Below are 57,671 nucleotides of genomic sequence, written 5' to 3' on the forward strand. Positions count from 1 at the left end.
TCAACTAATAAAGTTCATATTTTTCCTTGTAAACGCTTCAATTATGGATTTTTTATGAATTATACCTGCTTGTACTTCCTCTCCATCCACTTCAATAACAGGAATCGTGATTCCATATTCTTCAACAAGCTGATCGTCTTGGTCTATATCCACTTCCACTATTTCAAAATGCCAATTTTTTTGAAGGTCCTCAAGCATTCCCTTCGCTTCCTCACATAAATGGCATCTCTGCCTCATGTAAAGTTTCACAATACTTTTCACTTTCTTCACCTCACCGGCGCTATTCTTTAAAGAAAAACCCCTTATTCAAAACGCTTTCGCTTTGACGAAGAGGCAATTCCTAATTGTTCGCGGTATTTAGCAACCGTCCGCCTTGAGATTTTAATCCCAGAACGATCTTCTAACATATGAACAATCTCTTGATCGGACAGTGGTTTCTGTTTATTTTCATTTTTCACTAATAGTTCAATGGCCGCCTTTGCGTGATTTGAGGATGTTTGTTCATGTTCTGTCGTTTGAACAGAACTAGAGAATAAGATTTTCATTTCATAAGTTCCAGTTGGGGTTTGGATATACTTTTCCCGTACAGCCCTACTGACTGTTGACTCATGGATATCTAGTTCCTCGGAAATCTCACGCATCGTCATAGGCTTTAAAAACGAAAGCCCTTGAAGAAAAAATTCACGTTGTTTCTCAACAATTTTCACCGCTACCTTCATTAAGGTTTCTCGGCGTTGCTCCAAACTTCTATGAATCCAGTGAAAATCATTTTGCTTTTCTTGCAAAAAGCGTCCCACTTCGGCATCTTTGTAAGCAGCAAGCTCCCGATAATACGATTCATTAAAAGTTACCTTTGGAATTGTATCATCAAATAGCCCCACTGTTAATTCATTGTTTTCGATTTTCACGATGACATCTGGCACTACATAAGCTGCCTTTTCAACTTGATAGGTTGTACCTGGCCTAGGATTCAGCGTTTGTACATAGTCGAAAGCTTTTTGTATCTCCCTTAGATCCATTTTCAAAAGTTTTGCAATAGACTTCCACTTTTTTTCAGCAAATAGAATGAAATGTTCAGTAAGAATCACTTTTAACAACTCTAGCGGTGAGCGTCCTTCGTTGTCTTTGCCTTTATCATCCTTTAATTCGTTATTCTCACTATGATTCACCTGCAACAGTAAGCATTCTTGCAAGCTTCTTGCACCGACACCAATTGGATCCAGGCTTTGTAATACTTTCAGACAACGCTCAGCCTCTTCATCCTGTATCCCAAACTTGATGCATGTTTCATTGATACCGACTCCTAAGTAACCGTTTTCATCAATCGTGTCAATAAAATAATGAACAATTCTTCGTTCTTGCTCCGATAAGACCAGTAAATTCAACTGAAAGAAAAGGTGTTCCCTTAATGAACCTGTCTTCTCGGCGATTTGTTCAATCCAATTATTAGACTCTCCATCGTGGGAGTTCATTGAACGAGATTGTTTCCTTGAAACCGTTTTTCGATCAAGTGAACGTATATTTTTATGTTCGACCTGTAAAAGAGGGTTTTCGATTGCTTTTTCTTCTAAAAAAGTAACAAGCTCTTGTGAGGAATATTGTAGCAAAGCAATCGCTTGCGTTAATTCCTGAGTCATTGCTAGCTTCATTGTTTGCTTTTGCCACAATCCGGGCTTTAAATCCATTCCAATCCCTCCCTACTATCATTTTACATGATATGGGTGCTAGACGGAATGGACGTTTCTTCCCAAAATATAAAAAAACTCCTGCTCTGAAAATCAGCAGGAGTTTTTAGAAAGAATCTTGTATAAAGCCCAGTTGTCTTATGGACTTCCTTTTAGCGCCCTCGGCAGGAATCGAACCCACATCTCAAGAACCGGAATCTTACGTGCTATCCGTTGCACCACGAGGGCATGTTTTAAAGTCATTCACAGAATGAATTAGTAGTACGAATACTTATTATAAAGGAACTTTCATAAGAGTGCAAGAGGATTTTTGTTTGAAAAAGGAAAAGAGCGGGTATGATGGAAATAGTGAAAACGGGTGTGAGATAATATGAATATTGTCGAATAATTCATCTACAGGTCAAGGGTGATTCGTTTGACCTTAATTGACCATTCGTGTATCATTAAACTACATAGAACTCATGGTTCAGCACTGGCTTTACTCGTGCGCTGTTCCTTGAGAAAACCTTGTAAAAGGAGGAACAAAAAATGAATTTAATTCCTACAGTCATTGAACAAACAAACCGCGGGGAACGTGCTTATGACATTTATTCTCGCCTTTTGAAGGACCGTATTATCATGTTAGGAAGTGCAATTGATGATAATGTTGCCAATTCAATTGTCGCTCAGCTTCTTTTCCTAGAGGCGGAAAATCCTGAGAAAGACATTTCCCTTTACATTAACAGCCCAGGTGGAAGTATTACAGCTGGTATGGCCATTTATGATACAATGCAATTCATTAAGGCGCCAGTTCATACCATTTGTATCGGGATGGCAGCTTCAATGGGTGCTTTCCTATTAGCAGCAGGGGAAAAAGGCAAGCGCTATGCTCTTCCAAACGCTGAAGTAATGATTCACCAACCACTAGGTGGTGCACAAGGTCAAGCTACTGAAATCGATATTGCTGCGAAACGTATCCTATTCTTGCGTGATAAATTAAATGGCATCCTTTCAGATCGTACTGGACAGCCACTTGAAGTCATCGAGCGTGATACTGAGCGTGACAACTTCATGACCGCTGAACGCGCTAAGGAATACGGCTTAATTGACGAAATTGTTACCCGTAATCCAAATGAAAAGAAGTAATTAGAAAAGCGCAAGCGCCCTGTTCAGCGGCGTATGGCCTGGAGCGCTCCAACTGAGATAAAGGAAACACGAAGAGCCGGAGGCGATTCGATGTTGACTTATCGGAGGGCGGAGAGCGAAGGGCACTAGCCGTTAGGGCGCTGGAGCTGGACAATTCTCAAAGTCAAGACTTATATATTAACTAATCTAGAAAAAACTCGCCCCAAATTGGGAGCGAGTTTTTTTAACCTTCTTGCTGTATATATTCACTAAGAGTAGATAATGCCGCTTCCTCGTCTTTTCCTTCTACAATCAGGCTAACGGTAGAACCTACGCCAATCGCAAGACTCATTAGACCCATAATGCTTTTAGCGTTTACCTTTTTCCCATCTTTTTCAAGAAATATTTCTGAAGAAAAGCGATTTGCTTCTTGTACAAACAAGGCTGCCGGTCGAGCCTGCAAACCAGTCTTTAATTTAACGATTACTTGTTTTTCTACCATGCCATTCTCTCTCCCTTTATAAAATTAATTATTTTTGACCGATTGCTTCACCTGCACGAAGCTTGTCAGCGAGCTCGTCAATCTTGCGTAGACGGTGATTGATCCCCGATTTACTAATACTTCCGCCGGACACCATTTCACCTAATTCTTTTAAGGTTACATCCTGGTACGCTACTCTCAGTTCAGCAATTTCACGAAGTTTTCCCGGTAGAATTTCTAAGCCCACTGTATTCTCAATAAACTTAATATTTTCAACCTGCCGTAAAGCTGCACCAATGGTTTTATTTAAATTTGCCGTTTCACAATTAACGAGCCGATTTACAGAGTTTCGCATGTCTCGTACAATCCGAATATCCTCAAAACGTAGTAGGGAGTTATGGGCACCCACGATGTTTAAAAACTCGGTAATTTTTTCTGCTTCCTTCAAATAGGTAATAAACCCTTTTTTTCGCTCTAATGTCTTGCTATTTAACCCGAACTTATTCATGAGTTCACATAAAGATTGATTATGTTCTTGGTACATGGAAGCGATTTCCAAATGATAGGAAGAAGTTTCTGGATTATTTACTGATCCCCCAGCAAGGAAGGCTCCTCTCAAATAAGAACGCTTACAACATTTTTTCTTTATTAAATCTTCCGAAATTTCTTGGATGAACGAAAATCCTTCTGCGATAATTTTCAAATCTTCTAGAATCTCTTTAGCAGATTCCTTTAAGCGAACGATATAAACATTATTCTTTTTAAGCCGCATCTTTTTCCGGACTAGCAGATCTACCTGAATTTGATAATTCATTTTAATTAAGGTATAAATCCGTCGCGCAATAGCTGCGTTTTCTGTCTGAATGTCTACAATCAGCACGCGGTTTGAAAAGGATAGCGAACCGTTCATTCGAATTAAGGCCGAGAGCTCAGCTTTACTGCAACAGCCCTTCACCTCTAGGTTCGTTAATTCCTTCTTCGTAACCGAAGCGAAAGACATCCCCCTCACCTCCTACATTTACAGCTAGTCATCATCTAGGACGCTTCAGCTTAGCAGCATGAACTTGCGAATAGACTTGTTTACCTGTATCTTAATACGCACGATTTTCCTTTTGGTTTCACTTTGGAAGAAGTGAATATAAAATTTCTGCTACTTTTCGAGTATCATGACGAATTACATTCCCCTCAAGGTTGGCAATTTTCTTCTGGACAACGCTAATTCCAAGCTCATTTAGCACTTGAAAATCAAACTGGACAGGCCTCGCAAGCTCTTCCTTATAGCGAAGTTCAATTTCAGGGGGAATTTCTTCATTATTGATTAGAATCATGTCAATGAACGCACAATCCATATGATCATAAATTGCCTTGACATGATCACTTGCAGTGTAGTTAAGCGTTTCTCCTGCTTGTGTCATTAGATTACAAATATAAACTTTTTTAGCTTTTGCCTCACAAACTGCCTGACCTAACTTTTTTACCAGTAAATTTGGCAAAATGCTGGTATAAAGACTCCCAGGACCAATCACAATCAAATCAGCTTGTCTAATTTCAAGAAGAGTTTCAGGAAGCGGCTGTACATTATTAGGATTGAGAAACACCCGTTTAATTTTTTTCCCGGAAAACGGAATTTTTGACTCCCCACTTACAACACTGCCATCTTCCATTTCCGCATTTAAAATAACACTGCGGTTTGCGGCTGGAAGGACCTTTCCACGTACATTTAGCACTCGGCTCATTTCTTGAACTGCGTGGGAGAAGTTCCCCGTAATCGAGGTCATCGCAGCTAAAATAAGGTTCCCAAGCGAATGGCCTGAAAGTTCATTGGATGTTTTAAAACGATGTTGGAACATCTCTTCAACTAAAGGCTCAACATCAGACAAAGCGGCCAAAACATTTCGAATATCTCCTGGTGGTGGAATTTGCATCTCATCCCGTAATCGTCCAGAACTACCCCCATCGTCCGCAACGGTCACGATTGCCGTTATGTCGACATCATACTTTTTCAAGCCGCGAAGCAAGACAGGAAGGCCCGTTCCCCCACCAATGATCACGATTCTAGGTTGAGTGTTGGTGGTCATTTCGCCGATTCCTTCCTCTTTTCAATATCCCGATGGGTCACTAGGGTTTGGTAATCAGCCTGGAAGTGCTTTGAGATATGCTCCGCTAAGGCAACCGAACGGTGTTGTCCGCCAGTACAGCCAATTGCAATAATCAATTGCGCCTTTCCCTCACGCTTGTAATGAGGAAGCATGAACGTTAACAAATCAAGAACTTTTTCAAGGAATTTATGTGTTTCGTTCCATTTTAAAACATAGGTTGAAACCTCTTCGTCCAACCCTGTTTTTGGCCGCATATGATCAATATAGTGCGGGTTCGGCAAAAAGCGAACATCGAACACTAAATCGGCATCAATGGGTATCCCATGCTTAAAACCAAAGGACATGACATTCACCGTGAAGGTTGACTTTTTATTACTGGAGAACTCTTCATGGATTTTCTCACGCAATTCCTTAGGCTTTAACGCTGAGGTATTGTAGATCAATTGAGCTCTTCCTTTAAGTTCCTCTAACAATTCGCGTTCAAGTTTAATTCCTTCTAGAGGGCGGCCCTTGCGTGCTAAAGGATGAAAGCGTCGAGTTTCCTTATAACGTCTTACAAGTGTTTCATCATCTGCATCGAGAAACAAAATTTTCGGCGCTACCCATGAAGATTCAGAAAGATCATCTAGCGCTTTAAAGAGCGAATCAAAAAATTCTCTTCCTCTTAAATCCATCCCTAAAGCGACTTTATTCATTTTATTTCCAGATTCCTTCATTAATTCAAGGAATTTGGGAAGCAATGTAGGCGGGAGGTTGTCGACACAAAAGAAGCCCAAATCTTCAAAGCTCTGGATGGCAACTGTTTTCCCCGCGCCTGACATTCCAGTTATAATCACTAATTGGCTGTCGTCCGTCGAACCGGTACTCATTTCCTATTCCTCCCAAAGTATTTATTGATGGTAATGTTATTTAGATTATGTTTATTCTTGCCTGCTTCACTACAAGATGAGTAGTGAAGTATATTAGTTAGGGTCAAGTCGGTAATGAAGTAATTCCATATCAGGAGTGTAAGTAAATGTGCCGTAAATAATTCCTTGACCATGTACCATATAGTCAAGAATATGATAATCACCTGCAGCCATCGGAAGGTTCTTGATTTCTTCCGTATCATGCCAAGCAAGATCTCCTTCTTCAGATCTTTCAAGATGAACTCCAGTCGATTCTGTCGCATTAAACGTAAACATCATCCACTCGTTCACGACTTGATCGCCATCTTTTATAATAAAAGTAAAAATACCTTTGATTTTTGGATTTAATAAATAAATACCAGTCTCCTCGCGATATTCTCGGATGCAGGATTCTTTGGCTGTTTCACCAGGCTCCATCTTCCCACCAGGAGCCACCCACCATCCACGGCGAGGCTTCTGGAGTAACAATACCTTGTTGTCTTTTACTAGAAGACAATTAGCCACCCGTTGCATTGGTTTCACCTTCTTTTACACTATTATAATTTATATGTCCGGTTATTTCGTGTTGAAAATAAAACAGGACTCCGAACTGTTCATTATTTTCATTATACTATTTTTAGAATCCACTCACAATGAATCGAAAACCGATAATTTTGTCAATATATCCCTTGGGAAAGATAGGTCGAATGAAATGGTGTTATATACCTATTTGAGAGGCTGTACTATATGTAAGGACAAAAAAATAGCACAGGCAAAGCCTGTGCACCAATACGTATATTTTTAAAAGGGGGTCAATTTGTAATTCTATTGTACCCGATAAATATTTCACTACTGTTACAGTAGAGTTAATTAAAAATTACGTTATTGTGAAGATAAAACAAAGACGAACCTTGCCGAACCAAAAAACTTCGATTGGCTTAGGCTTTTGCCTTTAATTCCTCTTTTAGTTCCTCAACAAAATGTTGTGCCTGCTGCGCTGCAATACTTCCGTCGCCTGTTGCCGTTACAATTTGGCGCAGAGATTTTTCACGGATATCCCCTGCAGCAAAAATCCCGGGAACCTTCGTTTCCATATTATCATTTGTCTCAATATATCCATTGCTATTAGTGATGCCAAGCCCTTCAAATGGTTTTGTCAATGGAACCATGCCGATGTAGATAAATACTCCATCCGCTTTAAACTCCATTTCCTCGCCATCCTTAGTGGATACAAGGGTCAAGCTGCCCACTTTTCCGTCTTTCTCATGGATCTCCTTAACAGTGTGGTTCCAGATAAAATCAATTTTTTCATTCGCAAAGGCACGGTCTTGAAGAATTTTTTGAGCGCGCAACTCATCACGTCGGTGTACGATCGTAACCTTGGATGCAAAACGTGTTAAGTAAACACCTTCCTCAACGGCTGAGTCTCCTCCACCGACGACGACAAGTTCTTTCCCTTTGAAGAACGCTCCGTCACAAACTGCACAATAAGAAACACCACGACCACCAAGCTCTTGTTCGCCTGGTACACCAATCTTCTTATACTCTGCACCGGCTGAAATAATAATGGCACGAGCCTTAAACTGTTTGGAACCTGCAACAATGGTCTTGTATTCCTTGCCATCGATGATTTCCTTTACATCCCCATACGCATACTCAGCACCGAATTTTTTCGCATGATCGAACATTTTTGTTGAAAGTTCTGGTCCTAAGATACTATCGAATCCTGGATAGTTTTCAACATCTTCCGTATTGGCCATTTGCCCGCCAGGAACCCCACGCTCAAGCATAAGCGTAGAAAGATTTGCACGTGATGTATAAACAGCAGCTGTCATTCCCGCTGGACCTGCTCCAATGATAATGACATCATAAATTTTTTCCTCAGACATATCCTCCACTCCTTTATATAGCAGTATATCCTTGTTGAACAATTACGATAATAGTTAGTATCTGCTACCTACCTTTATCCTATAAAACAAATAAGAAAGAGTCCAAATTTTTGCTTGCACCGTAAAAAAGGTGACTAAAAAAGGTGACAGGCACCATCCAGAAACTGGATGGTGCCTGTCACCTTAACTTACCTACCTTACTCTAGGCATTCGCCGACTAAATCGATGTATTTGTTTAGGGTAGAAACGGAAAGTCCATACTTTTTCGCTACGGCAATTTTCGTAATTTTCCCTTCTCGGAGCTTTTCCCATACAAATTCAACGGCAGCTGCCCAAGCCTTTTTATTTTTAAAATTAAAGCCATCCTTGACAGCCTTATCGAACACAGCAAACCAGATTAAATAAATGCCTGCTTCCTCATGATCAATTGGTTGATGGAAGTCATATAAAACGAGAGCCGTTTCGTGCGCTCCGATTACTGGTTCCATACCTGGATTGAATGTTCCTGATTGAACATAGGATAGATAGCTCTTTTCTAGCCCTGTCAAGTTATCGGCAATTTTATTAGCAGAAAGAATTTCCTCCTTCTGGCCTGAAACTGACGTTAAAAACAAGGCAAAAAGGCGTTCTTCAGGGTGTTCGCTCTGGAATCTTTTTATAATCGTTGTAACTTGTGTATCTAGGCCAAGTTCCTGGATTCCCCAAGGCTCATGCCCCGCTTTTTCAGGACTATACTCAAGCACTTTTTTCCAATGATTTTTAGCCGCTTGTTCCCGACCAGTGTGATAAGAAGAATGTGCGAGCCAATAATAAAAAGCCCCATCTCCCTCATGACCGTATTTTCTTAAGCGATTTAACCATTTGTACCCAAGCTCATATTCGCCAATCAACGAGAAGGTTGCTCCAAGCTTAAACTGTTGTTCTGCTAAAAGAGGTTGGATTTTAGCAAGAGTCGCAACCAAAGTTTGAACATCCTCACTTCGTTTTTGATAATAAGCAAATACTAGCTTATTGCATAGCGCATGCAGGTTCCCAGGGTTTTGTACAAGCACTTGGTCAAGAATTTCATTGGCTTTGACTTGATGACCAAGATAAAAATTGGCCAAGGCCAGGTTATTATAAGCAGACCAATACTCAGGATATTCTTCGATAAGTTCTTCGAATATGTCTATTGCTCTTAGAAACTCACCTGCTTCAAGGAGAGATCTAGCCTCTTCTTGTTTAACGATAAGGCTATCCTCTTCAAAAAGAGCTTCCTCTAAATCGTCTGCCTCAAGCATAATCAGTTCAAGTAGTTCCTCAGCGTCATCGCTGAACTCCCCGTCCCGTGTTAACTCCAAGTAAAGGTTGGCATAATGATATGCATCTTTAAATAAGCCCAAATGAGCATAATTGTTTGCTAAGAAATAATGGCACTCTACCATTTCTTCATCCAATTCTTCAAGGATCATTTTTAATAAGCTGATTGACTGTTGGTATTCCCCAAGCTCGGTTGAAACGATCGCGAGCTGACAGATAATCATCGGTTCGCCTGGCTCTAGTTGCATGGCACGACTAAAATATTTATGAGCCCGCAACAAATCCCGGCGTTGATACGCTTTGACCCCTTTGGTGAAATAGTACTCACCTGTCGGGACAAATGACAGTAGTTGCCCTTTTTGATTTATTGCTTTAGAGTCTTCTCCCATTTTGTCCTCCACAAAAGGTTTTTTAACCAAATAAGTATAACATAGTCAACGGTGTTCGGTGAAGGTTAATTTTGGGTAATCAATATGGCTTGCGAGCTCTGGCTCTTTCTATTATCGGTCATTAGATATTTAGCATTCTTTTTAGTCGCTCGGGGGTATCATTTGTCAAATTGAAAGTATTAGCTTTTTTACGATAACACGACGCATTCCTGAGGTTTTCTCTGTGATTGGGTCACGCTTTGAGGATTGGACGGGGGGTTTATTTGAATTAGGAGCTAGATAGTGTGAAAGAAATGCAATTTTATAGGGTGTGGGGTGTTTTTTATTCCCTGTAGGGAGAATAAAAATAATGGAATCACTGGTAAGTAAAATTATATTCCCTCATAGAGAAGTTTTATTCCCTATTTGAGACTAGATATTCCCCCTAGCTAGGAGAAGTTATATTCACCCTGAGGGAATATACGTCCAAATATATTCCCAAAGAGGGAATATATGGCTGATTGTCGGCAGGATATTCCCCGTAGAGGGAATAAAAATCAACATAAACTAGCTTTCTTCCTCCAAAGTTCCCAAGAAAACGAAAAACCGACCAGAAATCAGCCTGGTCGGTAGCATACTATTATTTCTTTTCCATATGACGCTTGTCTAATACAGCTAATACCTCTTTAAACGGTAGCTCTTGTTCACGGAGTAGGACAAGTAAATGATAAAGTAAGTCCGCTGACTCCCATTTTAATTCTTCTTTGTCGCGATTTTTGGCGGCAATGATGACTTCTGAGGCCTCTTCGCCAACCTTCTTTAAAATTTTATCAACGCCTTTTTCGAACAGGTAAGTGGTATAAGCACCCTCCGGACGCTCGCGTTCACGGTCTGCGATCACTTGTTCCAGCGCTTGTAAAATTCGATAATCGGAGAGAGCATTAGCTTCAGAAGTCACGCTTTCTTCCTGCAAAAGACTTTCGTTAAAACAGCTAACACGACCTGTGTGGCATGCTGGCCCAGCAGGTTCAACGAGAACTACTAATGCGTCTCCGTCACAATCATACTTCATATCAACAATTCTTTGTGTGTTGCCACTTGTCTCACCTTTGTGCCAAAGCTCTTGGCGAGATCGACTATAAAACCAAGTCTCGCGCGTTTTAAGCGATTTTCCAAGTGACTCTTTGTTCATATATGCAACGGTCAAGACTTCACGGGTAACTGCATCCTGGACAACCGCCGTGATTAAACCATTATCATCAAATTTTAGTTCTTCTACGTTCATCGAACTTCCACTCCTTTTTCACGGAGGTATGTTTTTACTTCTGCCACCGAGGTTTCTTTATAATGAAAAATAGAAGCTGCTAGTGCCGCGTCTGCTTTTCCTTCAACGAATGAATCAACAAAATGGTCAGCATTCCCCGCTCCACCTGAGGCAATAACTGGGACAGAAACAGCTTCGCTAACCGCCTTTGTCAGCTTTAGGTCAAAGCCTTTCTTTTCACCGTCACTATCCATGCTCGTTAAAAGGATTTCTCCCGCACCAAGACGAACCGCCTCACGAGCCCACTCAATCACTTCATGGTCTGTCGCCGTTCTTCCACCATGAGTATAAACACGCCACGAACCTATCTCCGCATCATATTTAGCATCAATCGCCACGACGATACACTGGGTGCCAAAAAAGTCGGCTCCTTCCGTGATCAAGCTAGGATTTAACACTGCTGCGGTATTGAGGCTCACCTTATCTGCCCCGGAACGCAAAATCCGTTTCATGTCTTCTAACGAGTTAATCCCGCCGCCGACCGTAAATGGTATCGCAAGCTCCGAAGCAACAGCTTTCACGACTTCAACCATTGTTTTTCGTCCCTCATTCGAGGCCGAAATATCTAGAAACACCAGTTCATCTGCTCCCTGTTCATCGTAAAAGCGCGCCAGTTCGACAGGATCGCCCGCATCGCGAAGCTGAACAAATTGAATCCCTTTTACCACTCGGCCTTCTTTTACATCCAAACACGGAATAATACGCTTTGTTAACATGATTCAGCCACCGCTTTCAATGCTTCCTTCACACTAAACCGACCTTCATAAAGGGCTTTCCCTACAATTGCTCCACTTACTCCGACGGATTGCAACACTTTCAATGCCAATAAATCTCCAAGCTGGCTTACTCCACCAGAGGCGATGACACTTTTTCCTGTTTCTTCAGCAAGTAACTGGATTGCTTGCACATTTGGACCTGAAAGCATACCATCTGTGGCAATATCGGTGAAAATAAACGTGTCAGCACCAGCTTCTGCAAAGCGTTTTCCTAAGTCGACTGCCTTCACCTCTGATGTTGATAACCAACCATGTGTAGCTACATAGCCGTCTTTCGCATCAAGACCAATGGCAATTTTACCAGGATACTTCCTTACCATCTCTTCGGCAAACTCTGGGTTCGAAACCGCAATGCTTCCGATGATAACTCTAGAAACGCCGTTATCAAGGTAATGGGCAATGTCAGCCTCAGTCCGAATTCCGCCACCAATTTGTACCTTGGCCTTTAGCTCGTTGGCCGCCTTTATCACATATGTATCATTGACCCGTTTCCCGTCCCGGGCGCCATCGAGGTCCACCATATGGATCCATTCTGAACCTGATTCAGCAAAAGATTTTGCCATATCAAATGGGGAATCCCCATAAACTGTTTCTTTTCCGTAATCTCCTTGAAGAAGTCGAACACATTTGCCGCCCCTCATGTCTATGGCAGGATATATGATAAAACTCATACTAGCCCCCCTCTCTTTTTTATGTTCTACGTCTATTAACTTACCTTACTATTGTGCTAAACGCGTGAAATTGCTTAGCAACTCCATTCCTATTCTACTGCTTTTTTCAGGATGAAACTGCATCCCAAATACGTTTTTTCTGCCAACCACTGCAGGTACCTCAAGATCATAATCACTGACGGCAATCAGAACGTCCTTATCTTCAGTTTTTACATAGTAAGAGTGAACAAAATAGACATGCCCTGCCTGCACAGCCTCCGTTAAAGGCGAAACATTCGTAAATCGTAGCTTGTTCCAGCCCATATGAGGGACTTTATAAGATTCCCCTTCGGCTGTCTGCCCTGGGAAACGCTCAACTGTTCCTGGTAATAAACCAAGCCCCTTGGTAACACCATTTTCCTTGCTTTCTTCAAATAAAAGCTGCATACCAAGACAAATGCCCAATACAGGCTTCCCTGTCGCCGCAAACTCGCGGATCATTTCGGAAAGTCCTAGTTCATTCAGACGTTCCATTGCATCTGGAAACGCACCAACACCAGGGACCAATAAGGCGTCTGCATTCTGCAGTTCTTCCGTCTTTTCCGAAATAAAATAAGCTGCATCAAGTCGTTCGAGGGCTTTGCTGACACTGAACAAGTTCCCCATACCGTAATCGACGATTCCAATCATTTACAGCATTCCTTTCGAGGATGGAATCCCTTTTACCCGTGGATCGATGGTCGTTGCTTCATCAAGCGCACGAGCCAATGCTTTAAAAACAGCCTCAATCATATGGTGGGTGTTGTGACCGTAATGAACGATAACATGAAGATTCATTCTTGCCTCAAGAGCCAATTTCCATAAAAATTCATGGACCAATTCCGTATCAAAGGTGCCAACTTTTTGAGAAGGAAATTCACCGCGCAACTCTAAATGCGGACGGTTGCTTAAATCGACGACCACTTGCGCTAATGCCTCATCCATCGGCACAAAGGCATTTCCATAACGTTTAATTCCACGCTTATCACCTAGTGCTTCGCGTAACGCCTGTCCTAGGCAAATTCCAATGTCCTCAGTTGTATGATGGTCATCAACCTCAATATCTCCTTTAGCATGAACACTTAAGTCAAACTGCCCATGTTTGGCAAACAAATCAAGCATATGGGTTAAAAAAGGAACTCCTGTTTCAAGCTCTGAAAAACCCTCGCCGTCAATTCCTAGGCTTAGCTGAATATTGGTCTCATTCGTTCTTCGGTCGACCGTTGCCACTCTCTCCATCCTTCATTCCTCCCAATATGTATCCCACTTTTTATTTAGTAAATTTTTTCAATCTAGTCTCAACTGCACGAGCATGAGCTTCAAGGCCCTCAAGCCGAGCAAACTGTGCAATCTTCTCACCATTTTCACGTAAAGCTCTTTCGCTATAGGCAATAATGCTTGACTTTTTTTGGAAATCCTCGACATTAAGCGGACTTGAGAATCGTGCAGTTCCATTTGTTGGAAGAACATGATTCGGTCCAGCAAAATAATCACCCACAGGTTCTGAACTATAACGCCCAATAAAAATGGCTCCTGCATGACGGATTTGGCCAAGAAGTTCCATGGCGTTCTCTGTGACAATCTCTAAATGCTCTGGAGCCAATTGGTTCACGACCTCGATCGCTTCCTGTAAATCACTTGCCACATAGATGGCACCAAAGTCTTCTATCGACTTTTGGGCAATTTCTTTTCTAGGAAGGCTTGCGAGTTGAGCTGTTACTTCCCGTTGAACTTCTTCTGCCAGGACCGAAGAAGTTGTGACAAGAACAGAGCTTGCGCGCATATCATGTTCAGCTTGCGATAAAAGATCAGCTGCAATTTCATCCGCGTTTGCACTCTCATCCGCAAGGACAGTGATTTCACTAGGACCGGCAATCATATCAATATCAACATCGCCGAACACTTCACGCTTCGCTAAAGCGACGTAAATATTTCCTGGACCCGTGATTTTATCAACAGGCTGAATCTTTTCAGTTCCATAAGCTAAAGCTGCGATGGCTTGGGCTCCACCAACTTTATAGATTTCTTCTACTCCTGCAATATCGGCCGCAACGAGAACGCCAGCAGGCAGCTTGCCGTCTTCACCAGGAGGAGAGACCATCACGATGCGCTTTACGCCAGCTACCTTTGCAGGAATCACATTCATTAGAACAGAAGAAGGATAGGCAGCTGTTCCACCAGGAACATAAACTCCAACTGAATCTAAAGGAGTCACTTTTTGTCCTAGTATCGTCCCGTTTTCCTCAGTTGTAATCCATGAGTTCTTTTGTTGCTTTGCATGATAACTCTGGATATTGTTTGCCGCTTCTTGGATAATGGGCACCAAGCTATCGTTCATTTCTTCATACGCATCCTCGATTTCCGAACGTTTTACTTTAAGCGAGGAAAGCGATACTAGATCAAACTTTTCAGTATAGGCAATAACCGCTGCGTCTCCAGAGCGCCGAACATCAGCAATGATTTTTTTTACCGCTTCGCGTTGCTCCTCTGTCCCACTGTCGACGGATCTCTTTATCGAAACATCGCCACTAACTTTTACTATCTTCAACTCCATCATCCTTTCAAAATAGGACCGACTTTCTCTTTCTAAAAGAGGTTGTTCTATTTATCTGTTGATTTCCGCCTCAATCAACACTCCATGTTCACCTTAGTCCTTACACAGGGGCAAGATTAAATCACTTCACTTAACGAAGCTACGATTCCCGTGATTCGTTCATCTTTCATTCGATAGCTTACTGGGTTGACAATCAACCTTGATGTAATCGTAGTAATTGTTTCGTATTCAACGAGTCCGTTTTCTTTTAAGGTCTGTCCTGTCGAGACAATGTCAACAATCCGATCAGAAAGCCCAATGAGTGGGGCAAGTTCGATTGATCCATTTAACTTAATAATCTCTACTTGTTCCCCTTGCTCACGAAAGAATGCAGCTGCAACATTTGGGTATTTTGTTGCAATTTTAGGAGCAACATCATTCATTTTCGTGCCTGGCAAACCTGCTACAGCAAGATAACAAGCACTTATTTTTAAATCGAGAAGTTCGTAAACATCTCGCTCTTCTTCAAGTAAAACATCTTTCCCAGCAATCCCAAGGTCCGCCACACCATGCTCTACATAGGTAGCTACATCCATTGGTTTTGATAAAATAAACCGAAAATTCTCTTCCGGAACATCAATAATAAGTTTGCGTGAATCATCGAACTCAGGTGGGAGCTGGTAGCCAGCTTTACGAAGTAATTCCGCCGCTTCCTCGAAAATACGCCCCTTCGGCATGGCAATGGTTAATGGTTCTTTCACAGTCATTTCACCGGCTCCTTCCCTGCTTTTCCAACTAAAAACGTAACGTCAGAGTATTTTTTTGTACATGCATCCAGGTCTTTGACACCGCTAATGTCTTGAAGCACAACCTGGTTGCCTGCTATTCTGCGCTCTTTCGCCAGTCCACACGCCTCTTTTCGACGCTCTGGACTAAACAAAATGCATTCAACAGGAGCTGTCTCATCAATTTCTCCCAATGCTTCGATGAGTCGGTCTAGTCGGATGGCAAAGCCTGTTGCGCCTGTGGACCTTCCAAACTTTTCTAGCAAGCCATCATACCGGCCCCCGTTCCCTATCGGAAAGCCTACATTGCCGGCATAAACCTCAAACAAAATGCCTGTGTAATAACTCATATGGCTCACAAGCGTTAGATCAAACTTAATATAATTTGCAACATCATAATCACTGATGATATTCCATAATTCTTGGAGTTCAAGAATCGCTTCTTTCCCTTTTTCATTTTCAATTAAATCAAGGGACTTGCCGATTACTTCCATGCCACCACGCAGATTAAGGAAAGCTAAGAGACGCTGGCTGTCAATCGAAGATAACGGCAAGGATTTCACATGCTCTCGATACCCTACATAATTCTTTTCGTATAAAAACTTCGTTAATTCTTGGGCTCGTTCTTCATTTCCAAGAATTTGAACAAATAATTCTTTTACAAAACCTGAATGTCCGATTGATAATTGGAAATCCTTTAGGCCGGACTCTTTCAATACTGAAACAGCTAAAGCAATCATTTCCCCATCTGCACTGACGGTTCCATCACCAATACATTCTACACCAACTTGCTCAAATTCAGCTGGACGCCCACCTTCACGTTGCTGGGCACGAAAAAGGTTAGCAGAATAGGCAAGCCTAATTGGTAAGTTTTCATTTAAAAGCTTAGAAGCTGCCACTCTCGCAATTGGTGCCGTCATATCTGGCCGAAGCACTAGTGTATGCCCTTCCTGATCAAGAAGTTTAAAAAGTTGCTGGTCGAGAATCGCGGATGCGGTTCCGACTGTCTCATAATATTCAAGTGCTGGGGTAGCAATAAACTGGTATCCCCAACGTTTCATTTCTGTTTCAAGTGCAGACCTAACATGCTGCTTCGTTTCATATAAGTTTGGTAACGTATCCCTCATTCCAAGAGGCTTCTCAAACATGAATAATCGACTCATTCTATTCACCCTTTTCGCTTGGCTATCGTTCCATTTTCCGCTTTTATATTTCATATGTATATATGCTTTAGTTCGCTAATATGGTAATGAAATAAAGTTATATGTAGTTTACCGTTTTGAAATAAAAACGTCAAGATAAAAAAACGTAGTAATTCTTAGACTACAAGTATTACAGCTAAAACTATTACATTATTTAGAATTAGCTATTATTCGGGAAATTCCTCTAAAATTCGGCATTTTCCCAATAAACATCCGAATTCCTCTCGTTTAGTAACGTTTACGGTACATCCTCAAGTTTGTTTTAGTTAAGAATATTTGGGTAATATATAAATAGGAAGGGAGGATATGTTCCGGTAAAGTAAGAATTCAGGTCATAGGCTAAAAAAGGAATTATTTTTCCTACTTTCACAATGTGTTTTCTTTGCTAAAAAGAAGGGGACTTCTTAAGCAAAAGAATGAATGGGTCCTTTTAGGTTTTCGCACCTAATAAAGGCTCCATGTAAAGAGGACTGTTAAATTGTGATAATAGGAAAACGAATTCCCGCCATATCTAACCACTTATCTAATCCAAAAACCCTTACCCGAGTGGTGACCCCCTTCGTTCTTACTTTTTTTATTTTTCATTTGCGGAAAAAAAGTACTAGAAAGGGAGAGTTGATGTTTAACAAAAATAAATTAAATAGTGTTTTTTGGGTATCTGCCATTACTTTAGGAGTTTTCGTACTGGTTGGTGCATTATTTCCTACTACATTTGCTAAAGGAGCAAATGCCGCTTTAACCTTCACTACCTCGTCATTTGGTTGGCTCTATCTACTAGCAATCTTTATTTTTACTGTTTTTCTCATCTACCTTGTCTTCAGTAAATATGGAAATATTCGTCTTGGTGGGCAAGATGAAACACCTGCTTATTCATTATTCACATGGATTGGGATGCTATTTTCAGCAGGTTTTGGAATTGCGCTGGTGTTTTATGGTGTTGGCGAACCAATGACCCATTTTAACCATACGCCAATCTCTGGAGTGGAACCGCTATCAGAACAGGCTGCACGTGTGGCAATCGGCTATTCCTTTTTTCACTACGGTGTGAGTCAATGGACGGTTTTTGCAATTGTCGGTCTAATCATGGCTTATTTTCAATTTAAGAAAAAACAAAATGGATTAGTGTCTACTAGTTTAACTCCGCTGATCGGAAACAGGCCGAGATTGAAGAATGGGATTGATATCCTTGCCGTTGTAGCAACGGTAATGGGGGTAGCTACCTCATTAGGAATGGGTATCATGCAAATCAATGGTGGTTTAAATACGGTATTGGGGATTCCAACTGGAATTTGGCCCCAGATTGGGATTATAGCTGTGATGACCGTATTATTTATTACTTCATCATCAACTGGGTTAGATAAAGGAATTAAATGGTTAAGTAACTTCAATCTTGGTGGCGCGTTATTGTTAATGTTATTTGTTTTTATTACCGGACCAACCGTATTTATATTAGATACATTTATCGTTGGAATCGGTGATTACCTGACTAACTTTGTGAACTATAGCTTCCGTCTAAATCCATACACAGAAAATAATTGGTCACGAGAGTGGACTGTTTTTTACTGGGCTTGGGCCATTGCTTGGTCACCATTTGTTGGTGCTTTTGTTGCCCGAGTTTCACGAGGTAGAACGGTTCGTGAGTTTATTCTTGGGGTAATGGTTGCGCCTCCTGCTGTCGCGTTAATGTGGATTGCTGTGTTTGGAGGAACTGCCCTTCACATGGACTTATTCGGTGGAGCCAATATTGCAGCAGCCGTAGATAATGACATCACTAGTGCGTTATTTAGTCTATACGATCAATTGCCTTTTTCTTTCTTAGTCTCTATCATGACGATGCTGCTGATTCTTACCTTCTTGGTAACCTCAGCAGACTCAGCTGTTTTCATCCTAAGTAGTATGACGACAGGAGGAAGCTTAAACCCACCTGTACGCGTACGAATCATTTGGGGTGTATTGATGAGTTCAATTGCCACTGTTCTCCTTATTTCCAGCGGGTTAGCGGGACTACAAACGGCATCCATTGTCGCCGCGCTTCCGTTTACAATCATCCTTTTAGCGATGACCTTTACGCTTTACAAGGTGTTGAAAGCAGATGACACGTTCGTTCAGCAAGGGCAGACTGAAAAGAAGGATAAGAAGAAAAAGAATACAGCTTGATGGGTTTTATTTGTAAAAACGGTAGCGGAGTTTTTCCTTCGCTGCCGTTTTTTTGGTTTGTATGGGGATTCTTTCTAGAATCGGGTAATTAGGGTTTCGGTCCCTTTCTTCCTGGTTACCTCTTAGTTAGGCAGTCAAGCACACTCATTGGTTACCATACTTCTCGCTTAGCTTCTAAGTTAGGTTATCAATCTAGTCTATTGGTTCCCTTTCTCTCTGCTTTTCCCCTTAGATAGGGCACCTACCACCTCTATTGGTTCCCTTTCTCTCTGCTTTTCCCCTTAGATAGGGCACCTACCACCTCTATTGGTTCCCTTTCTCTCTGCTCTCCCCCTTAGATAGGGCACCTACCACCTCTATTGGTTCCCTTTCTCTCTGCTTTTCCCCTTAGATAGGGCACCTACCACTCCTATTGATTCCCTTTCTCTCTGCTCTCCCCCTTAGATAGGGCACCTACCACTCCTATTGGTTCCCTTTCTCTCTGCTTTTCCCCTTAGATAGGGCACCAACCACCTCCTGCTATCCCCTTTGAATAGGGTACCAAGCTCGAGGAATTACAGAGCTTCTCTATTTTGTACCAGATCATCTAATGGTCGATTTGACAGCCAAAGCTGGTCAAAAAAAATAAACCTACAGTTGCAGGTTTATTTTTCCCCATATATCGGATCATCGGCCCAGCGTTTCGCTAGTTCTTCTTTTGTATAGACGACTCTCATGGGGTTTCCGCCAACGAATGCACCTGCTGGAACGTCTTTATGAACGACAGTTCCAGCTGAGACAAAGGCGCCATCGCCGATAACGACACCCGGCAGAATGGTTGAGTTCGCACCGATCATGACTTCGTCGCCGATGATGACATCGCCAAGGCGGTATTCTTTTATAAGATATTCATGGGCTAAAATTGTTGTATTATAGCCGATTACGGTATTGCGACCAACCTGAATCTTCTCTGGAAACATCACGTCTAACATCACCATTAGAGCGAAGGATGTTTGGTCACCGACTTTCATCTTCAAAAAAGTCCGGTACAACCAGTTTTTCATTGATAAAAACGGAGTGTACCTAGCCATCTGGATAATAATAAAATTTTTAACAACCTTTAAAAAGGGAACTGTTTTATAAACATGCCAAAGGGAATTGGCTCCTTCGACCTGATGGCGAACTGTATTCCTCATTATCTCACCTCTAGGATGGACAAGAGGTCGGACATTTGCTCCAGCATAAAGTCTGGGTCGTAGGCGGCAAGATGCTCCCTTCCTTTTAGAGTCCAAGCAACACCCGCTGTCTTTGTCCCAGCATTTTTCCCGGCGAGTACATCATGATGATTGTCTCCTACCATCATGGCGTTCTCTGGCTTCGATCCTAGCTTATCCAAAGCTTTAAAAATGGGTTCTGGATCTGGCTTAGCCTTTTCTACATGATCAAGAGCGATAAGAACAGGAAAATACTTATCTAAACCAGTGAGCTTCAAGCCCATTCTTGCAGTATCTGCGAGCTTAGTCGTTACCACCGCGAGCTTATAGCCTTTTTCACTTAAGGTACGGATGGTCTCGTAGACGCCTTCAAATTCGGTAACCAAGCTGTCATGATTGGAAATGTTGTATTCACGGTAAGTTCGTATCATTTCATCGGCTCTTTGAGAATCAATTCCTTCAAAAACCTCTCTTAAGGTCGGCCCCATGAAGGGCAGCACATCCTGCCGCTTGTATTGTCCTGGAAGGTATCGATCTAATGTATGCAAATAAGATGAGACAATCAGCTCATTGGTATCAATTAAAGTACCATCTAAATCAAATAAAAGTGTGTCGATTTTAGTGTTCATATACAGCTTCCTTTCGTTTGGCAATGCCGACTCGGTTCCATATAAACGCTACAGTGATTGTTAGAAGTATCGCGGTAATGATTCGAATGAGTAGCAATGGAACCACAGGTATTCCAAGTGGAATAAAAATCAGTGTATCTTCAATCACCGCATGGCAGGCGACCAGAAAGATAAACGCAATCGTTGCATCTTTTTTCGATACACCATCTTCCTTAACTGCTTGAATCATCACCCCTGCACCCATTGCCAAACCAATTAAAAGTCCAGTTGCGAGAGTCATAGATGTGTTTTCTTTCATTCCAAGCATTCTCGTAAACGGAGAAATCCAGCCTGAAAAGACATCCAGCCACTTCAAGTCTTTCAAAATTTGAATGGCAATCATAAGCGGAATTACAATCACAGCGATTTGCAATATCCCCATACCAGCTTTTTCAATTCCCTCAAGGATGATAGCAAACCATCCAGTTGGCTGCTCTTGCTGTACAGGAATCATTCCGTACTTTGCGATTTCTGATCCCCCTTGCCAAACAAGGTTAATCACAATGGCTGATATAAAGGCCAATCCGAGGCGAACCACAAGGACTACCCAGAGCTTAACACCTACCTTTAATGCCACACCTGTTTCAATAAACAAGTTATGTGAGAAGCTTAACATCACAGCGATAATAAAAACTTCTTTGACCGTTAAGTCGAGAGTAAGGATGGCACCAATTCCTGCGTATAAGTTAAGAAAATTCCCCAATACAAGAGGAATCGCTGCATCCCCCGATAGGCCAATCAAAGCCATTAACGGAGTCACCAACTCAATAACCCAAGGCAACACGGGTGTGAACTGAAGAATCGAGATGATTAACGTCACCGGAAAAATGATTTTCCCTAACGTCCACACGGTATGTAAGCCAACCAGACTCCCCTTTTTTAATGAAGATACCATCTTAAGCACCTCCCCCTGTTCATATAAAAACTTTCTATTTCTTATTCCCTTTGACTTGTTTCTTTGACGACTTCGTATTCTCGTCATCTAAATAGCGGATAGCCGATAAGCCCTTCATTCTCCGGTAAAACCATAAGACTACAGCAAGAAGAATGAGACCAATTGAGATAACTTGGGCGATTCTTAAAAAATCTGTCAACATTAAACTATCTGTCCGCATGCCTTCGACAAAGAAACGACCAATTGAATACCAAATCACATAGCTGAGGAAAAGTTCTCCTCTACCAAGATTCACTCTTCTAAGCCCTATCAACAAGGCGAATCCGAGGAAATTCCATACTGACTCATAGAGAAAGGTTGGATGATAATAGGCTCCATTAATATACATTTGATTGATAATAAACTCTGGCAGCATTAAGTTTTCAAGGAACGCCCGCGTAACCTCTCCACCATGTGCTTCCTGATTAATGAAATTTCCCCAGCGTCCAATCGCTTGCCCAAGGATAATACTTGGTGCCGCAATATCCGCCACTTTCCAAAAGGAAACATTTCTTTTTTTCGTAAAAATATAAGCCGTTGCAACGGCACCAATGAGTGCACCGTGAATGGCAATCCCACCATTCCAAATCGCTAGAATTTCTGAAGGATGTTGTGCATAGTAATCCCATTGGAAAAGAACATAGTAAATTCTTGCACTTAAAATGGAAATGGGGATTGCCCATAACATTAGGTCAGCGAAAAGATCTTTTTCTAAGCCACGTTTTTCCCCTTCACGCATAGCTAACCATAGTGCGAGCGCGATTCCTACCCCAATTATGACTCCATACCAATGTACTTGGATAGGTCCTAATGAGAAGGCAATCGGATCAATCGGTTGAAAGTTTTCTTCCATATCCATTCTCCTTTGTTATTCTATCTATTTAGTTAAATTTTTTGGAGTGATAAGACCTACCGTTTCTAAATATCCTCATGATCCCCATCTTCAATGACATCTGCTAGTCGGCTCGTAAATTGCTCCGCTGCATTCACTCCCATCCGTTTCAGGCGGAAATTCATCGCAGCTACCTCAATGATTACAGCAAGGTTTCGCCCAGGGCGAACGGGTACCGTTAATTTGGTAATATGTGAATCAATGATTTTCAACTTATCTTCTTCTAGACCGAGTCGATCATAGGTTTTATTTTTATCCCAAAGCTCTAAATCGATATTTAACGAAATGCGTTTATGTGTACGCACGGCACCGGCACCAAATAACGTCATAACATTAATAATCCCAAGTCCGCGAATTTCGAGGAGATGTTCAATCAATTCAGGGGATGTACCGATCAGATTATCCTGGTCCTCTTGACGAATTTCCACACAGTCATCTGCAACAAGACGATGGCCGCGCTTCACAAGTTCAAGCGCCGTTTCGCTTTTACCAACCCCACTCTTACCAGTAATAAGGACGCCAATCCCATAAATATCTACAAGGACACCATGGACGGCTGTAGTCGGAGCTAGCTTACTTTCAAGATAATTGGTCAAATGACTCGATAAACGCGTTGTTTTATGGTTTGACCTCATGACTGGAACAGACTCCCGCTCAGAAGCTTCGATTAACTCTGCAGGAATTTCCATGTCCCTCGTGACGATGATTCCTGGAGTAAGGTCTGTACAAAGCTGAGCTAATCTTTTTTCTCTGTCTTTATCACTTAATTTTTCGATAAAGGTTAGCTCTGTTTTCCCAAGTAATTGCACTCGTTCTGCTGGATAATATTCGAAGAATCCGGCCATTTCAAGTGCTGGCCGCGATAAGTCACTAATTGTAATTGGGCGGTTAATCCCTTCTTCCCCACTAATGAGTTCGAGTTTAAATTTTTCGATAATATCTTTTGTTCTGACTTTAGGCAAAGAGGAATCCTCCTTCAAATTTTTAATAAAAAAATCAATACTATATATTTTAGCATTATTTCGATAAGAACAAAACGAAGGAAACTCTAAAACCTGGTAGATAATTATAAAATCAAGGTGGTTAGCTCGATTTCTCCCTAAGAGGGTATAATGATGATAAAAGCAAAAGGTGGGATTAGTAAATGAGTGCAAAAATGTTTGAATTACCAAAAAGTACAAAGGAAGAAATGGCTGCAGCGATACAAACATATTTCATGGAGGAACGGGGAGAGGAGCTCGGAGATTTGGCAGCAGTGTTAATGCTTGATTTTATTACCGAAAAATTAGGACCTACCTTTTATAATCTAGGTGTCCAAGATTCTTACCGGTTTATGTCTCAAAAACTAGAAGATTTATTTGAGATTGAGAAAAAGTAGTCAAATTTGTTTTCCCATACATTAGACCCTGTCCGTATCTACTCAACCTTCATATTATAACAATGAATAAATAATATAATGGAAGGAGTGATAGAATGAAAATCATGCTTGATGCAGGTCACGGGTATAATACACCTGGAAAACGCAGTCCAGATGGCATGATAGAGTACGAGTTTAACAGGGCAGTTGCGCTTCACGCAAGGAGTTTATTGCAAAATTATCAAAACGTCACTGTCTACTTTGCCCATTCGGACAATCGTGATGTTCCGCTACAGGAACGGACCAACAATGCAAACAGCTTGAATGTTGATATCTATGTTTCGATTCATGCGAATGCGTTTGGAAGCGGAGGATGGACAAGTGCCAGTGGCATTGAGACCTATATTTATACATCTAAGCCTCGCATTGCCTTGCAGCTTGCACAAAAAATCCAACGAAATCTTGTTGCAGAAACAGGACTTCCAAATCGAGGCGTCAAAACAGCAGACTTTCATGTACTAAGGGAGACGAAAATGGACGGTGTCCTAGTTGAATGCGGATTTATGACAAACCAAAACGACCTCAAACTCCTTCGTTCAGAGGAATATCGGCGAACAATTGCAGAAGGAATTGTTAAGGCCGTTTCCGATCAATTTAACCTCAAAAGAAAAAGCAATCCATCTCCACCTAGTACTTCTGGTTTGTACAAAGTACAAGCAGGAGCATTTAAAGCGAAGAAGAATGCTGATGATTTAGCTACAAAATTACGTAGTGCTGGTTATACTCCTTATGTGTATCAGGAGAATGGATATTATAAAGTCCAAGTTGGAGCTTTTGAAAGGAAGCAAAACGCGGATTCACTTGTCTCCAAATTACGAAATGAAGGATATGAGACCGTTATTTTTCTTGATTAAATCTTTTAGTTAACAAAACCTCTAAACAAGAACATTGAAAAAGCCGGACTCCCATAAAAGACCGGCAATTTTATTGTTCTTTTTTGTTATTCTTTATCTTTTTTTAAGATTGTATTTTGTAAAACGATGTTAACCAGCGACATTAATAGAGTCGTCAGAAGTGCCATTCCAAATCCTTCAATTTCAAATGAACTTCCCATTAAAGATTCAGTAAGTAAAAGTGTGATGGCATTTATAACAATCAGAAATAGCCCTAAGGTGACCAACGTTACTGGGAGAGTCAAGATAATCAGAATCGGTCGGACCAAAATGTTTAAAATGGAAAGTAAAAAGCTAGCTCCTAAAGCAGCACTAAAGCTCGATAAATAGAAAGACTCAAAATAGCCTGCAATCGCAATAAAGATGACAGCATTGATGACAATTCCAATCAACCATTTCATAGGGTTTTTCTAAGCGAAATGGATCCTGTCTTTGATTCGGCATAGATTCTCAACGGAGTACTACTTTCTTCCCTTGTCACGAACCGCATCGATTTTTGAACCATTTCACTTTTATCCTCAATGATTTCAACGCCTTCAAGTTCTATATTGAAGTTCCCCAAATTTGATTTAAGCTCACCTCTAACTGGAGTACCCACTGGGACAAACAGGTCGACTGCACCTGTTCCAGATGAAGCTTCAATGCTTTCACATGTTTGGTTTCTTAGTGTGCAGTTTATGCTTCCACTAAAGGATTGCAGATCCGCACGTTGGAAGGTTCCATCGGTTCTAATCGAACCATTGATTGTTTCTGCCTCCAATTCATAAATATGACTCTCGGACACTTGAATACCACCGTTTGCTGTTTCGGTTTCAAGCTTTTTACACACAAGATTTTCAAATTTAATTTTCCCATTGGCGGTCTTTGCCTTTAGGTCATTTGCTTTTATATTCGTGCCGGTAATAGCACCATTAAATAGTCGAACTCTTACCTTATCATAGTCTAAACGAGGAATGTACATGGTCACATCGACTTTCATCCATTTTTGTTGGTTCGAGAAAATCAATTTTTGACCATCAATTGAAAACAATACCTCATCGAGTAATTTTTGTCTTGCTTGTTCTTGATTTTCAACACGATAAACCTTCGCTGCGCATTCTACTCGCACATCTTCTTGATCCCAAGGGATTACTTCGACTGACCCATTTGCCAGGTCAATGTCCACCTGTGTTAAATTTGTACCGCTCTGCTGAAAAATATGAGTAATCTCTACAGACTGACCGAAGTTTAAATCTAAGTCAAAGTCCTTAATTTTTTTGAAGGCTGTATCCACAAAATCCATGATTTTATCAACGGCCGAATGAAGCTTTGGTCCTGTAGACTCTTCCTTTTTGTAATGACCATTAGTGTATGAATCATCCTGCTTTACTGTCGTTGACAGTTCCGTAATCAGCTCTGCTTTTTTGTCTTCCATGGTTTTTTCCTTTTTATCAAGCTCTTCGATAAGGAATAAAGCTTCCTCAACGGTCAGTCTCCCTTCTTCCACCATCTTCAATATCTTCTTTCGCTCTTCTTGCATCTAAACTACCTCCTCGCACTCTCAATATATTCTCATTTCCCAAACTTAAAACAGTAATGCAATAATTAATGAGGCTCTATTAGTAATACGTATGTACAATAGCAGAGGTTTCAATCCTCTTACTACATTTCTAGATTAGGGTAAAAATACATTTCTCATTCAAGCTGAGTAAAAGGAATTTTTGTTGCTCAAGACTAGTCTTTTCCCATACCTTATGATTTTCTATGACTATGGGGTTGGAGAGGGCTTGTCTTATCCCATACTTCATGACTTTATTTGCCTATGGGCTTTGAGGCGGCTGCTCTTTTACCATACTTCATACCTTTCCTTGACTATGGGCATTGAGACAGCTTCTCTTTTACCATACTTCATACCTCTTCTTGACTATGGGCATTGAGACGGCTTCTCTTTTACCATACTCCATAACCTCCCATGACTATGGGCACTGAGAGAGCCCCTCTTTTCCCATACTCCATGACTCTCCTTGACTATGGGCATTGAGGCGGCTCCTCTTTTCCCATACTCCATGACTCTCCTTGACTATGGGCTTTGAGGCGGCTCCTCTTTTCCCATACTCCCTGATCTACAATGACTATGAGCACTGAGACAAAAGAAAAACGCATCTCGCTGAAAAGTCGAGAGCGTTTTTCGGTTACTCAGGTCATGTTGAGCTGATGCTTTCTTTTTCCAGAACCTGTTGTTTCATTCGTAATCGATCACGTTCTAGGATTGGTTTTAAGTACTTGCCAGTAAAGGACTCTGGCACCTCTGCGATTTGTTCTGGTGTACCGGTGGCGACAATGGTACCACCACGATCTCCACCTTCAGGTCCGAGGTCAATTATATGGTCCGCTGCTTTAATAACGTCTAAATTATGCTCAATGACAAGCACGGTATCACCATTGTCCACTAGCCGTTGCAGAACTAATAACAGACGAGAGATATCATCAACATGCAAGCCTGTTGTCGGTTCGTCAAGAATATAAAGGGAGCGCCCTTGTGAACGTCGATGAAGTTCAGATGCAAGCTTAACACGCTGGGCCTCTCCTCCAGATAGAGTAGTGGCTGGCTGGCCGAGTGTAATATAGCCTAAGCCAACATCGGCAATCGTTTGAAGCTTTCGTTTAATTTTCGGGATATTGCTAAAGAACTCCACCGCGTCCTCGACGGTCATCTCGAGAATATCAGAAATGTTCTTTCCTTTATACTGCACTTCTAGCGTTTCACGATTATACCGTTTCCCATTACATACTTCGCATGGTACATACACATCTGGAAGAAAATGCATTTCGATTCTGATAATCCCATCTCCACGGCAGGCTTCGCAACGACCACCTTTCACATTAAAGCTAAAGCGGCCTTTTTTATAGCCTCTAACCTTTGCCTCATTTGTTGACGTAAAGACATCACGAATGTCATCAAAAACTCCGGTGTAGGTGGCTGGATTAGACCTCGGTGTTCGACCAATAGGGGCTTGGTCAATATCAATCACCTTTTCTAGGTGTTCCACACCTTTTATTTCACGAAACTCACCCGGTCTGCTTTTGGCGCGATTTAGCTTCATTGCAAGTGACTTATGCAAAATTTCATTGATTAACGTACTTTTGCCTGATCCTGATACGCCCGTCACTGCAATGAACGTCCCAAGTGGAAATTTTACATTAATGTTTTTTAAGTTATTTTCCTTTGCCCCTTTTATTTCAACGAAACGGTTATCATGTTTTCGCCGTTCGATTGGCAACGGAATAAATTTACCTCCTGACAGATATTGTCCTGTCAACGAACCTGGATCGTTCATAACCTCTTGAGGCGTTCCCGCTGACACAATCGTACCGCCATGAACCCCTGCGCCAGGTCCAACATCGATTAAGTAATCTGCCGCTAACATCGTATCTTCATCATGTTCTACGACAATAAGCGTGTTCCCGATGTCTCTCATATTTTTAAGGGTGTCAATTAAGCGGTCATTATCTCGCTGATGGAGACCGATAGAAGGTTCATCAAGAATATAAAGAACGCCTGTCAGGCTGGAGCCAATTTGCGTTGCAAGCCTTATTCGTTGCGCCTCTCCCCCTGATAATGTTCCAGCGGCTCGGCTCAAGGTTAAATAATCGAGACCAACATTTTTTAAGAAACCAAGTCGTTCTTTGATTTCCCTTAAAATTAGATTGGCAATTTGGATTTCTGTTTCAGAAAGCTGAAGATTTTCAAAGTGCTGATAGGCTTCTTCAACCGAAAGTCTTGATATGTGCCCGATGTGCTTATTTTCAATAAGCACGGCAAGGCTTTCTGGTCTTAGCCTGTTTCCTTTACAAGAAGGGCAAGGGCTTTCAGCCATATATTTTTCCATTTGGTCCCGAATAAAGTCGGAGCTTGTCTCCTTATAACGCCTGTCAACGTTACGTAGGACACCTTCAAATTGAACATAATTTTCTCTTACTTGCCCAAAATCATTTTCATAACGGAAGTAGATTCGATCACTTCCTGACCCGTTAAGGATTTTATCAAGCTGATCGTTTGGTAAATCCTTTACAGGAGTATCTAAATCGATTCCGTAATGATTGCAAACTGCTTCAAGCAACTGTGGGTAATATTGTGAACTTGTCGGCTCCCATGGGGCAATGGCATGCTTTCTTAAACTCAATTCTTTATTGGGGACCACAAGGTCAACATCCACATTCTTCTTAAAGCCAAGGCCGTCACACTCTGGACATGCTCCATAAGGTGTGTTAAACGAAAACATTCTCGGCTCCAATTCACCTATCGAGAACCCACATAATGGGCAGGAATGGTTTTCGCTGAACAGTAGCTCTTCTTCACCAATCACATCGATTAAAACTTTTCCTTCCCCTAGCCTTAAGGCCGTTTCAAGAGAATCCGCAATCCTGGCAGAGATTCCTTCTTTCACAACAATTCGGTCCACTACTACTTCAATCGAGTGTTTCTTGTTTTTATCGAGCTCAATCTCGTCACTCACATCATGCATTTCCCCGTCAATTCGCACACGAACATATCCCTGCTTTTTTATATCCTCAAGGACTTTTATATGTTGGCCTTTTTTACCGGATATAACTGGAGCCATGATTTGCATTTTGGTCCGCTCAGGGTATTCAAGAAGGCGGTCAACCATTTGTTCAATGGTCTGAGAAGAAATTTCAATATTATGTATTGGACAAACTGCTTTTCCTACTCGCGCATATAACAAACGCATATAATCATAGATTTCCGTTACCGTTGCCACGGTTGAACGAGGGTTATTGCTTGTTGTTTTTTGATCAATTGAGATTGCTGGAGAAAGTCCTTCTATCGAATCTACATCTGGCTTGTCCATCTGTCCAAGGAACTGACGGGCATAAGCCGATAAGGATTCAACATATCTTCGTTGACCTTCTGCATAGATGGTATCAAAAGCTAGCGAGGACTTTCCAGAGCCGGAAAGTCCTGTTAATACAACAAGCTTATCTCTCGGAATGGTGACATCGATATTTTTTAAATTATGGGCTCTGGCGCCTTTTACGATTAATTTTTCCATCGCCATGTTTCTGTCATCCTTCCGCTTTTAACTCAAGTATAAGATCACGCAACTCAGCAGCACGTTCGAAATTGAGTGCCTTTGCTGCTTCCTTCATTTCTTTTTCCATATTGACGATTACCTCGTCGCGTTCTTTCTTGGTAAGCTTTTTAATGTTTTCTGATGGTTTGTACTCTTCCTGCTCTTCAGCTGCAATTGTCGCACGAATTGCCTCACGAATATCCTTTTGAATGGTCTGAGGCGTAATGCCATGTTTCTCATTGTATTCTTCTTGAATTGAACGTCGACGTTTCGTTTCGCTAATGGCCATTTCCATTGAATGCGTCATTTTATCTGCATACATAATCACGTGACCATTGGCATTTCGAGCCGCACGACCAATTGTTTGAATTAAAGAACGTTCCGAACGCAAGAAACCTTCCTTATCCGCATCTAAAATGGTTACCAATGAAACCTCTGGAATATCTAGCCCCTCCCTAAGGAGGTTGATTCCAACAAGCACATCATATTTTCCTAGACGAAGCTCGCGAATGATTTCAATTCGCTCCAATGTCTTCACTTCTGAATGGAGGTAATTGACTTTAATTCCGATTTCCTTTAAGTAATCGGTTAAATCCTCGGACATTTTCTTCGTCAGAGTCGTCACAAGAACACGTTCATTCCGCTTTACTCGCTCTTGAATTTCACCGATTAAGTCATCAATTTGTCCTTCGATTGGTCGAACATCAATGGTTGGGTCTAGGAGACCGGTTGGACGAATGATTTGTTCAACCATTTCACGAGTATGCTCAATTTCGTATGGACCTGGAGTGGCAGAAACATAAATCGCGTTGGTGATATGCTTCTCAAACTCATCAAATGTAAGCGGTCGGTTATCAAGCGCAGAAGGCAAACGAAAACCATGTTCAACCAGTACATTTTTCCGAGCTTGGTCGCCATTATACATCCCCCTTACCTGTGGCAAGGTAACATGCGACTCGTCGATGACAAGTAAAAAGTCCTCCGGAAAATAATCCAGCAAAGTATAAGGCGTAGAACCCGGCGGTCGCAACGTTAAGTGCCGCGAGTAGTTTTCAATTCCAGAACAAAAGCCCATTTCGCGCATCATTTCTAAGTCATACCGAGTCCGTTGTTCAAGCCGCTGAGCTTCAAGCAGTTTATCGTTTTCACGCATCTCAGCTAAACGCTCTTCTAATTCTTTTTCAATATTTTCAATGGCTACTTTCATCTTTTCTTCACGTGTAACGAAGTGGGAAGCTGGAAAGATCGCCACATGATCTCGTTCCCCAAGAATTTCCCCGGTTAAAGCATCCACCTCTCGGATTCGGTCAATTTCGTCCCCGAAGAATTCAATCCGAATGCAATGCTCATCTCTTGAAGCAGGGAAGATTTCCACCACATCGCCCCGAACACGGAAGGTTCCACGCTTAAAGTCGATGTCATTTCGTTCATATTGGACATCAACAAGCTTATGTAAAAGCTGGTTTCGTTCAATTTCCATTCCCGTCCTAAGCGAAACAACTAATTCTCGATATTCTTCAGGAGAACCGAGACCATAAATACAGCTAACACTGGCGATGATAATGACATCTTTTCTCTCAAAAAGCGAAGAGGTTGCCGAGTGTCGTAGTTTATCAATTTCGTCATTGATACTTGCATCTTTTTCAATAAACGTATCCGTTTGTGGTACGTATGCTTCTGGCTGGTAGTAATCATAATAACTGACAAAATATTCGACCGCATTATTAGGAAAGAATTCCTTAAACTCACTATATAGCTGGCCAGCCAGTGTTTTATTATGAGCTATGACTAAGGTCGGTTTGTTAATCTCTTTAATGACATTGGAAACAGTGAATGTTTTCCCCGTCCCCGTCGCTCCAAGCAGCGTTTGATGCCGCTTATTTTCTTTGATCCCCTGAACCAGTTGTTTAATCGCTTCCGGCTGATCACCTTGTGGGGAGTATTTTGAAACTAATTCAAACTGGTCCACACCAAATCCTCCTGTAATCTTTTTATTCTATTGCACTTGTTCTCTTCAAGTTATGTACTTATCCTGATGTTTCCACATTCTATATCATCATTCTACCACAAAGGGAAGGAAAGTAACCACAAAAAAGCAAACAGGCGTTCTACCACTTTAATGGGCGGTGTCAAATTAGAACGACTTCCCTCGAATGTTGGTTCATCAAACGTTTGGTTAACATTGTAAACCCCTTCAATGACTAGTTTCTTGTTATTTTTAATCAAACGTTTGATTAGTATTGGAATCCGACAAAAACGAAGCTTATAGTTTCTCTTTTTCTACGTATCATGATTAATATTTTACCCTACTCAATAACAGTCTACACTCCTACAAAACGCTTCTTACATATGAAAAGGGGTGTACACACAAACTAAAAGATTTCCTTAAGTTGATTTAAATAAAAAATTACCAAAGAAAATTCATAGAAAATTCAAAAGTGTGATATGGACAACAGTTTTTTATGGAGATTTATTTTAAAATGGATGGATAATGGCAGAAAGGAAGTGATAGGATTGTTTTACGAAGAAATGGACCGATTTTTTTACCTTCCTGTCGGTCTGTGGCTGATTCAGATCCTAATGATTTTATTCCCTACTTTATTTTATCAGTCTTACTTCAAAAGAAAATTTCAATCTAAAACCCAGCGAAAACTTGGGCTCATTTTCATTTATGGTCTATCTATTCTGACCTGTATGGCCTTCCCAGTTTCGATTAACGAGGGCTTTATGTTGGATTTTAGATATATCCCGCTCATCCTTGGATTTCTATATGGAGGGTACCAGGTTGGCTTCCCGCTACTTGGCCTTGTGATTATGTTTCGATTCATCATTGGTGGCCCTGGGATTTACCTGACGATTCTTATATGTGTCGTGCTTCTAGTTATTTTCCAAGCTACCCTTCATAAATATGAAAAATATGATTCACAGGGAAAAAGAACCTATGCCTTGTCTTTATTGGTGATTGCAATGGTGGCATTTGGGTTTGGCGCCCAGTTTTTTGATGATCAAATCCTCTCCGAAAGAGAATTCTTTTTATGGATTGTATTTGCATTCTTAAATATGATCACCATGCTCGCCACACGCCATATTCATGAATCTCTTTTAGAATTAGATAAAATTAATTTTGAAGTCATTGAATACGAGCGAATGCATCTTCTAAGCCAGTTCTCAGTTAGTATTGCCCATAAGCTACAGAGTCCAATTCGTAAAATTCAGGATTCAGTGGAAATCCTACAAAACACCGACCTACCAGCAAACAAGCGGTTTGTAGTAAATGAAATGAATGAGGAACTCGAAACAGCCCAAAACATTATTAATGACTATCTTGTATTGGCAAAAGAACAGCAAAATAAGAAGGCCATCTTAAATGTTCACTCTGAGCTTGAGGCTATTATTCATTCGATTCAATCGTACGCGCACATGCATAACGTTGAACTAAAGTTTTTCCCTGCTATTGACAGAGTCCTTGCGTTGAAGGGGGACCCCTCGCAGTTTCGTTATGCACTCCTAAACTTAATTAAAAATGGCATTGAAGCAATAGAGGAAGATGGTGTCGTCGAAATCGCCGTTCATGAGATGCTAGACTCCATTTATATTTTAATTGAGGATAATGGAAAAGGGATGAGTAACGAGGAAACAAATCGTATTGGCGCTCCAACTAATTCAAAAAAGAAAAATGGGACGGGCCTTGGCACGATGGTTGCTTTTAACATTCTAAAATCAATGGCTGGTAAAATTGAAGTATCAAGCCAAGTTGGAAAAGGGACTACCTTTTCCATTATTCTCCCTAAAGCATAAAAGATAGCAGTAACTGTGCCGGACTCGTCTCCAGCACAGTTATTTTTTTGGCGCTTTCCGATGAACCAATTTATTAGCAAAATAAAATCCAACGGTTAATGAGAACGCATCAATAATGATTAAAGGCATGGTATCCGTATAACCTCTATAGACAGAAGCGGCAATTAAGGCCACTGATAGCAATAGTCCGAGGTAATGATTATAAACAACTCTAGTAAAAAACACGACAATCATTCCTGGTAAAAGCAACGCTAGAATATATTTCATCTCTACTATGCACCTTTCCCCGACCGCCCTATCATATGTTGACGAACAATCTTTGTTACCATTTAGCATAGCTGTTTTCTTTTTACCAGACAAGAAATTATTCTTTAAACTAAGTAATGTGGACTTCTATATCCTTTCATAACATACAGAGGCAACCGAGCCTGCTATAAAGATGGTTAAAGTTGAAAAAAGCAAACTTTCAAGTCCAAGGGTTGGATAGCCTAATAAAACAATCACTCCATCAATTAGAAAGATTACTAGTCCAATATTCAAGGGAGTCGCCTTTGAAATAAAATAAGCTAATAAATCTGTCCCACCCGTGCTTGTCTTATATCGAAGCATCAAACCCACTCCGACGCCACTTATTGCTCCTCCTAGCATTGAACTTAACCAAATCGGAAGGGAAAAATGGTACTCTAACGGAGCAAGTACATCAATAAAAAAAGCGGTCACAATCATTCCTTGAAAGCTACCATAAAACTGCCTTCTATCATTGAACCATGCGTAAATGCTTAGTGGCACACTAAGAATAGCGGTCCATAAGCCTGTCCGGAACTCAAAATAGTAATGAAGAATTAAGGCTATGCCTACAATTCCCCCATCTAGTAGATGATGAGGAACCAAAAAACCATTAATGGCTGTCCCAATTAACACACTACCTGTAATCATAGCTGCAAACTTAACAACGATTTTAACACCTCATTCCAAAAAGAAAAGCGTAAGTGGCATGTTCAGCGGGCGTATAGCCTGGAGCAAGACTAGTTTATTAGTCGAAACTTTTATCCCTTTTTCAAGAGCAAAAAAAGCTACCATTATACATATGGTAGCAGTGAAAAAAATATTCATTGTAGACTCGACTTATATGGTGGACTTGGCCTCTGCATAGAAGTTCTCCAAAGCGATAATAGCACTTCCCATCCGTTCTACTTCTGGAACGACGATTCTTTCAATTCCTTCATCTCTTAAAGCGGCGGCTGTAACCTTGCCGACCGCAAGTGCAACCACATTCGTTGCAAATGCTTCTAAGACTGCGTCGAGCTGGCCTGATTCCCGAGCGAACGAAAAAAGGAACCTTGCTTGCGGGGTACTCGTAAAGTTAACGGCATCCACTTTCCCAGATATGATTTCCTGAACCAATTGATCAAGCACTTCTTGCTGGGGCGGAATATGCTGATATGGTAAGATTTCCTTGTACGCCGCTTGCTGTTCTTGTAAAAAGGAAATTAGTTTTGGTGCAGGGTCTCCATGCAATTGCAGTGCTACCTTCTCCTGTTTAGTTAGGTGTGCAGATAAGGCTCGCACTAAACCTGCCGTACTCCCATCATCATCTCGAACAACCGGCGTAATTCCTAACTTTTTTAACATATTTACTGTTTTATAGCCGCGTGCCGCGACCTTTGCTTGGCCAATAGCATGGAGAAACTCTTTGCCTACTCCCATTTTCTCAGCAGTTTTATATAAGGTTTCGGTTCCAATCCCTGTCGTAAAAATAAACCAGTCATACTTTCCGGCCACTAGTTCGCGAAGGTCATCCTCTAGTCTGGAATCATCAAGAAAAACTGTCCCCTGCGCCGGGCGTACAAGTGGCGTACCGCCTAAATTTGTAATGATTTTACTAATTTCCTCGAGTTTGCGTGAACCTGCTAAGGCAATTGTTTTCCCTTCTAGCCTTTTCATTTTCCTCCCCCATTCTGGTCGTCTTTTTCATTACTATACCATTTTTAGCGTCATTCTTCTTTTATGGTAATAAGAAATAAGCAATGCAAATTATCAGAGCAAAATAAAAAACCGACTTCCAAAATGACGGAAATCGGTTTTTTACCTTTAGAGATTAAAGTGGAGTTTCGCCCTTTACTCCATTAATAGAATAACTTGCTGTGATATTTGCGCTTAGGGAGTGTGAAACAGAGCAATATTTATCCTTTGACAATTGGATCGCTCGAATCACTTTATCCTCCGGTAATTCACCTTCTAAACTATAGTGAATATGTATATCGGTAAAGCGTTTTGGGTGGTCATCTGCGCGGTCTCCATGCACTTCCATTTTAAATGAAGATGGTTCTAATCTCATTTTTGTGAGGATGGAGATAATATCGATTCCTGTGCAACCGGCTACTGCATTTAGTAGCAACTCCGTTGGTCTTGGACCTGTATTTTCGCCACCAATCTCTTGAGCAGCATCCATTTTGATCTGATGTCCTGAAGCTGTTTCGCTTGAAAAAGCCATTTTATCGTTCCAATTAATGGTTAAATCCATTGTAATTCCAACTCCTTTCAATTCTCTACTTACTTGCTAGACTTAATCCCCCTATTAACTAGGAAATAAGTCAGAGGAAAGGTATCTTTCACCAGTATCTGGAGCTATAGATAGGACTCTTGCTGTTGCTGGTAATTGCTTAGCAATTTCTACAGCAAAGTGAGCAGAAGCAGCACCTGACGCTCCAACGAAGATTCCCTCTTCAGCCGCTAAACGGCGAGCCATTGTCTGTGCATCTTCATCTTTGATATGTAAAATTTCATCGTATACTTCGTGGTTTAAAATTTTCGGGATAAAGCCCGGGCCAGTACCTGGAATTTTATGCGGTCCTGGTTGACCTCCAGACAAAACAGGAGAACCAGCTGGCTCAACCACGTAAATTTTAAGATTAGGGATATGCTTTTTTAATTCCTCTCCAACTCCTGTAACGGTTCCGCCAGTACCAGCGGTTAGAACGAGGGCATCTAATTTCCCTTCAAACGCTTCTAAAATCTCAACAGCTGTTGTTTCACGATGTGCATCTGCATTGGCATTATTTTCAAACTGCATCGGAATAAAGCTATTTGGTAGGTCTTCAGCTAAACGGTTTGCTTGGTCAATTGCTCCTTGCATCCGTAAATCCGCGGGCGTTAAATGCACTTCCGCTCCATAGGCCTTCAATATTTTCACTCGTTCGGCCGTTGCATTTGCTGGCATTGTGATGATGCAGCGGTAACCTTTAACGGCACAAACCATCGCAATCCCAATTCCTGTATTCCCCGAAGTGGGCTCAATTACGGTGCTTTTTCCAGGAATAAGCTTTCCTTCTGCTTCAGCTGTTTCAATCATATTGATTGAAGCACGGTCTTTCACACTTCCCCCTGGATTAAAAGACTCGAGCTTTACATATACTTCCCCACCAGTTGGTTCGGGGATCTTATTCATTTTTACGATTGGAGTTTTCCCAATTAAATCTAAAATGGAGCTATATAATTTCATCTTTTTCCAACCTTTCAATCTTTATATAGGGTAAAATCCCCCATAATAGCGCCGATTACTCAGAACGCCAATGAATCCTTTTTATTTAGTTTTTCATAATAGGTCCTATTTTTCAAAGAAAATGACCCATCACCTCAGTAGAGTGGGTCTCTTAGACAAACCACTTAATATAAACACCGACCGCAATAAATGAAAAAAGGATAACCACAACATAAATTAGGGTTAAGTTTGTCGTATTCCGCTTTGTTGCATTACGATAATCTTCGTCACCTTTTCCAGCTAAAAATAGTGTTCCTACGATGGCAATAAGGAGTATAACAAGGACAATTATGATGGATAAACTCATGCTCTCCCCTCCAAACCCATGATTGTAACAGGGGGTACCCCCTAGTAATCTGTTTCTTTTTTTGTTTGACCAATAAATTTTAAAAGTCTTAGCGGCAATGCCATATGTTCTTCATTCACATTAATTAACATTGCTTCTTCTTCAAGCTGGTCCTTTTCCTTAAAAATATTGATATCTCTGTTGATCCGCTCCATCTTAACATCCAATTCAGCAGCCGTTGTTGCTGCTTCTTTCAATTCATTCAGCAGGCTTTGTGGAACTTCTTTATTATATTTATAAAAAATTTTATGCTCGAGGCTGGCCCAGAAATCCATCGCAATGGTCCGAATTTGGATTTCAACAGGAATGAGTTGTTCTCCATCCGACATGAACACAGGGATTTCGAGGATAAGATGAAGACTCCGGTACCCGTTTGGCTTTGGGTTTTTAATGTAGTCCTTACTATCCAATAGTTTAATATCTTTTTGCGTTTGAAGCATCTCACTAATTTTATAAATGTCCGAAACAAAAGAACAGGTAACCCTAATCCCGGCAATATCCTTTATATTTTCCTGAATCGAATCCAATGAAAGATCGAGATTTTTTCGCTGAACTTTTTTTAAAATGCTTTCAGGTGACTTTACCCGTGATTTGACATGCTCAATCGGATTATAGTCATGAATATAATTAAATTCGTCCTTAAGGATATTAATTTTCGTATTCATTTCATCTAAAGCAAATTTATAGGCCATCATAAATCGAGTTAATTCAATTTTCAAAGCCTTCATGTCAGTTAGACTTACGTTTCTCTTCAAGTAATACATCTTCTTTCTCTGTTTGGATAGTTTCTTCTAGGTGATGCTTTGACCTTGTTTTTTGACGATAAACTCTTCTGATTCCAAGGAAAAGAGTAATACAAAGGAACAAAATCATCCCTATCTCATATTCATTCAAATTAATGGACAGAATTCCTGCAGGGATAAGGGCAAGGACGATAAAAAAAAGGAAGTTCCCTAACATCGTCCCGAATAAAAAATGTTTAAAACGGATTGCGGTTACCCCTGCTAAGATATTGATTAGACTCGTTGGGACAAACGGAAAAATCCGCGCATGAAACACATAGGCAAATCCACGTTTCTCAATATTCGTTAGGTTTTCTGAACGAAAGCGGTTTAGTAACCGGTCCTTAAAGAGGTATCTTACGGAAATAAAAACCAATACAGCAGCAATGATACTAGTCAGCCAACTCCACAAAAATCCATAAACAATCCCAAATAGAGTGATGTTAATGGTAATGACTAAGATAAGGGGGATAATGGTAAAACTGTTTTGAATCACCATAATGATGCCCATAATCACGTACGCCTTTAGTAGATTATCTGCGAAGTGGGACCTGATCGTATCCATGTCCCCTTCAAGAATCAAATGAAATAAGTCCCGGTTAAAAATAAATAAAAAGAAAAAGGTTACCAACAGCGTAATCGCAAATAGAAATTTTAATTTTACCTTGTTGTCCTTATTAAAGGTTAGTTTGCCCCATTTATTATTCATAATCACCCTATTCTCCATCTTAAAATGATGTCTCTCCCATAATGATGCCTTTAACATAGAGTTTCCTGAAACTTTAAGATGAGTAGAAATTATTAGAGGAAGTTAGTAGTTGCGTTTAGAAAATGGCATAGTGGCAATACTCAAAAACTCAAATAGATCATAATAATTATCTCATTAAACAAAGTTGGAGGGCAAGGAAATTCACCTGATCAGCAAGACCAAAAAGGAAGGACATTCAGTTGCCCTTCCTCTACGAATTCTGATATATAATAGTGGCTAAAAGTTATTTTTATACCACTTTTCAGCAGCATCCACTTCCCCAAAAGTTAATTGGTGCCCATGGTTCTCCCAATGCAATTGCACTGACGCATTCGCCTTTTCTAATAATGACTTTAACTCTTCAGATTCCTGTGCAGGGCAAATCGGATCGTTAGTTCCTGCCCCAATAAAGACCGGCTTCCCACATAGATCTGGCAATTGAATGCCGCGGCGAGGGACCATCGGATGGTGTAAAATAGCTCCACGTAAAGCATCCTGGTAGTGGAACATAAGACTTCCAGCTATATTCGCCCCGTTCGAGTAGCCTATTGCAACAATGTTTTGCCTGTCGAACTTGTATTCTACTGCTGCTTGGTCAAGAAACTCATTTAGTTCATTGGTACGGAAAACTAAATCTTCCTCATCGAATACCCCTTCAGCTAAGCGTCTAAAGAACCTCGGCATACCGTTCTCAAGAACATTGCCTCGCACGCTTAGTACAGCTGCGTTTTCATCAATTCTTCCTGCAAGTGGCAGTAGGTCCTGTTCATTCCCACCAGTCCCGTGTAGCAATAATAATGTGGGTCTTGACGGGTCATTTGGTTTCTGAAAAAGATGTTTCATGCTCAATTCCTCCCAACCTCCATTAGAGGTTTTTTATTTTGGTCGTGTGATTGTAAAAGTTTCACCAATCTTTGCATAGTCATTACCTGCTAATCGGCTGACCGCAGCTAGGCCAGTAGGGTCGATTTTCCCTTGTTCATAAATTGCTTCATCGATATGGAACTGAACGATTCTACCGATAATTAAGTCAGTCGTGCCAGCTACTTCTATAGCCTGCTCTAAGACGCATTCCATTCTGATCTTTGATTCCATGACTCCGGGCACGGAGATTTCTGTACTTGGTACAGGTGACAGCTTGGCCAAGTCAATCTCACTTTGCTCAGGCGGGAGACTTGCTGCTGTTTCATTGATTTTATCCACATTATCTTCATCTACAATATGAATGACGAATTCTTTCGTTTCAAGGATATTTCGTGCCGTATCTTTTTGCTTGCCACCTGAACGCTGAATCGACATTGAAACCATCGGAGGATTCGCAGAAACGATATTAAAATAACTGAAGGGTGCACCATTTAACACCCCTGCCTGCGACAAGGTCGTTACAAAGGCAATCGGTCTCGGAATAATACTTCCAATCAACAGTTTATAATTTTCTCTCTCGGTATTACTTGAAGGGTCAATCGTCAGCAAGGGAATACCCTCCTTCTAGTTTTTCCTTATATTCTCTCATTTCAGTTGGAAATAGTATATCAATTAGCCTTATTAAAATGCCTCTAAATGAACAGACTATTTTCACCTACGCGAAAAAGCCAAGGGTTAATGATAACAGCCTTGACTTAGAAATTAGTATTCACTTTTTTTCATCAATCTGTATGTATCTTTTTACTAACTAAGTAATTCATCGCTTGTTTTACAGTGTTAAAGGTTATTGCATTAACATGAATCCCTTGATTTACCATCATTTTAACTAAACTTACGGAGAAACCAGTATAAATCACTTCAGCACCCAATAACCTCAGTGCACTTGCAAGAGAATTGATTTCATTTAATACAAATCCCTCATCTACCTCTGTCATCCCAGTAAAATCAATCAGTACATACTCTGCACTCTTTTCTGATGCCATTTGCAAGGTCTTATCCCTCATTTTCCCTATGCGATGCTCTGTTAAAACCCCAGTTATTGGGATTAAGAGAACATGGTCCAAATGCATTTCGATGATTGGGGTATACATACCCTCCATGATTGCCTGAGTCTCTTCATATTCTGTAACGTCCTTCCAGGTCAAAACATATCCAATTCTTTTCCCATAACGCTCCATCGGACTGATCACAATATTGGCGCGGAACGTATTAAAAAGATTTATTTTCGTGCTATAAGGAAACGGGCCATCTTGCATAATCCCAATTTGCTTCTTCGCCTCATTGTGATGAAATTCACTAATGTTACGACCATATAGGTCTTCTTTCCTACCGACCTCAATATAAGGCCCTATTTTCTTTATTAGTTCATCAGCATAGTTATTCGCCCATACAATGTCAAAATTTGTATCTACTACAAATATATTTTCTCCTATTGCATTCAAGCTCTGAATAGTTTCATTGGAATCAAAGAAGTTCATCTCTATTGCCTCTCCCTTTTAAAAACGATATTCTATTTTCCATTCTCTATTAGCCAAGATGCCATTTATCCTAATTATACAGTTTATAGTCATTTATTTTAAGAAACTTTTTACCTATTTGCAATTATATAAATATTTACGCCCTTACAAGAATAAAAAAACACCCACGATGTTGTGGATGCCTCTCATCATTCTATTATCGAATTGTTTTTAGTGCGGTGCTCCAAGTAACAACCTCTTCAAGCATGCTAGTAACGTTATCAAGGTGTAATTCCTGTGGTTTGAACTCTGACATATTCTCAAAGTCTGTAAACAATGACAAGGTTGGATGTGTGCGAACATCGGCAACTTTAATTTCTGCGAGAATTCCACGTAAGTGTTCCGCAGCGCGTGCTCCACCAGTTGATCCGTAACTAACAATTCCAGCTGCTTTGTTGTACCATGCTTCACGAGCAAAATCGATTGCATTTTTCAAGGCCCCTGTAATACTGTGGTTGTATTCTTGAACAACAAAAACAAAACCATCTAGACTTGCAAGTTTTTCATTCCAAGCCGCGATACCAGGTTCAGTACCATCCGTAGTTCCTAAAAATGGAAGTTGATAGTCAGCGATGTCTACGATTTCAAACTCTGCATCTGTACGCTGATCTGCAATTCCTTTTACCCATTCCCCAACTTGTGGGCTAACACGCCCTTGACGAGTACTCCCTAAAATAATTCCTATTTTTAACATACCATATTCCCCCTATATCTTTGATTAAAAATATTTTAAATCGAGATATTTAGCTAAATGTTTGACTTTATTCAACATACGTACTAACCGGTACATATGTATCTTCAAAGAATAAAAAATCTCGAATTCAAAGTAATTGTAACCGACAAACATCCTCCCTGTCAAAGAAGAAGATTGTGAGCTTAACAAAAGGTGGATGTATCTATTAAATGGAATAAAAAACGCAGAATTTTCATTATTGTAATTCATCAGAAAGGTTCTAAAATCAGCGTGCCCCTGCTCTTCAAAAAGCAACGAAGCTTGATAAAAGGGCTTAAAAAAAAGAAAGGTTCCTGTTTTATCAGTGAACCTTTCTTTACTTAAAATTTCTTTCAAACACTAAACCGCGGCACTATCCCATTTCTTTTCATCCTGAACAAAAAGGATGCCTAGTTGGTGATGGTCACCTTCATATAACGCACGCTGTACGAAGCGGATTTGACCCTTTGTATCAAGAACCTCAAGCTTACAGTGGGCTGCATTGCGTTGAATCGCTTCATAAAAGCTTTTTTCGTCCTTCACTTGAATGCCGTTCACTTTTGTTACGAGCTCCCCAACCTGCAGATCCATTTTTGCTGCAGGCGACCCCGGAATAACCCCAAGAATCATTACCCCTTGATTCTGTTTAGAGAAATAAAAAGGTCGGTTTTCATCCCGAACTCTCTGAACCAGATAAATCAATTCTCTACCAACCATGGCAAGTGCAACTGCCGCAATGGAGGCAACTGGGAACCAATATCCTACAACAGCAACAGCCAAAACGAGAACTCCTAGTCCTAGTACCCGTCCTCCATGCATACGAATGGCTTCCTTTGGTAACTTTCCTTGAATCTGTTGCTGGATTCCCACCGCAAAAGGCACAAGCATCAGAGAATACAACTGATTCCCCATTTCAAAAACTGGCCACCAAGAAAACGGCGGTTCTAACACTTCACCTGGAATCAATAGAAAAACGGGAAGCATCCATAGTCGTTTAACCTCATGAACACCAACGGTTTGTCCACGACGACTCTTGGTAAGTTTTGGCGATGATCCTTTTACACCATTCGTTCGAATTAAGATTCCCTCACCAATCACAAGGAGAGCTAAGAGAATCGCAACAGATGGGTAAATTTGATCCTCGATAGACTCAAAGTACTTTCCGATTACTGGTATTCCCCAATCTTGTCCCGCGGTAAAAATAAGAACAAAAAACGCGCTCCCCACCGCGTAAACTGGAGATAACAGTCTCGCTCTGACAGGTATGCTTAGTAATAGCGTCATAACGCCGATGACGATAACTAACGCAAATGGAATAACCAGTCCCGATACAATCGTGATGACAGAAAGAACTAACCCAATGATTAGTCCAGTGGGCAGTAACTGCCGCAATTCAAAAAAGGCATCCTCTGCTCGAGTATGAAAGTTCTGCCGCTCACGTTTTACTCGAGACACTCCTAAATACGCTGCAATAAAAAAGAAATAATAGAACAAAGGGTGAAGCAATAACTTCCCTGTTCCTTTTAGCAACTCCATTAACCAAACGAACGTCACCCAATGTCACCAGCCTTTATTGTAAAAATATTATGTTCATTGTTATAGTCAGTTAACTCTATTTTATCAAAACTTCCGGTTAAAACATATTACTAGTTTTGGAAAATCCTATAGTTGTGACCTTTGGAGTAGATTAAGATTGTTGAAACTTTACATATATTCTACCTTGTTGCGAAAGTCGGGGGTTTTATAGCATAAATTTGATGAAAACGTAGCGTTGCGTAAAAGAAACTAGGTAATTCGTAAACTTTTCACCATCCGACTGGGCCTCCTAGGTAGATTTTCAGGACTCCAATTACACAAAAAAACAAACCAGTCCATCTTTGGACTGGTCACAATCATTTAAAAGCGGTGCTTTTTCCTACGAGCATAATGCTATTGCACTAAAAGCTTTATTGCTGTTCGCAGCTGGGCGTCGTTCTCTTCTTTTTTCATTTCTTCACGAGCTGCTTCTTCGAGTGCCGTGGCGGTTTTAGCATCGATCACGCCAGTTACGTCCATATCCTTTTTACGCTGGAAGGCTTTTACGGCCATTTTCGTTTTCTCATTAAAATAGCCATCTGTTCGTCCCGGGACATAGCCGATCCCTTCCAAAATTTCCTGCGCATTTCTCACTTGCTCGTTATTCATATCGAGTTTTAATGGCTGCTCAATTTGGATTGGATGCGTGTGATAGATCATTGGTTGCTCAACCGGCACAGTTGGCTCAATCCCATTTTGATGAATCCAATTTCCATCTGGGGTTAACCATTTAAATAAAGTCAGCTTAATATTACTGCCATCCCCCATTGGCACTGCCTGCTGAACTGTGCCTTTGCCAAAGGTTTTCTCCCCAACCACAGGATAGTCGCCAGCCTCTTTTAATGCGCCAGCCAATATCTCGGATGCAGATGCACTGCCCTTATCGGTTAGGACGACAATTGGATAACTCTTCTTTTTCTTTAGTGATGAGAAGTATCGAGTTTTCTCTCCATCTCGTTCCTCAATTTGATAAAGTGGCTTTTCATCAGGAACCAATTCTTTCAATATTTCTTGTACACTTGATAGAAAACCACCTGGGTTTCCACGCACATCAATAATAAGCCCTTCCATTTTTTGTTTCTCAAGCTTTTCTAGCTCGTCGTGAAACTCTTTTGCTGTATCTTCAGAAAAAGAAGTGATTTCCAAATACCCGATATTTTCACCCGTTTGCTGTTTCATGTCAGCATGGACGGTTATTTGTGGAATTTCATCTCTTTTCACTTTAATGCTTAAAGGTTCTTTCAATCCTTGACGTTGAATTTCAAGTTGGACGGTAGTCCCTTTTTCCCCTCTAATCTTCATTGTTGCTTCATATAGATCCAGTCCTTCAACGCTCTCTCCGTCCACTTTGAGGATTTGGTCATTTGGTTTTAATCCAGCTTTTTCTGCTGGAGAATCCTTAAATGGAGAGACAATCACAATTTTATTCTCAACCATGCTCACCTCAGCACCGATTCCCTCAAATGAGGATTCTAACGTTTCATTGAACTGTCTAGCTGTTTCAGCATTCATATAAACCGAATAAGGATCCTCGAGGGTGGTGAGCATTCCCTGGATTGCCCCTTCTATCAACTTTTCCTGCTCTACTTTTTCAACATAGCTACTTAAAATTAGACTGTAAGCCTGCTCCACTTTTTCAAGACCTTCGGTACTAATCGCTTGTGGCTGTTCTCCATCCGAGCTTTCTAATCCTATTCCAATATTATGTTCAGTCGCCCCTACCCATTGAATTCCGGCATACGTTCCTCCTGCACCTATCAGCAAGGACCCTGTCATTAATAGCGCGATCCACTTTCGTTTCATTTTCGTCCCCCTCGCCTCTTTGCCCTAACTTTTTCTATTGGACTTGCTTCCCATTATATGATGACATAGGACGAGTTATGAAGCATTAATTATGGACAAGTTGACTGGGTATTCTATTCCCCTGCTTTAAAGCCCTTCTAGCTAATAGGTGGAATCGGTGTATTTCGCAAGTATTATCCCTTAAATGTGCATACTAAGGAAAACTACAGGAGGAATGGATATGGCGAGAAGAAATCGACGACCACTTATTCCAGAGGCTCGAGAGGCATTAAACAAATTAAAAGTAGATGTAATGAAAAAGAAAGGTTATCAGGTAAATCAGGATCAACCAGATGATGTGAAATACGAGGTAGCAAATGAAGTCAACGTCCCCCTCCAGCACGGTTACAATGGCAAACTCACCTCTGAAGAAGCTGGGAAGGTCGGTGGCCAAATCGGCGGGAACATGGTAAAGGAATTAGTCCGAATGGCACAAGAGCAAATGAAAAAAAAGCCTTAAGAAAAGGGTGCATGCAAATGTGCCCTTTTCTTAAGATTTTTTTCCAAACTTTGGTGCTTTTGAAGATACTTAACTCTACATTTTTTGTTTATGGCTTTTAATCATGAAAAATGAATTTGTAATAGATTTAACCCCCTATACTTATCTGTTCATACGCTAATGAATTCGCTACTTGATATCGGCAACACTCTTCACGAACAGCACTTTTCATCAACAGAATATTTACTAAATTCCCCTCCCACTAAGCATCCTTGTCCAAGCAAATACATATAAAAATTCATATACATATATAGTAACTTCTATCCGTTTTTTAGGGATGGTGAAGTTTACAATACCTGTAGAAGTTAATTAAAGTCGGTTAAGCACGAATGGTGTTTTTATTAGAGGGCATGGTATCTCCTTAAAATATCAGTCATTTAAATTCCGATGGGAGGTGAGAATGATGGAATTGTTACTAGAATTCCTCAATCAAAATTATTATATGATGGTGCCAGCTCTATGGGTAATCGGTTACGGTTTAAAACATACACCAAAGATTCCAGATTGGACAATCCTCTGGATTTTATTAGTAATCTCTATTAGCTTTGGAAGCATTGCTTTTGGTTTTTCTACAGAAGGAATAATAAACGGAGTCATAGCAGCGGGTGTTGCCGTACTGGGACATCAAATGCTTAAACAAACCGTTCGATCTAGAAGAAAAAACAAATTAAAAGTTGAGAAGAAAATAGAGAAAGATGGGAAGAATCCAAAAGTATATAAAGAAAAATTAACCATTGAAAAAGAGGAAGACGACCACCCTTGTTAAGTACAACCCTGGTGAAACGTTGCGGTCTTGAGATAGCATAAACAAGTTTATCCACAGTACTTTAGGGAAAGAGAAAAAGGAGAGACATACGTCTCTCCTTACATGTTATTAAGGTAAATAAGATAAAGGGTTAACAGCGTTTGACTTCGACCCATTCCATTTACCTTTATGAAGTTCAAAATGCAAGTGTTGGCCAAAGGATTGTCCAGTATTACCCATTGTACCGATTCGTTGGCCTTTTTTTACGACAGCCCCACTACCAACTGATCGGCTGCTCATATGAGCGTATACGGTCGTATAGACTTGTCCATTAATACTATGTGAGACAAAGATGGCATTCCCATAGCTTGAAGAGTAATAAGAACGAATAACGACACCATCTGCAGCGGCAACAATCGGAACATTTGGACCTCCTTTCGCTATATCAACTCCATGATGATTTGATCTTGATCCACGGAAACCAGATGAAACCACCCCAGAAGCTGGCCATGTAAAGGAGCCACTAGAAACAGCTGGCAGGGATGCTGCTTGAACTGTGTTAGAGCCTCCGCCATTGCTTTTTTGCGTAGAGGCACTACTAGTACTAGCAGAAGCTGCTGCGGCAGCTGCAGCCTCTGCTGCTCTTTGTTTTTCAAGTTCAGCCTGGCGTGATTGTTCGAGATTAATCGCTCTTTGAATCGCGGCAGCTTGAGACGCCAAGACAGCATTTTCCTCTTCGGCAGCAATCATCTCTGCATGCATTTGTTCTTCTTCATGCTGAAGAGATTGCATTAACTTTGCTTTTTCTTCGCGCTGACTGTCAAGGGTTGCTTTTAACGTTTCAAGTTCTGCCTTCATTTTCTTTAAGTCCGCAAGCTTTTGTTCAACTTCTTTTTGCTTTGTTTCATAATCTGTTTTATCCTTTTGGTGCTGATCGAGGATATCCTTATCCGCTTGTACCAGTGTTGCAACCGCACCTACGCGGTCAATAAAATCACTAAAGCTTTGAGCTCCGAAAAGAACATCTAAATAACTGATGTTCCCGCCACTTTCCTGATAGGAAGCTGCGCGTTCTTTTAACAACTCATTTCTTTTTTCAATCCGCTCGATTATGATGGCAATTTCTGCTTTTAAATCCTTTATTTCTTTCTGAGTTTGTTCAATTTGAGCATTCTTCTCTTCCAGCTTCGTTGTTGCATCTTCAACTGCAAGATCTAGTCTTTTAATCTCAGCATCAACAGAAGCCTTTTCGCTTTTAATTTCATTTATCTTTGATTCTTTTTCTTTTATCTCTGAGTTTAAGCTTGAACGCTCTTTATTAATTTCTTCTTGGTTTTGTTTTAGTTTAGATATGTCTTCTGCACTTGCTCGATTCACCATCACCGGGCTGAGCAGAGAGCTCAAACTTAATGTACTAACGATTGCTAGTGAGAGTAATTGCTTTTTCACTTTTGTTGTACCCCTCTCATCTCTCTATATTTTACCTTCTCTTCTCTCTATGATTCTAGTGTTATGTAAAAGTAGAAAGGGCACACCCCTTCTACTAATATTTACACCTTTAAAAATTTCCGAACAGACATCAAACTTCCCCATATTCCAATCGCTGCTCCCATCAAAATTAAGATGGCCGATAATTGATAAACAAATGGGTTAAATTCAAGTAGTTTAATAAAATTATTATCTGCCAGTTTCGACTGTACTAAGTCAAACAAATAATAATAAGCTGCCGATACTGCTGCGATAGGAATAATTGCACCGAGTATCCCTAGCCATAGACCTTCTAAAAAGAACGGCCAGCGAATAAAGGAATTCGTTGCTCCTACAAGTCTCATAATTTCAATTTCCCGTCTTCGAGCCATAATTGTAATCTTAATGGTGTTGGAGATGAGGAACATGGCCGTAAATAACAAACCAATGATTAAGATCAATCCAACATTACGACTTATATCAATGAATTTAAATAGTGACTCAACTGTTCCTTGTCCATATTTAACACTGGAAACATAATTTAACTGTTCAATCTCTTTTGCCGCCTTCATAGTATCGGCTGGATTCTTCGTCTTTACGATGAACACATCTTTTAAAGGGTTTTCCTGTTCAACAAGCTTAAATGCTTCTCCTTCATCTCCAAAGCTGTCAATTAAACTATTAAGCTCTTCTTCCTTTGGAGAGTATTGGATACTACCGATTGCTGACATTCCTTTAATTTCTTGTTCTAATGAATCTTTATCCTGCTGGTTGGCTGCAACATCAATATGGACACGAATTTCAACATCCTCTTCAATTGACGTAGCCACGCTATTCAAATTCATCATAATGACGAAAAAGACACCGACTAATAATAAGGTCACCGTCACAGAGCTGATAGACGCCAGCGTCATCCAGCTGTTTCGGACTAGACTCTTAAAGCTTTCTTTAACATGGCGGCGGAATGTTCTAGCCTTCATATCCGTACTCACCCTTCTGTTGGTCACGTGTAATCTTGCCGCTTTCTACTGCAATAACACGATGCTTAATCCCATTAACAATGTCTTTATTATGGGTTGCCATGACAATGGTTGTCCCTCGTAAATTAATTTCTTCAAAGATTTTCATGATGCCCCAAGATGTTTCCGGATCGAGGTTCCCGGTTGGCTCATCGGCGATGACCACTTTAGGAGAATTGACAATCGACCTTGCAATGGAGACACGTTGCTGTTCTCCACCAGATAATTCAGTTGGTAACATCCTTGCTTTGTGCTTTAACCCTACAAGGTCAAGCGTTTCTAAAACTCGTTTCCTAATTGCACTAGGTTGTTCTTCAATCACTTCCATAGCAAAAGCGACATTATCATAAACTGACACAGAGTTTAGTAGCTTGAAATCTTGGAAAACAACGCCAATATTGCGTCGGAATATTGGTACTTGTCTATTTTTCAAAGTAGAAAGATTGATTCCATTTACAGTAATCGTTCCGGTTGTGGCGCGTTCTTCACGATACATCATTTTAATAAATGTAGATTTACCTGCACCACTTGGTCCAACTACATAAACAAACTCACCTGCACCAATATGCACGTTAATCCCGTTTGCAGCTGTAACTCCATTTGGGTACTTTTTATATACATCCTTCATTTCTATCATTATTCAAATCACCTTTGATAGTATTTTCCCTACTGGCTAGCATTCGACATATTTTGTAACAGACCTATTATATCATTTAGACCTCTTAATGAAACCCATAAAAATATTACAGTTTCTTTTCAAACACTTTCTTTATTGCCAAATACGGCAAAATGTGGTTTAAAATACTAGAATATGTAAGGTGTACAGAGGTTGAAAGTGAGGAAACTGTAAGAGGCATGGTTTTAATCACGTTAAACTGATAATTCAATATATTTCAATCTGATTACAAACTTTTTCTTCGTAAAGTATAGATAGTAATCACTATCTTTCAAGAAACCACAAAAACTTTGTCGGACCATATTTTCCATTTGTAGACATATTCTTTGAGAATTCTACTGTTTCCTTCATTAAATAACTCTAATTCGCTTCAATCTTGACGTAAATAAAAAACCTGTGAGAGTTTCTCACAGGTCTTTCAGATTACTTTTTAGCAGCTAGCCATTCAGCAACCGCTGATGCTTCTTCACCTTCAAGTAATTTCGGCGGCATTGATCCCTGCCCGTTTGCAATAATGTTTTCAATTTCTTCTTGAGAATATTTTGAACCAATTGCAGCTAACTCTGGACCAGCACCACCTTGAAGGTTCCCGCCATGACAGCCTGAACAAGTTTGGGCGTATAAAGTTTCTCCACTTGCGCTAGCTGTATCACCGTCGCCGCCGCCTTCATCCTCGCCGCCACCACAAGCAGCAAGCGCGAGAGATGCTCCCATTAGTAATGAAAATAATAACTTCTTTTTCACAAAAAGTACCCCCCTTAAGAAAATTTTCCCTACACTTCTATCATATACCAGCCTTACTCTTTTTTAAAACCTTCACCTAAAACCTCAGACGCGTCTGTAACAATGACAAACGCACTAGGGTCAATGGATTTCACAATTTGTTTCAATTTTGTGAACTCCGACTGGTCCACGACACACATCAAGACCGGGCGTTCTTGATCTGTATACCCCCCATATGCTGTTAGTTTTGTCATACCACGGTCAATTTTATTCAAAATGGCTTCACGTACTTCTTCTTGTTTAGAAGTGATCACCATTGTCATTTTCGACCTACCGATTCCCACCTGAACAAGGTCAATTGTTTTACTTGTCACATAAAGACCAATCAATGCGTAAAGACCTCGTTCAATATCAAAAATCATCGCCGCTGCAAGCACAATTACCCCATCTATGATGGCAATTGAGGTGCCCAACGAGATACCGGTGTATTTATTAAGGATTTGTGCGGCTAAATCTGTTCCACCGGTCGACCCTTTTCCACGAAAGACAATTCCTAAACCTAATCCGGCTCCAATCCCACCAAATAATGCAGCCAAGAGCGGATCATTTGTCCATGGCTCTATATCCTTTGTAAGGTATACTACAAATGGAAGAAAGGCGGTTCCGACAAGTGTTTTTAAGCCATATTGGCGTCCACCAAGAAGAAGAACGCCCGCAATGAATAAAGGAATATTAAAAGACCATTGCACAAATGCAGGTTCCCACCCAAGGACATTGGCCAAGATAATACTGATTCCGCTCACACCACCAGAGGCAACTTGGTTTGGGAGCAAAAATAGGTTAAATCCTAATGCAATAAAGGAAGCACCAATTAACGTATATATGTACTCCATCGCTTTTTCGAACTTTGGCTGTCGCCTTCTTTTTTTCATCAATAAGACCCCTTAGTTGAAATTTCCAGCAGTGAGTATAACATGAGGGGTATGAACTGTAAATGACAGCAGACTACCGTGTTAAAGGGGTAAAATAGGGCTTGGTCGTTTATGTATATAGGTAATAATACGATTCAATAACTGCTTCTGCTATAATTACCTTTTGAGCTGAAAATTTACCCTCTTCAAGATAAATGCTTTTTATAGATTTAACTTCTATTAAAAAGGGATACAATCTTCCTTTAGTTGTCACTCCAAATAGTAAGTGGTAAAATTAGTAGGAATTAGTACGGATTTTGCAAGGATTCGTGGCTTTTAAACGAATCCTTTTACATTTGGAATTGTTCTCTTTAGAGATGAATTGATAAAAGGAGCGTCAGTATGGGGATTTTAAATAAAATTTTCGACCAGAATAAGCGCGATTTAAAACGTCTAACAAGGCTTGCGGACCAAATTGATGCCTTGAGCGGCGATATGGAGAAATTAACTGATGATGAGTTAAGAGGGAAAACGAAAGAGTTTCAGGATCGCTACCAAAATGGCGAATCAACTGATGACCTCTTAGTTGAGGCATTTGCGGTCGTTCGTGAAGGAGCGCGCCGTGTACTTGGTCTTTATCCTTATAAGGTTCAGTTGATGGGTGGTATTTCTCTTCATGAAGGAAATATCTCTGAGATGAAAACAGGGGAAGGTAAAACACTTACCGCCACTATGCCTGTTTACCTTAACGCGATTACCGGGAAAGGGGTCCATGTTGTAACCGTCAACGAATATTTAGCTAGTCGTGACGCGAATGAAATGGGACAGCTATATGAGTTCCTTGGCTTATCTGTTGGCCTAAATTTAAATGGAATGAATAACGAAGAAAAGCAAGCTGCCTATGCTGCCGATATTACCTATGGTACAAATAATGAATTCGGTTTCGACTATCTTCGTGACAATATGGTGCTTTACAGTCACCAAAAGGTACAACGTCCGCTACATTATGCGGTCATCGATGAAGTTGACTCCATTTTAATTGATGAAGCTCGGACTCCGTTAATTATTTCAGGATCAGCTCAAAAGAGTGCAGCTCTCTATATTCAAGCGAATGCTTTTGTAAGAATGCTGAAAAAAGAAGAAGATTATACCTATGATGAAAAAACAAAAGGGGTTCAGTTAACCGAAGAAGGAATTACGAAGGCTGAAAAAGCTTTTGGAATTGACAACCTATTTGATATCTCACATGTTACTTTAAATCATCATCTTAATCAGGCGTTGAAGGCAAATGCTAGTATGCATCTTGACGTTGATTATGTTGTCCAAGATGGCGAAATTGTCATCGTTGACCAGTTTACCGGTCGTCTAATGAAAGGGCGTCGTTACAGCGATGGCTTGCATCAAGCGATTGAAGCGAAGGAAGGCCTAGAGGTTCAAAATGAGAGCATGACGCTTGCAACCATTACCTTCCAGAATCTTTTCCGGATGTACGAAAAACTTGCCGGGATGACTGGTACAGCAAAAACAGAGGAAGAAGAATTCCGCAATATCTATAATATGAATGTCGTGGTCATTCCAACCAACCGACCGATTCTTCGTGATGACCGTGCTGACCTTATTTTTGCGTCAATGGATGGAAAGTTCCGTGCGGTGGTCGAGGATATTGCTCAACGCAATGCATTAGGACAACCTGTGCTTGTCGGTACGGTAGCAATTGAGACTTCTGAGATTATTTCAAGATACTTGACTAAAAAGGGCGTTAAACATAACGTCTTAAATGCTAAGAACCATGAGCGTGAAGCTGAGATTATCTTAGAAGCTGGACAACGCGGTGCGGTCACCATTGCAACCAATATGGCTGGTCGTGGTACGGATATCAAGTTAGGGGAAGGCGTTAAAGAACTTGGCGGTCTTGCCGTAATCGGAACGGAACGTCACGAAAGCCGACGGATTGATAACCAGCTTCGTGGACGTTCAGGTCGTCAAGGTGATCCAGGACTCACACAGTTCTACTTGTCGATGGAAGATGAACTGATGCGTCGTTTCGGTTCAGACAATATGAAAAACATGATGAGTCGCCTTGGAATGGATGATACCCAGCCAATCCAAAGTAAAATGGTCACACGCGCTGTCGAATCGGCCCAGAAACGTGTAGAAGGCAATAACTTTGATGCTCGTAAGCAATTGCTTCAATACGATGATGTCCTTCGCCAGCAACGTGAAATCATCTACAAGCAACGTGATGAGGTCCTTGAGTCTGAAAACCTCCGTGAGATTGTTGAAACGATGATTCGTTCTTCAATCGAGCGAAATGTCTTTGCTCATACCGTAGAGGATTCTGATGCTTGGAAACTCGACGCGATTATTGACTATGTGAACGGGAACCTTCTCCGTGAGGGCGACTTAACAATTGCCGACCTAGAAGGGAAAACTCGCGAACTGATTGTTGATATTATTTTTGATAAAGTCAAGCAACGTTATAATGAAAAAGAAGAGCAGATGGAACCAGACCAAATGCGTGAGTTCGAAAAAGTCATCGTTCTCCGTAGTGTCGATTCGAAGTGGATGGACCATATTGACCAAATGGAACATCTCCGTCAAGGTATCCATTTACGTGCATATGGACAGATTGATCCACTTCGTGAATATCAAACAGAAGGTTTTGCTATGTTTGAAAGCATGGTAGAGGCCATCGAGGCAGATGTTGCTAGATATATCATGAAGGCTGAAATTCGCAATAACCTTCAACGCCAAGAAGTGGTAAAAGGGCATGCGGTGAATCCGAAAGAAGAAGGCGGAGAAAAGCCAAAGAAAAAGCCAGTTGTGAAGCAAATGGACATCGGACGCAATGACCCTTGTTATTGCGGTAGTGGCAAGAAATACAAAAACTGCCATGGAAAACAAGAGTAAGAGGCAGATAGTGGGAAGAAATAAAAAATTTTTGAGGGGTAGCGAAATATTTCGCTGCCTCTTTTTCCTATTGAACAAAAAATCGGCTATAATAGTTATTATCTATTTTTATGAGGTGAAAGAGATGGAATTAGCAGATATTCGAAATGAACTCGAAAAAACAGCTAAGAAATTAGCGGACTTTAGGGGGTCTCTTTGACCTTGAAACAAAGGAAGCAAGAATTGCAGAGCTAGATGAAATCATGCTTGCTCCTGATTTTTGGGATGATCAACAAAAGGCTCAAACCTTTATCAATGAATCGAACGCTTTAAAAGATCAGGTTCATGTTTTCCACGATATGTTTGAAACATTTGAAAACCTAGAGGTTTCTTATGAACTTGTAAAGGAAGAAAGCGACGCCGAGTTGCAAGCTGAGCTTGAAACTGAATTAACTGAGTTAACACAGCGCTTAAATGATTTTGAACTTGAGTTACTATTAAGTGAAGAATACGATAAAAGCAATGCCATTCTTGAGCTTCATCCAGGAGCAGGTGGTACAGAGTCACAGGACTGGGGCTCGATGCTTCTGCGCATGTACACTAGATGGGCAGAGAAAAGAGGCTTTAAGGTAGAAACGTTAGACTATCTTCCTGGTGATGAAGCGGGGATTAAAAGCGTAACACTGTCGATTAAAGGGCATAATGCCTACGGATATTTAAAGGCTGAGAAGGGCGTGCATCGCCTCGTTCGAATCTCACCATTTGACTCCTCTGGCCGTCGACATACCTCCTTTGTTTCCTGTGAAGTGATGCCAGAGTTAAGTGATGATATCCAAATTGATATACGAACTGAAGACTTGAAAATTGACACCTACCGTGCAAGTGGTGCCGGTGGTCAGCATATTAATACAACCGACTCTGCCGTGAGGATTACCCACGTTCCGACTGGAGTGGTTGTGACTTGTCAGACAGAACGTTCACAGATTAAAAACCGTGAGCGCGCAATGACGATGCTAAAAGCGAAACTTTATCAACGACAAATTGAAGAAAAAGAAAAGCAACTTGCTGAAATTCGCGGTGAGCAAAAAGAAATTGGCTGGGGAAGTCAGATTCGTTCCTACGTCTTTCATCCTTACTCCATGGTCAAGGACCACCGGACCAACGTGGAGTCTGGGAATGTTCAAGGCGTTATGGACGGCGACCTCGACCCATTTATTGATGCTTACTTACGTTCGAAGATTTCATAATACAAAAGAAACAAGGCTGGCGAGAGCATCTTCTCAACAGCCTTTTTTTTCTGTAATAACTGGTAAGCGCTGACTTGTTTGCCTTCGGTCACAAACCCTTAATCCTATTCTTTTTTTGCTGAAAAACGTGATTTTAATTCCCTTGCGGGGAATATATACGGTACCGGGTAGTGTATACAACCCAAACATCGACCTTCTTACACTCAAATCTATCTCTTAAGCCAAAAATATGCGCTATCCAAGTCCAAAACCTAATGACTTATACTAGAAAAAGACTTTTCGGGAGGGTATTTCTTCCTCAATTTCAGCTTTTCATTGCTAATTGGGAGTAAAACGAACAATTAATACCCCCACTCTAACTGGTTTTTCTGAAAAAGGTGATTTATATTCCCTGTTACGAGCATTTTATTCCCCGTTTCAAACAGTTTATTCCCTGTACGCGAATAAATACCCTACTCCGTACCGTATCTAAAAACAAATCTCCGCATATTTTTTCAAGTAGAGTTCAGTTCCCCGCACGCGTCCCTGTCCATACCAATCACTGCCCCCTCATAAACGACAATACATCCAAATCAATCTTCCCTGCTACCTGCTCTCGCTCCTCGAAGTTTTCTGTATGTATATAGGCAGTAAACGCTTTATGAAGTTCTTCATCGTTCTTTGACTCATTCTTTAAGTACCCTAGGCGCTGCAGATGTGTAACGACCTCTGCCCTTACTTCTCCTTCAATCTCTACTATATTCTGCGGCTTAGACTTTGCAAAATAAAGCTGCTGCAATTCATAGACACGAATAAGTTCTTTTATCGGCTCAGGATGATCATCTACGCGCAAGTCGATGTATCGGTCGTTATATCCACCATAGCCACCACCTTCTTTGACGACAAGAAGTGCGGCAGATTGTTGCCCTCTGCTGTCTCCTCCTGCCTCCTGACCAGCGTGTAGAGCCGCTAGCAACCGTTCAGCTAAGCTACCACTCGTTTCCGTGAATGTCTGGGCCATCGCCTCAACAGTCCCGTCGATGAGAATATTCCCTTGCGCAGCAAAATGCTCACCCGTGATCCCTCCTGCCCATTCATAACAATAGGTGCCAGTAAAAGTAGCCGGATTTCCCTTAGCGTCAATTAAGCCAACTTGACGCATCTCCTTATCTAGATCGTCTTTCGTAATAATCTCCAACGCCTCGGTAGCTGTCTTCCCTTCGGCCATTAATGCTAGGGCTTGTGGTCCATAAGCTGTGTTTGCATAAGACTGAGTTGCCACCGCCCCGACACCAGCCTTCGCAAACGGTACAACTGCTCCAACAGCCAAGAACTTGGACTGAACTGCAATCCCCCACTCTTTCTCTTTCGGGTCATATCCTAC

General features: G+C 40.9%; 55 protein-coding genes and 1 tRNA gene (1 of these 56 cut by a window edge). 9 read left to right on the top strand and 47 right to left on the bottom strand.

Translation table 11 applies throughout. The annotated features are described in order from the left end of the window. From H0185_RS09490 to H0185_RS09500, 3 genes are all read right to left on the bottom strand, one after another. A complete protein-coding gene (locus H0185_RS09490; RefSeq protein WP_221873379.1) occupies nucleotides 1-237 on the bottom strand; it encodes a glutaredoxin family protein in 237 nt (78 codons plus the stop codon). 65 nt (nucleotides 238-302) lie between these two features. Further along, nucleotides 303-1,685 (bottom strand): RNA polymerase factor sigma-54, encoded by a 1,383-nt coding sequence (gene rpoN / locus H0185_RS09495; protein ID WP_221873254.1) that lies wholly within the window; start codon nucleotides 1,683-1,685, stop codon nucleotides 303-305. A 156-nt stretch (nucleotides 1,686-1,841) separates the two neighbouring features. Continuing rightward, nucleotides 1,842-1,913, bottom strand: a tRNA-Arg gene (locus tag H0185_RS09500). Between the two features lie 300 nt (nucleotides 1,914-2,213). Between H0185_RS09500 and clpP the strand changes: the two genes are divergently transcribed. Continuing rightward, the gene (gene clpP, locus H0185_RS09505; RefSeq protein ID WP_221873255.1) at nucleotides 2,214-2,810 is read left to right on the top strand and encodes an ATP-dependent Clp endopeptidase proteolytic subunit ClpP; all 597 of its coding nucleotides are present in this window, start codon (nucleotides 2,214-2,216) and stop codon (nucleotides 2,808-2,810) included. A 223-nt stretch (nucleotides 2,811-3,033) separates the two neighbouring features. Here clpP and H0185_RS09510 read toward each other — a convergent pair whose 3' ends face one another. The 15 genes from H0185_RS09510 to H0185_RS09580 all read right to left on the bottom strand — a co-directional run bounded on the left by H0185_RS09510 (nucleotide 3,034) and on the right by H0185_RS09580 (nucleotide 17,082). Beyond that, nucleotides 3,034-3,291 (bottom strand): HPr family phosphocarrier protein, encoded by a 258-nt coding sequence (locus H0185_RS09510; RefSeq protein WP_221873256.1) that lies wholly within the window; start codon nucleotides 3,289-3,291, stop codon nucleotides 3,034-3,036. Nucleotides 3,292-3,319: 28 nt separating this feature from the next. Continuing rightward, on the bottom strand, nucleotides 3,320-4,270 hold the full coding sequence (gene whiA, locus H0185_RS09515; RefSeq protein WP_221873257.1) for a DNA-binding protein WhiA: 951 nt from the start codon (nucleotides 4,268-4,270) through the stop codon (nucleotides 3,320-3,322). 118 nt (nucleotides 4,271-4,388) lie between these two features. After that, a complete protein-coding gene (locus tag H0185_RS09520) occupies nucleotides 4,389-5,348 on the bottom strand; it encodes a gluconeogenesis factor YvcK family protein (protein ID WP_221873258.1) in 960 nt (319 codons plus the stop codon). Then, entirely contained in the window at nucleotides 5,345-6,238 is an 894-nt protein-coding gene (gene rapZ / locus H0185_RS09525) for an RNase adapter RapZ (RefSeq protein ID WP_221873259.1), read from the bottom strand. The genes H0185_RS09520 and rapZ overlap by 4 nt, the downstream gene beginning before the upstream one ends. 93 nt (nucleotides 6,239-6,331) lie before the next feature. Next, nucleotides 6,332-6,790, bottom strand: coding sequence for an NUDIX hydrolase (locus tag H0185_RS09530; protein ID WP_221873260.1), 459 nt, complete (start codon nucleotides 6,788-6,790; stop codon nucleotides 6,332-6,334). Nucleotides 6,791-7,194: 404 nt separating this feature from the next. Beyond that, nucleotides 7,195-8,145, bottom strand: coding sequence for a thioredoxin-disulfide reductase (gene trxB / locus H0185_RS09535; protein WP_221873261.1), 951 nt, complete (start codon nucleotides 8,143-8,145; stop codon nucleotides 7,195-7,197). A 197-nt stretch (nucleotides 8,146-8,342) separates the two neighbouring features. After that, the gene (locus tag H0185_RS09540) at nucleotides 8,343-9,833 is read right to left on the bottom strand and encodes a tetratricopeptide repeat protein (protein ID WP_221873262.1); all 1,491 of its coding nucleotides are present in this window, start codon (nucleotides 9,831-9,833) and stop codon (nucleotides 8,343-8,345) included. A gap of 619 nt (nucleotides 9,834-10,452) precedes the next feature. Next, a complete protein-coding gene (gene hisIE, locus H0185_RS09545) occupies nucleotides 10,453-11,097 on the bottom strand; it encodes a bifunctional phosphoribosyl-AMP cyclohydrolase/phosphoribosyl-ATP diphosphatase HisIE (RefSeq protein ID WP_221873263.1) in 645 nt (214 codons plus the stop codon). After that, complete coding sequence (hisF, locus tag H0185_RS09550; RefSeq protein WP_221873264.1) at nucleotides 11,094-11,852, bottom strand: imidazole glycerol phosphate synthase subunit HisF; 759 nt, start codon at nucleotides 11,850-11,852, stop codon at nucleotides 11,094-11,096. Before hisF ends, hisIE begins: the two co-directional genes overlap by 4 nt. Continuing rightward, nucleotides 11,846-12,583, bottom strand: a complete 738-nt coding sequence (hisA, locus tag H0185_RS09555; protein WP_221873265.1) for a 1-(5-phosphoribosyl)-5-[(5-phosphoribosylamino)methylideneamino]imidazole-4-carboxamide isomerase — start codon at nucleotides 12,581-12,583, stop codon at nucleotides 11,846-11,848. Before hisA ends, hisF begins: the two co-directional genes overlap by 7 nt. A 48-nt stretch (nucleotides 12,584-12,631) precedes the next feature. Continuing rightward, nucleotides 12,632-13,252, bottom strand: coding sequence for an imidazole glycerol phosphate synthase subunit HisH (gene hisH, locus H0185_RS09560; RefSeq protein WP_221873266.1), 621 nt, complete (start codon nucleotides 13,250-13,252; stop codon nucleotides 12,632-12,634). After that, nucleotides 13,253-13,840: an imidazoleglycerol-phosphate dehydratase HisB gene (gene hisB, locus H0185_RS09565; RefSeq protein ID WP_221873267.1), complete on the bottom strand. Its 588-nt coding sequence runs from the start codon at nucleotides 13,838-13,840 to the stop codon at nucleotides 13,253-13,255. It abuts the gene before it with no gap. 31 nt (nucleotides 13,841-13,871) lie between these two features. Beyond that, the gene (hisD, locus tag H0185_RS09570) at nucleotides 13,872-15,149 is read right to left on the bottom strand and encodes a histidinol dehydrogenase (protein ID WP_221873268.1); all 1,278 of its coding nucleotides are present in this window, start codon (nucleotides 15,147-15,149) and stop codon (nucleotides 13,872-13,874) included. Between the two features lie 122 nt (nucleotides 15,150-15,271). Continuing rightward, complete coding sequence (gene hisG / locus H0185_RS09575; protein ID WP_221873380.1) at nucleotides 15,272-15,895, bottom strand: ATP phosphoribosyltransferase; 624 nt, start codon at nucleotides 15,893-15,895, stop codon at nucleotides 15,272-15,274. 2 nt (nucleotides 15,896-15,897) lie between these two features. Further along, nucleotides 15,898-17,082 carry an ATP phosphoribosyltransferase regulatory subunit gene (locus H0185_RS09580; RefSeq protein WP_221873269.1) on the bottom strand — a complete coding sequence of 395 codons (1,185 nt, stop codon included), beginning with the start codon at nucleotides 17,080-17,082 and terminating at the stop codon, nucleotides 15,898-15,900. Between the two features lie 657 nt (nucleotides 17,083-17,739). Between H0185_RS09580 and H0185_RS09585 the strand changes: the two genes are divergently transcribed. Next, a complete protein-coding gene (locus H0185_RS09585) occupies nucleotides 17,740-19,278 on the top strand; it encodes a BCCT family transporter (protein WP_221873270.1) in 1,539 nt (512 codons plus the stop codon). A 644-nt stretch (nucleotides 19,279-19,922) separates the two neighbouring features. Here the strand turns inward: H0185_RS09585 and H0185_RS09590 are convergent. The 5 genes from H0185_RS09590 to hprK form a co-directional block, all read right to left on the bottom strand. Beyond that, nucleotides 19,923-20,453, bottom strand: a complete 531-nt coding sequence (locus H0185_RS09590) for an acyltransferase (protein WP_221873271.1) — start codon at nucleotides 20,451-20,453, stop codon at nucleotides 19,923-19,925. Continuing rightward, entirely contained in the window at nucleotides 20,453-21,100 is a 648-nt protein-coding gene (ppaX, locus tag H0185_RS09595; RefSeq protein ID WP_221873272.1) for a pyrophosphatase PpaX, read from the bottom strand. The genes H0185_RS09590 and ppaX overlap by 1 nt, the downstream gene beginning before the upstream one ends. Then, nucleotides 21,090-22,034, bottom strand: a complete 945-nt coding sequence (locus H0185_RS09600) for a nucleoside recognition domain-containing protein (protein ID WP_221873273.1) — start codon at nucleotides 22,032-22,034, stop codon at nucleotides 21,090-21,092. Before H0185_RS09600 ends, ppaX begins: the two co-directional genes overlap by 11 nt. A gap of 34 nt (nucleotides 22,035-22,068) precedes the next feature. Beyond that, nucleotides 22,069-22,926: a prolipoprotein diacylglyceryl transferase gene (gene lgt / locus H0185_RS09605; RefSeq protein ID WP_221873274.1), complete on the bottom strand. Its 858-nt coding sequence runs from the start codon at nucleotides 22,924-22,926 to the stop codon at nucleotides 22,069-22,071. Between the two features lie 65 nt (nucleotides 22,927-22,991). Continuing rightward, nucleotides 22,992-23,927, bottom strand: coding sequence for an HPr(Ser) kinase/phosphatase (hprK, locus tag H0185_RS09610; protein WP_221873275.1), 936 nt, complete (start codon nucleotides 23,925-23,927; stop codon nucleotides 22,992-22,994). 182 nt (nucleotides 23,928-24,109) lie between these two features. Between hprK and H0185_RS09615 the strand changes: the two genes are divergently transcribed. Then, nucleotides 24,110-24,343, top strand: a complete 234-nt coding sequence (locus tag H0185_RS09615; protein ID WP_221873276.1) for a DUF2164 domain-containing protein — start codon at nucleotides 24,110-24,112, stop codon at nucleotides 24,341-24,343. A gap of 95 nt (nucleotides 24,344-24,438) precedes the next feature. Continuing rightward, nucleotides 24,439-25,236, top strand: coding sequence for an N-acetylmuramoyl-L-alanine amidase (locus tag H0185_RS09620; RefSeq protein WP_221873277.1), 798 nt, complete (start codon nucleotides 24,439-24,441; stop codon nucleotides 25,234-25,236). 86 nt (nucleotides 25,237-25,322) lie between these two features. On the opposite strand, the gene H0185_RS09625 is transcribed toward H0185_RS09620, so the two are convergent. The 4 genes from H0185_RS09625 to uvrB form a co-directional block, all read right to left on the bottom strand. Then, nucleotides 25,323-25,676, bottom strand: a complete 354-nt coding sequence (locus tag H0185_RS09625; RefSeq protein WP_221873278.1) for a phage holin family protein — start codon at nucleotides 25,674-25,676, stop codon at nucleotides 25,323-25,325. Then, entirely contained in the window at nucleotides 25,673-26,794 is a 1,122-nt protein-coding gene (locus H0185_RS09630; RefSeq protein WP_221873279.1) for a DUF4097 family beta strand repeat-containing protein, read from the bottom strand. Before H0185_RS09630 ends, H0185_RS09625 begins: the two co-directional genes overlap by 4 nt. 661 nt (nucleotides 26,795-27,455) lie before the next feature. Continuing rightward, entirely contained in the window at nucleotides 27,456-30,332 is a 2,877-nt protein-coding gene (gene uvrA / locus H0185_RS09635) for an excinuclease ABC subunit UvrA (RefSeq protein WP_221873280.1), read from the bottom strand. 7 nt (nucleotides 30,333-30,339) lie between these two features. Further along, a complete protein-coding gene (gene uvrB, locus H0185_RS09640; protein ID WP_221873281.1) occupies nucleotides 30,340-32,316 on the bottom strand; it encodes an excinuclease ABC subunit UvrB in 1,977 nt (658 codons plus the stop codon). 545 nt (nucleotides 32,317-32,861) lie between these two features. Here uvrB and H0185_RS09645 point away from each other — a divergent pair. Next, nucleotides 32,862-34,145 (top strand): ATP-binding protein, encoded by a 1,284-nt coding sequence (locus tag H0185_RS09645; protein WP_221873282.1) that lies wholly within the window; start codon nucleotides 32,862-32,864, stop codon nucleotides 34,143-34,145. A gap of 39 nt (nucleotides 34,146-34,184) precedes the next feature. Here H0185_RS09645 and H0185_RS09650 read toward each other — a convergent pair whose 3' ends face one another. The 14 genes from H0185_RS09650 to H0185_RS09715 all read right to left on the bottom strand — a co-directional run bounded on the left by H0185_RS09650 (nucleotide 34,185) and on the right by H0185_RS09715 (nucleotide 46,093). Next, entirely contained in the window at nucleotides 34,185-34,412 is a 228-nt protein-coding gene (locus H0185_RS09650) for a CsbA family protein (protein WP_246629110.1), read from the bottom strand. 126 nt (nucleotides 34,413-34,538) lie between these two features. Next, nucleotides 34,539-35,081 carry a YitT family protein gene (locus H0185_RS09655; RefSeq protein WP_221873283.1) on the bottom strand — a complete coding sequence of 181 codons (543 nt, stop codon included), beginning with the start codon at nucleotides 35,079-35,081 and terminating at the stop codon, nucleotides 34,539-34,541. 189 nt (nucleotides 35,082-35,270) lie between these two features. Then, entirely contained in the window at nucleotides 35,271-36,089 is an 819-nt protein-coding gene (locus H0185_RS09660) for a uroporphyrinogen-III synthase (RefSeq protein ID WP_221873284.1), read from the bottom strand. Between the two features lie 154 nt (nucleotides 36,090-36,243). After that, entirely contained in the window at nucleotides 36,244-36,669 is a 426-nt protein-coding gene (locus H0185_RS09665; protein WP_221873285.1) for an OsmC family protein, read from the bottom strand. A 54-nt stretch (nucleotides 36,670-36,723) separates the two neighbouring features. Then, the gene (gene cysK / locus H0185_RS09670) at nucleotides 36,724-37,647 is read right to left on the bottom strand and encodes a cysteine synthase A (protein WP_221873286.1); all 924 of its coding nucleotides are present in this window, start codon (nucleotides 37,645-37,647) and stop codon (nucleotides 36,724-36,726) included. 151 nt (nucleotides 37,648-37,798) lie between these two features. Continuing rightward, nucleotides 37,799-37,993, bottom strand: a complete 195-nt coding sequence (locus H0185_RS09675) for a hypothetical protein (RefSeq protein WP_221873287.1) — start codon at nucleotides 37,991-37,993, stop codon at nucleotides 37,799-37,801. Between the two features lie 41 nt (nucleotides 37,994-38,034). Beyond that, a complete protein-coding gene (locus H0185_RS09680) occupies nucleotides 38,035-38,760 on the bottom strand; it encodes a GTP pyrophosphokinase (RefSeq protein WP_246629124.1) in 726 nt (241 codons plus the stop codon). 1 nt (nucleotide 38,761) lies between these two features. Next, nucleotides 38,762-39,523 (bottom strand): TVP38/TMEM64 family protein, encoded by a 762-nt coding sequence (locus H0185_RS09685; RefSeq protein WP_221873289.1) that lies wholly within the window; start codon nucleotides 39,521-39,523, stop codon nucleotides 38,762-38,764. A 276-nt stretch (nucleotides 39,524-39,799) separates the two neighbouring features. Continuing rightward, complete coding sequence (locus H0185_RS09690) at nucleotides 39,800-40,405, bottom strand: alpha/beta hydrolase (protein WP_221873290.1); 606 nt, start codon at nucleotides 40,403-40,405, stop codon at nucleotides 39,800-39,802. A gap of 33 nt (nucleotides 40,406-40,438) precedes the next feature. Further along, complete coding sequence (locus tag H0185_RS09695; protein ID WP_221873291.1) at nucleotides 40,439-41,035, bottom strand: flavin reductase family protein; 597 nt, start codon at nucleotides 41,033-41,035, stop codon at nucleotides 40,439-40,441. Between the two features lie 173 nt (nucleotides 41,036-41,208). Continuing rightward, a complete protein-coding gene (locus tag H0185_RS09700) occupies nucleotides 41,209-41,964 on the bottom strand; it encodes a hypothetical protein (RefSeq protein ID WP_221873292.1) in 756 nt (251 codons plus the stop codon). 196 nt (nucleotides 41,965-42,160) lie between these two features. Continuing rightward, nucleotides 42,161-42,697 carry an NADPH-dependent FMN reductase gene (locus H0185_RS09705; protein ID WP_221873293.1) on the bottom strand — a complete coding sequence of 179 codons (537 nt, stop codon included), beginning with the start codon at nucleotides 42,695-42,697 and terminating at the stop codon, nucleotides 42,161-42,163. A 378-nt stretch (nucleotides 42,698-43,075) separates the two neighbouring features. Further along, a complete protein-coding gene (locus tag H0185_RS09710) occupies nucleotides 43,076-44,251 on the bottom strand; it encodes a PDZ domain-containing protein (RefSeq protein WP_246629125.1) in 1,176 nt (391 codons plus the stop codon). Nucleotides 44,252-44,644: 393 nt separating this feature from the next. Continuing rightward, a complete protein-coding gene (locus tag H0185_RS09715) occupies nucleotides 44,645-46,093 on the bottom strand; it encodes a S41 family peptidase (protein ID WP_221873295.1) in 1,449 nt (482 codons plus the stop codon). Nucleotides 46,094-46,313: 220 nt separating this feature from the next. Between H0185_RS09715 and H0185_RS09720 the strand changes: the two genes are divergently transcribed. Further along, nucleotides 46,314-46,592 (top strand): alpha/beta-type small acid-soluble spore protein, encoded by a 279-nt coding sequence (locus H0185_RS09720; RefSeq protein WP_221873296.1) that lies wholly within the window; start codon nucleotides 46,314-46,316, stop codon nucleotides 46,590-46,592. Nucleotides 46,593-47,031: 439 nt separating this feature from the next. Continuing rightward, a complete protein-coding gene (locus H0185_RS09725; protein ID WP_246629111.1) occupies nucleotides 47,032-47,397 on the top strand; it encodes a phage holin family protein in 366 nt (121 codons plus the stop codon). Nucleotides 47,398-47,505: 108 nt separating this feature from the next. Here H0185_RS09725 and H0185_RS09730 read toward each other — a convergent pair whose 3' ends face one another. The 5 genes from H0185_RS09730 to H0185_RS09750 form a co-directional block, all read right to left on the bottom strand. Further along, the gene (locus tag H0185_RS09730) at nucleotides 47,506-48,825 is read right to left on the bottom strand and encodes a murein hydrolase activator EnvC family protein (RefSeq protein WP_221873297.1); all 1,320 of its coding nucleotides are present in this window, start codon (nucleotides 48,823-48,825) and stop codon (nucleotides 47,506-47,508) included. 101 nt (nucleotides 48,826-48,926) lie between these two features. Further along, nucleotides 48,927-49,823, bottom strand: coding sequence for a permease-like cell division protein FtsX (ftsX, locus tag H0185_RS09735; RefSeq protein WP_221873298.1), 897 nt, complete (start codon nucleotides 49,821-49,823; stop codon nucleotides 48,927-48,929). After that, on the bottom strand, nucleotides 49,813-50,499 hold the full coding sequence (ftsE, locus tag H0185_RS09740; RefSeq protein ID WP_221873299.1) for a cell division ATP-binding protein FtsE: 687 nt from the start codon (nucleotides 50,497-50,499) through the stop codon (nucleotides 49,813-49,815). Before ftsE ends, ftsX begins: the two co-directional genes overlap by 11 nt. Before the next feature lie 462 nt (nucleotides 50,500-50,961). Beyond that, nucleotides 50,962-51,282: a cytochrome c551 gene (gene cccB, locus H0185_RS09745; RefSeq protein ID WP_343223118.1), complete on the bottom strand. Its 321-nt coding sequence runs from the start codon at nucleotides 51,280-51,282 to the stop codon at nucleotides 50,962-50,964. A 53-nt stretch (nucleotides 51,283-51,335) separates the two neighbouring features. Further along, nucleotides 51,336-52,193: a YitT family protein gene (locus tag H0185_RS09750; protein ID WP_221873300.1), complete on the bottom strand. Its 858-nt coding sequence runs from the start codon at nucleotides 52,191-52,193 to the stop codon at nucleotides 51,336-51,338. 381 nt (nucleotides 52,194-52,574) lie between these two features. Here H0185_RS09750 and secA point away from each other — a divergent pair, with 381 nt between their 5' ends. Continuing rightward, nucleotides 52,575-55,082 carry a preprotein translocase subunit SecA gene (secA, locus tag H0185_RS09755; RefSeq protein ID WP_221873301.1) on the top strand — a complete coding sequence of 836 codons (2,508 nt, stop codon included), beginning with the start codon at nucleotides 52,575-52,577 and terminating at the stop codon, nucleotides 55,080-55,082. 124 nt (nucleotides 55,083-55,206) lie between these two features. Further along, nucleotides 55,207-56,308 (top strand): peptide chain release factor 2 gene (gene prfB / locus H0185_RS09760; protein ID WP_221873302.1). Its coding sequence is split into 2 segments (ribosomal slippage): nucleotides 55,207-55,278 and nucleotides 55,280-56,308, totalling 1,101 coding nucleotides; the frame shifts between segments, so codons are not numbered across the junction. Between the two features lie 538 nt (nucleotides 56,309-56,846). Here the strand turns inward: prfB and H0185_RS09765 are convergent. Further along, nucleotides 56,847-57,671: the 3' portion of a DUF1028 domain-containing protein gene (locus H0185_RS09765; protein WP_246629112.1), read on the bottom strand. Its footprint extends 15 nt past the window's final position; the window shows 825 of its 840 coding nt (coding positions 16-840); the start codon falls outside the window, past its right edge; its stop codon occupies nucleotides 56,847-56,849.

Source organism: Mesobacillus maritimus (genome assembly GCF_019749255.1).
GTDB classification, from domain to species: domain Bacteria; phylum Bacillota; class Bacilli; order Bacillales; family Cytobacillaceae; genus Mesobacillus_B; species Mesobacillus_B maritimus_A.

What these genes read in the sequence shown, in the direction of transcription:
- H0185_RS09490 (WP_221873379.1), bottom strand. Translation starts at nt 237, where the DNA reads ATGAGGCAGAGATGCCATTTATGTGAGGAAGCGAAGGGAATGCTTGAG.
- rpoN (WP_221873254.1), bottom strand. Translation starts at nt 1,685, where the DNA reads ATGGATTTAAAGCCCGGATTGTGGCAAAAGCAAACAATGAAGCTAGCA.
- clpP (WP_221873255.1), top strand. Translation starts at nt 2,214, where the DNA reads ATGAATTTAATTCCTACAGTCATTGAACAAACAAACCGCGGGGAACGT.
- H0185_RS09510 (WP_221873256.1), bottom strand. Translation starts at nt 3,291, where the DNA reads ATGGTAGAAAAACAAGTAATCGTTAAATTAAAGACTGGTTTGCAGGCT.
- whiA (WP_221873257.1), bottom strand. Translation starts at nt 4,270, where the DNA reads ATGTCTTTCGCTTCGGTTACGAAGAAGGAATTAACGAACCTAGAGGTG.
- H0185_RS09520 (WP_221873258.1), bottom strand. Translation starts at nt 5,348, where the DNA reads ATGACCACCAACACTCAACCTAGAATCGTGATCATTGGTGGGGGAACG.
- rapZ (WP_221873259.1), bottom strand. Translation starts at nt 6,238, where the DNA reads ATGAGTACCGGTTCGACGGACGACAGCCAATTAGTGATTATAACTGGA.
- H0185_RS09530 (WP_221873260.1), bottom strand. Translation starts at nt 6,790, where the DNA reads ATGCAACGGGTGGCTAATTGTCTTCTAGTAAAAGACAACAAGGTATTG.
- trxB (WP_221873261.1), bottom strand. Translation starts at nt 8,145, where the DNA reads ATGTCTGAGGAAAAAATTTATGATGTCATTATCATTGGAGCAGGTCCA.
- H0185_RS09540 (WP_221873262.1), bottom strand. Translation starts at nt 9,833, where the DNA reads ATGGGAGAAGACTCTAAAGCAATAAATCAAAAAGGGCAACTACTGTCA.
- hisIE (WP_221873263.1), bottom strand. Translation starts at nt 11,097, where the DNA reads ATGAACGTAGAAGAACTAAAATTTGATGATAATGGTTTAATCACGGCG.
- hisF (WP_221873264.1), bottom strand. Translation starts at nt 11,852, where the DNA reads ATGTTAACAAAGCGTATTATTCCGTGTTTGGATGTAAAAGAAGGCCGA.
- hisA (WP_221873265.1), bottom strand. Translation starts at nt 12,583, where the DNA reads ATGAGTTTTATCATATATCCTGCCATAGACATGAGGGGCGGCAAATGT.
- hisH (WP_221873266.1), bottom strand. Translation starts at nt 13,252, where the DNA reads ATGATTGGAATCGTCGATTACGGTATGGGGAACTTGTTCAGTGTCAGC.
- hisB (WP_221873267.1), bottom strand. Translation starts at nt 13,840, where the DNA reads ATGGAGAGAGTGGCAACGGTCGACCGAAGAACGAATGAGACCAATATT.
- H0185_RS09580 (WP_221873269.1), bottom strand. Translation starts at nt 17,082, where the DNA reads ATGAGTCGATTATTCATGTTTGAGAAGCCTCTTGGAATGAGGGATACG.
- H0185_RS09585 (WP_221873270.1), top strand. Translation starts at nt 17,740, where the DNA reads ATGTTTAACAAAAATAAATTAAATAGTGTTTTTTGGGTATCTGCCATT.
- H0185_RS09590 (WP_221873271.1), bottom strand. Translation starts at nt 20,453, where the DNA reads ATGAGGAATACAGTTCGCCATCAGGTCGAAGGAGCCAATTCCCTTTGG.
- ppaX (WP_221873272.1), bottom strand. Translation starts at nt 21,100, where the DNA reads ATGAACACTAAAATCGACACACTTTTATTTGATTTAGATGGTACTTTA.
- H0185_RS09600 (WP_221873273.1), bottom strand. Translation starts at nt 22,034, where the DNA reads ATGGTATCTTCATTAAAAAAGGGGAGTCTGGTTGGCTTACATACCGTG.
- lgt (WP_221873274.1), bottom strand. Translation starts at nt 22,926, where the DNA reads ATGGAAGAAAACTTTCAACCGATTGATCCGATTGCCTTCTCATTAGGA.
- H0185_RS09615 (WP_221873276.1), top strand. Translation starts at nt 24,110, where the DNA reads ATGAGTGCAAAAATGTTTGAATTACCAAAAAGTACAAAGGAAGAAATG.
- H0185_RS09620 (WP_221873277.1), top strand. Translation starts at nt 24,439, where the DNA reads ATGAAAATCATGCTTGATGCAGGTCACGGGTATAATACACCTGGAAAA.
- H0185_RS09625 (WP_221873278.1), bottom strand. Translation starts at nt 25,676, where the DNA reads ATGAAATGGTTGATTGGAATTGTCATCAATGCTGTCATCTTTATTGCG.
- H0185_RS09630 (WP_221873279.1), bottom strand. Translation starts at nt 26,794, where the DNA reads ATGCAAGAAGAGCGAAAGAAGATATTGAAGATGGTGGAAGAAGGGAGA.
- uvrA (WP_221873280.1), bottom strand. Translation starts at nt 30,332, where the DNA reads ATGGCGATGGAAAAATTAATCGTAAAAGGCGCCAGAGCCCATAATTTA.
- H0185_RS09650 (WP_246629110.1), bottom strand. Translation starts at nt 34,412, where the DNA reads ATGAAATATATTCTAGCGTTGCTTTTACCAGGAATGATTGTCGTGTTT.
- H0185_RS09655 (WP_221873283.1), bottom strand. Translation starts at nt 35,081, where the DNA reads ATGATTACAGGTAGTGTGTTAATTGGGACAGCCATTAATGGTTTTTTG.
- H0185_RS09660 (WP_221873284.1), bottom strand. Translation starts at nt 36,089, where the DNA reads ATGAAAAGGCTAGAAGGGAAAACAATTGCCTTAGCAGGTTCACGCAAA.
- H0185_RS09665 (WP_221873285.1), bottom strand. Translation starts at nt 36,669, where the DNA reads ATGGATTTAACCATTAATTGGAACGATAAAATGGCTTTTTCAAGCGAA.
- cysK (WP_221873286.1), bottom strand. Translation starts at nt 37,647, where the DNA reads ATGAAATTATATAGCTCCATTTTAGATTTAATTGGGAAAACTCCAATC.
- H0185_RS09675 (WP_221873287.1), bottom strand. Translation starts at nt 37,993, where the DNA reads ATGAGTTTATCCATCATAATTGTCCTTGTTATACTCCTTATTGCCATC.
- H0185_RS09680 (WP_246629124.1), bottom strand. Translation starts at nt 38,760, where the DNA reads ATGAAGGCTTTGAAAATTGAATTAACTCGATTTATGATGGCCTATAAA.
- H0185_RS09685 (WP_221873289.1), bottom strand. Translation starts at nt 39,523, where the DNA reads ATGAATAATAAATGGGGCAAACTAACCTTTAATAAGGACAACAAGGTA.
- H0185_RS09690 (WP_221873290.1), bottom strand. Translation starts at nt 40,405, where the DNA reads ATGAAACATCTTTTTCAGAAACCAAATGACCCGTCAAGACCCACATTA.
- H0185_RS09700 (WP_221873292.1), bottom strand. Translation starts at nt 41,964, where the DNA reads ATGAACTTCTTTGATTCCAATGAAACTATTCAGAGCTTGAATGCAATA.
- H0185_RS09705 (WP_221873293.1), bottom strand. Translation starts at nt 42,697, where the DNA reads ATGTTAAAAATAGGAATTATTTTAGGGAGTACTCGTCAAGGGCGTGTT.
- H0185_RS09710 (WP_246629125.1), bottom strand. Translation starts at nt 44,251, where the DNA reads ATGGAGTTGCTAAAAGGAACAGGGAAGTTATTGCTTCACCCTTTGTTC.
- H0185_RS09715 (WP_221873295.1), bottom strand. Translation starts at nt 46,093, where the DNA reads ATGAAACGAAAGTGGATCGCGCTATTAATGACAGGGTCCTTGCTGATA.
- H0185_RS09720 (WP_221873296.1), top strand. Translation starts at nt 46,314, where the DNA reads ATGGCGAGAAGAAATCGACGACCACTTATTCCAGAGGCTCGAGAGGCA.
- H0185_RS09725 (WP_246629111.1), top strand. Translation starts at nt 47,032, where the DNA reads ATGATGGAATTGTTACTAGAATTCCTCAATCAAAATTATTATATGATG.
- ftsX (WP_221873298.1), bottom strand. Translation starts at nt 49,823, where the DNA reads ATGAAGGCTAGAACATTCCGCCGCCATGTTAAAGAAAGCTTTAAGAGT.
- ftsE (WP_221873299.1), bottom strand. Translation starts at nt 50,499, where the DNA reads ATGATAGAAATGAAGGATGTATATAAAAAGTACCCAAATGGAGTTACA.
- H0185_RS09750 (WP_221873300.1), bottom strand. Translation starts at nt 52,193, where the DNA reads ATGAAAAAAAGAAGGCGACAGCCAAAGTTCGAAAAAGCGATGGAGTAC.
- secA (WP_221873301.1), top strand. Translation starts at nt 52,575, where the DNA reads ATGGGGATTTTAAATAAAATTTTCGACCAGAATAAGCGCGATTTAAAA.